54 protein-coding genes and 4 pseudogenes are annotated in these 55732 nt (G+C 65.8%); 31 read left to right on the forward strand and 27 right to left on the reverse strand.

Annotated features, from left to right (window positions below; translation table 11 throughout):
- Nucleotides 1-82: 82 nt before the first annotated feature.
- From NG696_RS05065 to NG696_RS05075, 3 genes are read left to right on the forward strand one after another with little or no spacing between them, the layout of a single operon-like run.
- Nucleotides 83-373, forward strand: a complete 291-nt coding sequence (locus NG696_RS05065; RefSeq protein WP_374211173.1) for a DUF4244 domain-containing protein — start codon at nt 83-85, stop codon at nt 371-373.
- On the forward strand, nt 370-888 hold the full coding sequence (locus NG696_RS05070) for a TadE family type IV pilus minor pilin (RefSeq protein WP_252574477.1): 519 nt from the start codon (nt 370-372) through the stop codon (nt 886-888). Before NG696_RS05065 ends, NG696_RS05070 begins: the two co-directional genes overlap by 4 nt.
- Nucleotides 885-1244, forward strand: coding sequence for an Rv3654c family TadE-like protein (locus NG696_RS05075; protein WP_252570328.1), 360 nt, complete (start codon nt 885-887; stop codon nt 1242-1244). Before NG696_RS05070 ends, NG696_RS05075 begins: the two co-directional genes overlap by 4 nt.
- On the opposite strand, the gene sftH is transcribed toward NG696_RS05075, so the two are convergent.
- Both sftH and NG696_RS05085 read right to left on the reverse strand, forming a co-directional pair.
- The gene (gene sftH, locus NG696_RS05080; protein WP_252570326.1) at nt 1217-3646 is read right to left on the reverse strand and encodes a DEAD/DEAH box helicase; all 2430 of its coding nucleotides are present in this window, start codon (nt 3644-3646) and stop codon (nt 1217-1219) included. The two genes, NG696_RS05075 and sftH, sit on opposite strands and share 28 nt — an antisense overlap.
- Before the next feature lie 27 nt (nt 3647-3673).
- The gene (locus NG696_RS05085; protein WP_252570325.1) at nt 3674-4366 is read right to left on the reverse strand and encodes a GNAT family N-acetyltransferase; all 693 of its coding nucleotides are present in this window, start codon (nt 4364-4366) and stop codon (nt 3674-3676) included.
- Between the two features lie 94 nt (nt 4367-4460).
- On the opposite strand from NG696_RS05085, the gene NG696_RS05090 reads away from it, so the two are divergent.
- Together NG696_RS05090 and trhO are read left to right on the forward strand one after the other, a co-directional pair.
- Nucleotides 4461-4658 (forward strand): hypothetical protein, encoded by a 198-nt coding sequence (locus NG696_RS05090; protein ID WP_252570323.1) that lies wholly within the window; start codon nt 4461-4463, stop codon nt 4656-4658.
- A gap of 89 nt (nt 4659-4747) precedes the next feature.
- Nucleotides 4748-5641, forward strand: coding sequence for an oxygen-dependent tRNA uridine(34) hydroxylase TrhO (trhO, locus tag NG696_RS05095; RefSeq protein ID WP_252570321.1), 894 nt, complete (start codon nt 4748-4750; stop codon nt 5639-5641).
- Nucleotides 5642-5678: 37 nt separating this feature from the next.
- Here trhO and NG696_RS05100 read toward each other — a convergent pair whose 3' ends face one another.
- The 4 genes from NG696_RS05100 to srmL all read right to left on the reverse strand — a co-directional run bounded on the left by NG696_RS05100 (nt 5679) and on the right by srmL (nt 8606).
- Nucleotides 5679-6197, reverse strand: coding sequence for a DUF6023 family protein (locus NG696_RS05100; protein WP_252570319.1), 519 nt, complete (start codon nt 6195-6197; stop codon nt 5679-5681).
- 151 nt (nt 6198-6348) lie between these two features.
- Nucleotides 6349-6948 carry a hypothetical protein gene (locus NG696_RS05105; protein WP_252570317.1) on the reverse strand — a complete coding sequence of 200 codons (600 nt, stop codon included), beginning with the start codon at nt 6946-6948 and terminating at the stop codon, nt 6349-6351.
- Nucleotides 6949-6978: 30 nt separating this feature from the next.
- Nucleotides 6979-7416, reverse strand: a complete 438-nt coding sequence (locus NG696_RS05110) for a DUF6023 family protein (RefSeq protein ID WP_252574480.1) — start codon at nt 7414-7416, stop codon at nt 6979-6981.
- Between the two features lie 32 nt (nt 7417-7448).
- Nucleotides 7449-8606 (reverse strand): PheS-related mystery ligase SrmL, encoded by a 1158-nt coding sequence (gene srmL / locus NG696_RS05115; RefSeq protein WP_252570313.1) that lies wholly within the window; start codon nt 8604-8606, stop codon nt 7449-7451.
- Nucleotides 8607-8816: 210 nt separating this feature from the next.
- On the opposite strand from srmL, the gene NG696_RS05120 reads away from it, so the two are divergent.
- From NG696_RS05120 to proC, 6 genes are all read left to right on the forward strand, one after another.
- Nucleotides 8817-9509, forward strand: a complete 693-nt coding sequence (locus NG696_RS05120) for a MerR family transcriptional regulator (RefSeq protein ID WP_252574582.1) — start codon at nt 8817-8819, stop codon at nt 9507-9509.
- Between the two features lie 39 nt (nt 9510-9548).
- On the forward strand, nt 9549-11285 hold the full coding sequence (locus tag NG696_RS05125; RefSeq protein WP_252570311.1) for a DUF7059 domain-containing protein: 1737 nt from the start codon (nt 9549-9551) through the stop codon (nt 11283-11285).
- 156 nt (nt 11286-11441) lie between these two features.
- Nucleotides 11442-14171: a type I DNA topoisomerase gene (gene topA, locus NG696_RS05130; protein WP_252570309.1), complete on the forward strand. Its 2730-nt coding sequence runs from the start codon at nt 11442-11444 to the stop codon at nt 14169-14171.
- A gap of 47 nt (nt 14172-14218) precedes the next feature.
- Nucleotides 14219-14671, forward strand: a complete 453-nt coding sequence (locus tag NG696_RS05135; protein ID WP_252570308.1) for an SseB family protein — start codon at nt 14219-14221, stop codon at nt 14669-14671.
- A 52-nt stretch (nt 14672-14723) separates the two neighbouring features.
- Nucleotides 14724-15728 (forward strand): Ppx/GppA phosphatase family protein, encoded by a 1005-nt coding sequence (locus tag NG696_RS05140; protein WP_252570305.1) that lies wholly within the window; start codon nt 14724-14726, stop codon nt 15726-15728.
- A 318-nt stretch (nt 15729-16046) separates the two neighbouring features.
- Nucleotides 16047-16880, forward strand: a complete 834-nt coding sequence (proC, locus tag NG696_RS05145; RefSeq protein ID WP_252570304.1) for a pyrroline-5-carboxylate reductase — start codon at nt 16047-16049, stop codon at nt 16878-16880.
- A 16-nt stretch (nt 16881-16896) separates the two neighbouring features.
- Here the strand turns inward: proC and NG696_RS05150 are convergent, their stop codons facing one another.
- Nucleotides 16897-17583 carry a potassium channel family protein gene (locus NG696_RS05150; RefSeq protein ID WP_058931335.1) on the reverse strand — a complete coding sequence of 229 codons (687 nt, stop codon included), beginning with the start codon at nt 17581-17583 and terminating at the stop codon, nt 16897-16899.
- Nucleotides 17576-19009, reverse strand: a complete 1434-nt coding sequence (locus tag NG696_RS05155) for a TrkH family potassium uptake protein (RefSeq protein ID WP_252570302.1) — start codon at nt 19007-19009, stop codon at nt 17576-17578. The genes NG696_RS05150 and NG696_RS05155 overlap by 8 nt, the downstream gene beginning before the upstream one ends.
- Nucleotides 19010-19113: 104 nt before the next feature.
- Between NG696_RS05155 and NG696_RS05160 the strand changes: the two genes are divergently transcribed.
- Both NG696_RS05160 and NG696_RS05165 read left to right on the forward strand, forming a co-directional pair.
- Nucleotides 19114-20325 (forward strand): acetoin utilization protein AcuC, encoded by a 1212-nt coding sequence (locus NG696_RS05160; RefSeq protein WP_252570300.1) that lies wholly within the window; start codon nt 19114-19116, stop codon nt 20323-20325.
- A gap of 79 nt (nt 20326-20404) precedes the next feature.
- Nucleotides 20405-20947, forward strand: coding sequence for an ArsR/SmtB family transcription factor (locus NG696_RS05165; RefSeq protein WP_252570298.1), 543 nt, complete (start codon nt 20405-20407; stop codon nt 20945-20947).
- A gap of 124 nt (nt 20948-21071) precedes the next feature.
- On the opposite strand, the gene NG696_RS05170 is transcribed toward NG696_RS05165, so the two are convergent.
- A complete protein-coding gene (locus NG696_RS05170; protein WP_305884617.1) occupies nt 21072-22409 on the reverse strand; it encodes an alpha-hydroxy acid oxidase in 1338 nt (445 codons plus the stop codon).
- Nucleotides 22410-22505: 96 nt separating this feature from the next.
- Between NG696_RS05170 and NG696_RS05175 the strand changes: the two genes are divergently transcribed.
- Nucleotides 22506-23213, forward strand: coding sequence for a FadR/GntR family transcriptional regulator (locus tag NG696_RS05175; RefSeq protein ID WP_252570296.1), 708 nt, complete (start codon nt 22506-22508; stop codon nt 23211-23213).
- 74 nt (nt 23214-23287) lie between these two features.
- On the opposite strand, the gene NG696_RS05180 is transcribed toward NG696_RS05175, so the two are convergent.
- The gene (locus NG696_RS05180) at nt 23288-24322 is read right to left on the reverse strand and encodes a LacI family DNA-binding transcriptional regulator (protein WP_252574484.1); all 1035 of its coding nucleotides are present in this window, start codon (nt 24320-24322) and stop codon (nt 23288-23290) included.
- Nucleotides 24323-24413: 91 nt separating this feature from the next.
- Here NG696_RS05180 and NG696_RS05185 point away from each other — a divergent pair.
- From NG696_RS05185 to NG696_RS05195, 3 pseudogenes are all read left to right on the forward strand, one after another.
- Nucleotides 24414-24590: pseudogene (locus NG696_RS05185) on the forward strand (NAD-dependent epimerase/dehydratase family protein); the annotation flags it as partial.
- A pseudogene (locus NG696_RS05190) lies at nt 24587-25411 on the forward strand (5-dehydro-4-deoxyglucarate dehydratase); the annotation flags it as partial. The pseudogenes NG696_RS05185 and NG696_RS05190, both read left to right, overlap by 4 nt.
- A gap of 30 nt (nt 25412-25441) precedes the next feature.
- Nucleotides 25442-26284 (forward strand): annotated as a pseudogene (locus NG696_RS05195) (mandelate racemase/muconate lactonizing enzyme family protein); the annotation flags it as partial.
- A 180-nt stretch (nt 26285-26464) separates the two neighbouring features.
- Here the strand turns inward: NG696_RS05195 and NG696_RS05200 are convergent.
- From NG696_RS05200 to NG696_RS05255, 12 genes and pseudogenes are all read right to left on the reverse strand, one after another.
- A complete protein-coding gene (locus NG696_RS05200) occupies nt 26465-27244 on the reverse strand; it encodes a hypothetical protein (RefSeq protein ID WP_252574487.1) in 780 nt (259 codons plus the stop codon).
- 2 nt (nt 27245-27246) lie between these two features.
- Entirely contained in the window at nt 27247-28161 is a 915-nt protein-coding gene (locus NG696_RS05205; RefSeq protein WP_252574490.1) for an ABC transporter ATP-binding protein, read from the reverse strand.
- Nucleotides 28158-28823: an ABC transporter ATP-binding protein gene (locus NG696_RS05210; protein WP_252574493.1), complete on the reverse strand. Its 666-nt coding sequence runs from the start codon at nt 28821-28823 to the stop codon at nt 28158-28160. Before NG696_RS05210 ends, NG696_RS05205 begins: the two co-directional genes overlap by 4 nt.
- Nucleotides 28790-30238: a hypothetical protein gene (locus NG696_RS05215; RefSeq protein ID WP_252574496.1), complete on the reverse strand. Its 1449-nt coding sequence runs from the start codon at nt 30236-30238 to the stop codon at nt 28790-28792. The genes NG696_RS05210 and NG696_RS05215 overlap by 34 nt, the downstream gene beginning before the upstream one ends.
- Before the next feature lie 75 nt (nt 30239-30313).
- Nucleotides 30314-30673 (reverse strand): hypothetical protein, encoded by a 360-nt coding sequence (locus tag NG696_RS05220; RefSeq protein ID WP_252574499.1) that lies wholly within the window; start codon nt 30671-30673, stop codon nt 30314-30316.
- A gap of 21 nt (nt 30674-30694) precedes the next feature.
- Entirely contained in the window at nt 30695-31267 is a 573-nt protein-coding gene (locus tag NG696_RS05225) for a hypothetical protein (protein ID WP_252574502.1), read from the reverse strand.
- Nucleotides 31264-31833 (reverse strand): hypothetical protein, encoded by a 570-nt coding sequence (locus tag NG696_RS05230; RefSeq protein ID WP_252574505.1) that lies wholly within the window; start codon nt 31831-31833, stop codon nt 31264-31266. Before NG696_RS05230 ends, NG696_RS05225 begins: the two co-directional genes overlap by 4 nt.
- A 26-nt stretch (nt 31834-31859) precedes the next feature.
- A complete protein-coding gene (locus NG696_RS05235) occupies nt 31860-32135 on the reverse strand; it encodes a hypothetical protein (RefSeq protein WP_252574508.1) in 276 nt (91 codons plus the stop codon).
- A 102-nt stretch (nt 32136-32237) separates the two neighbouring features.
- A complete protein-coding gene (locus tag NG696_RS05240; RefSeq protein WP_252574511.1) occupies nt 32238-32657 on the reverse strand; it encodes a Rossmann-fold NAD(P)-binding domain-containing protein in 420 nt (139 codons plus the stop codon).
- A 91-nt stretch (nt 32658-32748) separates the two neighbouring features.
- Nucleotides 32749-33495: a hypothetical protein gene (locus NG696_RS05245; RefSeq protein WP_252574514.1), complete on the reverse strand. Its 747-nt coding sequence runs from the start codon at nt 33493-33495 to the stop codon at nt 32749-32751.
- Between the two features lie 254 nt (nt 33496-33749).
- Entirely contained in the window at nt 33750-34076 is a 327-nt protein-coding gene (locus NG696_RS05250; protein ID WP_252574517.1) for a YegP family protein, read from the reverse strand.
- Nucleotides 34077-34385: 309 nt separating this feature from the next.
- A pseudogene (locus NG696_RS05255) lies at nt 34386-35084 on the reverse strand (M24 family metallopeptidase); the annotation flags it as partial.
- A 2-nt stretch (nt 35085-35086) separates the two neighbouring features.
- Here NG696_RS05255 and NG696_RS05260 point away from each other — a divergent pair.
- Together NG696_RS05260 and NG696_RS05265 are read left to right on the forward strand one after the other, a co-directional pair.
- Nucleotides 35087-36127, forward strand: a complete 1041-nt coding sequence (locus NG696_RS05260) for an ABC transporter substrate-binding protein (RefSeq protein ID WP_252574518.1) — start codon at nt 35087-35089, stop codon at nt 36125-36127.
- A complete protein-coding gene (locus tag NG696_RS05265) occupies nt 36112-36327 on the forward strand; it encodes a hypothetical protein (protein WP_252574521.1) in 216 nt (71 codons plus the stop codon). The genes NG696_RS05260 and NG696_RS05265 overlap by 16 nt, the downstream gene beginning before the upstream one ends.
- Here the strand turns inward: NG696_RS05265 and NG696_RS05270 are convergent.
- The 5 genes from NG696_RS05270 to NG696_RS05290 all read right to left on the reverse strand — a co-directional run bounded on the left by NG696_RS05270 (nt 36320) and on the right by NG696_RS05290 (nt 41028).
- The gene (locus NG696_RS05270; protein ID WP_252574523.1) at nt 36320-37528 is read right to left on the reverse strand and encodes a Gfo/Idh/MocA family protein; all 1209 of its coding nucleotides are present in this window, start codon (nt 37526-37528) and stop codon (nt 36320-36322) included. The two genes, NG696_RS05265 and NG696_RS05270, sit on opposite strands and share 8 nt — an antisense overlap.
- Nucleotides 37529-37755: 227 nt before the next feature.
- Nucleotides 37756-37917, reverse strand: a complete 162-nt coding sequence (locus NG696_RS05275) for a hypothetical protein (protein WP_252574525.1) — start codon at nt 37915-37917, stop codon at nt 37756-37758.
- A 32-nt stretch (nt 37918-37949) separates the two neighbouring features.
- Nucleotides 37950-39341, reverse strand: coding sequence for an FAD-binding oxidoreductase (locus NG696_RS05280; RefSeq protein WP_252574584.1), 1392 nt, complete (start codon nt 39339-39341; stop codon nt 37950-37952).
- 108 nt (nt 39342-39449) lie between these two features.
- A complete protein-coding gene (locus NG696_RS05285; protein ID WP_252574527.1) occupies nt 39450-39908 on the reverse strand; it encodes an iron chaperone in 459 nt (152 codons plus the stop codon).
- An 88-nt stretch (nt 39909-39996) separates the two neighbouring features.
- The gene (locus NG696_RS05290; protein ID WP_252574529.1) at nt 39997-41028 is read right to left on the reverse strand and encodes a LacI family DNA-binding transcriptional regulator; all 1032 of its coding nucleotides are present in this window, start codon (nt 41026-41028) and stop codon (nt 39997-39999) included.
- A 412-nt stretch (nt 41029-41440) separates the two neighbouring features.
- Between NG696_RS05290 and NG696_RS05295 the strand changes: the two genes are divergently transcribed.
- The 12 genes from NG696_RS05295 to NG696_RS05350 all read left to right on the forward strand — a co-directional run bounded on the left by NG696_RS05295 (nt 41441) and on the right by NG696_RS05350 (nt 55701).
- Nucleotides 41441-42988 (forward strand): sugar ABC transporter ATP-binding protein, encoded by a 1548-nt coding sequence (locus NG696_RS05295; protein WP_252574532.1) that lies wholly within the window; start codon nt 41441-41443, stop codon nt 42986-42988.
- On the forward strand, nt 42985-44037 hold the full coding sequence (locus NG696_RS05300; RefSeq protein WP_252574535.1) for an ABC transporter permease: 1053 nt from the start codon (nt 42985-42987) through the stop codon (nt 44035-44037). The genes NG696_RS05295 and NG696_RS05300 overlap by 4 nt, the downstream gene beginning before the upstream one ends.
- A complete protein-coding gene (locus NG696_RS05305) occupies nt 44030-45112 on the forward strand; it encodes an ABC transporter permease (protein WP_252574538.1) in 1083 nt (360 codons plus the stop codon). Before NG696_RS05300 ends, NG696_RS05305 begins: the two co-directional genes overlap by 8 nt.
- Nucleotides 45113-45183: 71 nt before the next feature.
- Nucleotides 45184-46245, forward strand: coding sequence for a rhamnose ABC transporter substrate-binding protein (gene rhaS, locus NG696_RS05310; protein WP_252574540.1), 1062 nt, complete (start codon nt 45184-45186; stop codon nt 46243-46245).
- A 145-nt stretch (nt 46246-46390) separates the two neighbouring features.
- Nucleotides 46391-47842: an L-fucose/L-arabinose isomerase family protein gene (locus NG696_RS05315; protein ID WP_252574542.1), complete on the forward strand. Its 1452-nt coding sequence runs from the start codon at nt 46391-46393 to the stop codon at nt 47840-47842.
- The gene (locus tag NG696_RS05320; protein WP_252574544.1) at nt 47839-48216 is read left to right on the forward strand and encodes an L-rhamnose mutarotase; all 378 of its coding nucleotides are present in this window, start codon (nt 47839-47841) and stop codon (nt 48214-48216) included. The genes NG696_RS05315 and NG696_RS05320 overlap by 4 nt, the downstream gene beginning before the upstream one ends.
- 1 nt (nt 48217) lies before the next feature.
- A complete protein-coding gene (rhaI, locus tag NG696_RS05325) occupies nt 48218-49384 on the forward strand; it encodes an L-rhamnose isomerase (protein WP_252574546.1) in 1167 nt (388 codons plus the stop codon).
- Between the two features lie 4 nt (nt 49385-49388).
- Nucleotides 49389-51425: a bifunctional aldolase/short-chain dehydrogenase gene (locus NG696_RS05330; RefSeq protein WP_252574548.1), complete on the forward strand. Its 2037-nt coding sequence runs from the start codon at nt 49389-49391 to the stop codon at nt 51423-51425.
- Entirely contained in the window at nt 51422-52915 is a 1494-nt protein-coding gene (locus tag NG696_RS05335) for a rhamnulokinase (RefSeq protein ID WP_252574550.1), read from the forward strand. The genes NG696_RS05330 and NG696_RS05335 overlap by 4 nt, the downstream gene beginning before the upstream one ends.
- A gap of 87 nt (nt 52916-53002) precedes the next feature.
- Nucleotides 53003-54004 (forward strand): acetylxylan esterase, encoded by a 1002-nt coding sequence (locus NG696_RS05340; protein ID WP_252574552.1) that lies wholly within the window; start codon nt 53003-53005, stop codon nt 54002-54004.
- A gap of 235 nt (nt 54005-54239) precedes the next feature.
- Nucleotides 54240-55346, forward strand: coding sequence for a 3-deoxy-7-phosphoheptulonate synthase (locus NG696_RS05345; RefSeq protein WP_252574554.1), 1107 nt, complete (start codon nt 54240-54242; stop codon nt 55344-55346).
- Nucleotides 55347-55488: 142 nt separating this feature from the next.
- Nucleotides 55489-55701 carry a helix-turn-helix domain-containing protein gene (locus tag NG696_RS05350; RefSeq protein WP_043452394.1) on the forward strand — a complete coding sequence of 71 codons (213 nt, stop codon included), beginning with the start codon at nt 55489-55491 and terminating at the stop codon, nt 55699-55701.
- Nucleotides 55702-55732 lie beyond the last annotated feature (31 nt).

Consider the following 55732-nt stretch of genomic DNA (forward strand, 5'->3'; position numbering starts at 1 on the left):
ATGGGTTCTAGACAAGCTCCATTTTCCTTGAAAAGACGGGCATTCTCGGTTTAAACCGCCGTCGGCGCCCCGAGCAACATCGGTGGATCAAGGCTTAGCACTTGCCAATGCAGGATTGGACGCGTGTACCTGCCAACGACAGGAGGCCCCAGAGTTCGCTGGCAACGTGGTGGAGCTGTACCCCGGTGCCAGCGAACTGAAGAAGCGCCGCCGCCGGCTCTCCGGTTCAGAAGCCGGAATGGCAACGGCCGAATATGCCATAGCCACCCTGGCCGCCGTGGGCTTCGCCGGACTTCTCGTCTTCATTCTCCGCAGCGACGAAGTACGCGGATTCCTGTTGAACCTCATCCGCACGGCGCTGGCCTTGCCATGAGCCTGCCGCCGGTAGCGCTGCAACGGGCCAATGACCGTGGCAGCGGCCGGGACCAGGGCGGGGGCAGCCGCGTGGTGCTGGGTCCGGCGGTCTCGTTCCGTCGCTGGCGCCGTGGGCCGGGGAATGCCCACGGCGCCGTGACGGCGGAGTTCGCGGTAGCGCTGCCGGCAGTTCTGTTGCTCCTCGCACTGCTCTTGGCGGGAGCCTCCGCGGGCGTAACCCAGCTCAGGCTCGAGGAGGCGGCGCGGGCCGGCGCCAGGGCGCTGGCCCGCGGCGAGGACCCGGCCGCAGTGCAGGGGATCGTCACAACCTTGGCTGGGACGTCGGCAACGGCGTCCGTTGCGGCCGAGGGCGAGTGGCTCAGCGTCACGGTGGCTGACGGTGTGGGCGGGCCGCTGGGGGCAACTGTGCCCTGGACACTCACAGCCAGGGCCACCACGCGGAGCGAAAGGCCAGCCGCCGCGGCCACTCCCCGGTTGGAGCCGGTCGTGGCCCCGGAGGAGGCAGCCGTGTGAACAGGCAACTCGAGGAAAATCCGGAGCGCGGTTCGGGAACAGTACTGGCTGCGGGCCTGGCGTTGGTTGTCATCATGGCGATGGCCCTGATGTTGTTGTTCGCACAGTCCGCGGCGATGGCCAGCAGGGCAGCGGCAGCGGCGGACCTCGCTGCCCTTGCCGCGGCCGATGCCCTGCGCGGGATCACGTCCGGAGACCCCTGCACGGTGGCCGCCGAGGTAGCAGCCCGCCATGATGCGGCACTCGTCAGCTGTACGGAAGGGGCCGGCCAGACCGTCATGGTCCGAACGGAGCTGAATGCACGCACACTGGTTGGCGCCGCAACCGGTCAGTCGCGGGCCGGACCGCCGCCCTGAGCGGCTGTGGTGCTGAATGGCTCTGTGTTGGCCAGGAATTCCGCACCGCCGGGAGGCATTTCACGCGCGTCTTTGAGGAGGACGTCGATGAGCGTGACGGCGGCAGCCTTGTCCAGCGGATTGTTCTTGTTCCCGCATTTGGGGGACTGGACGCAGGACGGGCAGCCCGACTCGCATTCACACGCCTTGATGGCGTCGCGCGTCGCGGAGAGCCACACCTTTGCCTTGTCGAAGCCGCGTTCGGCAAAGCCAGCACCGCCGGGGTGCCCGTCGTACACAAAGATGGTGGGCACGCCGGTGTCGGCGTGGATGGCGGTGGACACTCCGCCGATGTCCCAGCGGTCGCTGGAGGCGACGAGCGGCAGCAGGCCGATCGCCGCGTGTTCGGCGGCGTGCAGAGCCCCCGGGAATTGCGCCTCGACCAGCCCGGCGCCTGTCAGCGAACGGTTCTCCACCACAAACCAGACTGCCTTCGTGAACAGGTCCCGGGCGCCCAGCTCCAGCGGCTCCTCGCCCAGGATTTCATTCGAGATCAAGGCCTTGCGTTGAAAGGAAACCACCTGCGTTGTCACTTTCACATCGCCGAAGTGCACAGCGATATCGCCCCAGTGCTCGGTCCGGAGTGTTTCGAGCACTTCGATCTGGGTCACGTCCCGGGCCGTTGTGTAGTAGTCGGGGTTGGCGCGCCGGACCACCACACAGTGGTCGTCTTCGTTCAGGTCCTCCACCACATAGCTGTCGCCCTGGTGCACGTAGATGGCCCCTGTGTGCGCCTGGTAATGCGTCTGAGGCGAGTCCATCGTCCCAAGGAGGGAGCCAGTGTCGGCGTCGACGATGCTCACCGGTCCGCCTCCGTCGGCGCGAAGGTTCACCATGGCCGCAGCGCTCTGGGAGTGCGTCCAGAACCAGCCCGCCGGCCGGCGGCGCAAATAGCCCTGCGCCACGAGCTGCCCCAACAGCTTCTCTGCTGTGCCGCCGAACAGTGCCAGCTCAGCCACGCCCAACGGAAGCTCCGCGGCGGCGGCACACAGATGCGGCCCCAGCACGTACGGATTGGAGGGATCAAAGACGGTGGCCTCCACTGACACGTCGAAAATCGCCTCCGGATGGTTCACCAGGTAGGTGTCGAGCGGATCGTCGCTGGCCACAAACGCGGCAATGGCATCCTGGCCCGCGCGCCCTGCCCGGCCGATCTGCTGGAACAGCGACGCCCTGGTGCCTGGCCAGCCCGCCACCAGGACGGCATCCAGCCCGGAAATGTCGATCCCCAGCTCAAGGGCGGACGTGCTGGAGACACCCAGCAGTTCGCCTGACCTCAAGGCCTTTTCCAGGGCCCGCCGTTCTTCCGGAAGGTACCCGGAACGGTAAGCGGCCACGCGTTGGGGAAGGCTGGGATCCACTTCGTCCAAAAGGCGCTTGGTGATCGAAGCGATCGTTTCCGCACCGCGGCGCGACTTGATGAAAGCGATGGTCCGGATCCGGGACGAAACCAGGTTCGCCAGCAGATCGGCCGTTTCAGCAACGGCCGTGCGGCGTTCCTTGGCGCCGTTCTCGCCCTTGAGCTCGGTCAATGCAGGTTCCCAGAAAGCAACGGTGGTGGAACCATGCGGCGAGCAGTCCTCGGCAACGGCCCGGACCGGTGCCCCGATCAGGCGGCCGAACGATGTGCCTGGCTCAGATGCTGTGGCAGACGCGGCGATGAACACCGGACCGGGATGGGTTGTCCCGGCACCGTAGTACGCGCAGATGCGTCGCAGCCGGCGCATCAGGTTGGCCACGTGCGAGCCGAACACCCCGCGGTAGCTGTGGGCCTCATCCACAATCACGTACCGCAGCCGCCGGAAGAAGCTGGCCCACCAGGCATGATTGGGAAGGATGCCGAAGTGGAGCATGTCCGGATTCGCCAGGATGAAATTGGCGTGGTCCCGGATCCACCGGCGGGACGCGGGGTCGGTGTCGCCGTCGTACGTCTCGGCCCGCACGGTGGGCAGTTTCAAGGAACGGATGGCTGCGAGCTGGTCGGCAGCGAGTGCCTTCGTGGGGGAGAGGTAAAGCGTCACGGCGCCGTCGTCGTGGATTTTTCCCGGTTCGGACAGGACGCGCAGTTCGGAGCGGTGGATGGCGTCGAGCGCCGGCAGTTGGTAGGCCAAGGACTTACCGGAGGCGGTGCCGGTGGCGATGACCACGTGCTCGCCGCAGTGGGCCAGGTTGGCGGCCTGGATCTGGTGCCGGTAGGGCTTGTGGATGCCCAGGGAGCCATAAGCGGCCACAAGATCCGGATGCGCCCACGCCGGCCACGGTTCGTGGACTGCCTGGCGGGCGGGGATGGTGCGGACATGACGCAGCTGCTCCGGGTCCGGGCCTCGGCCCAGCAAAGGAATCAGGGAGTCATGGGGGTTCACCCAAACATTCTTTCACCCGGGGAAAAATCACCCCACGGAAAGGTCTGCGCCTTCATCAGACGTGGACAGCATCAGTACGCGGCAAACAGTGGACCAGCCCAGATGGGAATACAGCTTCTGGCCGTCGATGGAGGCCAGCAACAGGCCGTTCTCTACATCCGGTCCGATGGCCTGCGCAGCAAGGGCCTTCATGATGAAGCTGCCCAGGCCGCGGCGCTGGAACGCGGGTTGGACCACAATCTTGTCGAACACTGCAGTCTCGCCAACCACAAAAACCCTGCCGCTCGCCGCCACCGTGTCACCCGAGCGGACCACCGCGTGGTGGACGCCGTCGAGTTCGGAGGTGACCATGTTCAGGTCATCGTCGGAGAGCCACGGATCTTCCGTATCCTGGGTGGACATGTCCACAATCATCATGGCCTGCGATGCGGACGTAACGTTCAGTCCGTGCTGTTGGGCCAGTGCCGTGAAGCGGGCGGGATTGTTGCTGAGGATGGTCAGGACCCTGGCCGGAGCCTCCGCGGTCTTCGCAGCCAGGGCCGCGAACTCGTCATCGGAGGGGTCGTGGGCAAAATATTCCCACTCCCCGGTAGTGTCGGCCCGCAGTGCGGCGGGGAAGCGGCCCTCAACCGATATCTGGTAACCGCGGCAGCCGGCCCAGCCAGCTACCCAAACTTCAAGAAGGCGTGTGATGTCTTCAACCAAGGCGTCCGGACTCATGTCATGAGGGTATTCCAGCCCCGACACAAGCAACAGGGGTAGGGTGCCCCGATGTGACTTGATTATGGAATCGTGACCAGACAAGACTGACGGCATGCCCGCCACCAAGGATCTGTCCAAGAACATATTTCCGCTGCCCCTGCTGGTCTGTGTCGCCTTAATGGTGGCCATGGTGGGTGGCGCAAGGTACTGGGAGACGGTGGCGCGGATGCTTTCGCGGTCGCCGCGACGGCCACGGTGGTGCCCTTCGCCGTCGTCGTCCTGGGGTACCGGGCAGGTGAAACCGCCCTGAACAGGCGCGACGCCGCCACCGCAGCAGCGCAGCCTTAGCCCCGGCCAACCGGCGGGTCCGGTGCCCGGCAACCCAGTACCCTTAAATACGTGGCTTTGAACCGAATTGTGCTCTTTTACGGCTTTACCCCCATCGCAGATCCGGACGCGGTGCGGCTCTGGCAACGTGCCCTGTGCGAAAAACTCGGGCTGACCGGACGCATCCTCATTTCCAAGGACGGCATCAACGCCACGGTGGGCGGCGAAATCGGGGCGGTCAAGCAATACGTGAAGACCACACGCGAATACAAGGGTTTCCACGGCATCGACGTGAAATGGTCCGACGGCGGCGCGGAGGACTTCCCGCGGCTGAGCGTTAAGGTCCGGGACGAGATCGTCTCCTTCGGCGCGCCCGGCGAACTCAAGGTGGATGAGCACGGCGTGGTGGGCGGCGGCACTCATCTGAAGCCCGAAGAACTGCACGAACTGGTGGAGGCCACGAAACAGGCCGGCGAGGACGTGGTGTTCTTCGATGGCCGCAACGCCTTCGAAGCCCAGATCGGCAAGTTCAAGGACGCGATCGTCCCCGACGTGGCCACCACCCACGATTTCATCAAGGAGCTCGACTCCGGCAAGTACGACGCCCTCAAGGACAAGCCGGTGGTCACGTACTGCACCGGCGGCATCCGCTGCGAGGTGCTCTCCAGCCTGATGGTGAACCGCGGCTTCAAGCAGGTGTACCAGCTCGACGGCGGCATCGTCCGCTACGGCGAAACGTTTAAGGACCAGGGCCTCTGGGAAGGCTCGCTCTACGTGTTCGACAAACGCATGCACCTGGAATTCAGCGAGGACGCGAAGACCATCGGGGAGTGCGTCCGCTGTGCCGCGCCCACGAGTAAGTTCGAGAACTGCTCCAACCCGAGCTGCCGCACGCTGACGCTGTACTGCGCGGAGTGTGCCGCCAGCCCGGAGACGCTGCGATGCCCCGAAGGCTGCGCGGCCTGAACGGTGCGGCCGGTTCAAAGCTGGCAGGCACAAAAGTTCAGAGCCGGGCCAGCCGGTAGGCGAAATTGGCGGGGGACTGCGCTTCAACCTGGAAATGCAGCACCGTTTCCTTGGACAGGTAGATCACGCTTTCGCGCCGTGATCCGCAGCGGAGGCTGAGGTCCACCATGGTGAATTCGTCATTGCGGACTTTGAAGTCGACGCGCCGCTGGCTCCGGCACACCAGCACGAGGACGTAGGTTCCCGCGGGGACGGGCTCCGTGGCGTCCGCGCGGATTTCCTCCGCGCGCAACAGGCCGAATGTCCTGTGCGCCACCTGCAGGCCGGGCCCCACTTGGGACTCCGTCAGCCAGGCCTCCATTTCAGCCTCGCTGACGGGATCGTTCCGCCACAGCTCAGCGCGCGACCCCGGCACGGTCACCTCCGGCACGGCCGGGGCGTTCTCCGCGGGACGCCACCCTTCGTCGTACGTGTATTCACATCCGGCGAGCGCAGATCCGGCCATCAGGGCGCCCGCCGTCCAGAGCACGACGGCGGCCCTCACTCGGGTGCGCATGGATACCGACCGGGACGGGCAAGCACCCGGACGAGGTACCGCCCTCCGGGGCGGCGGCGCCCCCAGCGTTGCGGGCATACTCCGACTCTATGCCCGGCACGGACCCCAATCCAGAGCCTCGCGGAAGTGAGGGGAGGGCTGGTCGGGGGAGTTAGGGGCTGCTGCTTGCCGGGGCTACGGGGGCCGGACCGGCCAGCGGTCCGGCAGGAGCCTTTTCGATGCGAAGGGCGGCGACCGAGGATTCTCCGCCGCTGGTGGGCGCCAGCGTAGCCGTCACCCGTCCGGCCGTCAGCTGCACGGTGGATTCGAAGGGATCGCCGCAGAGAACCTGAAGGTCCAGGAGCTGGACACTGCCCTGCGAAACGGTGAGCTTCGCCGCGGGGCCGAGACTGGGGCTGCAGGCTACCCGAATGAGATAGGAGCCGTGGTCCGGCACCAAACCCATCAGGCTTGAGCCGGTGTTTCCCATGCCGCCCAGCGTTGACGCCACCCTGCGGTCCGTTTCCGGTCCGAGCTGCGCCTCCACCTCGGCGATTAGTTCAAGTTGGCGGGCCTCTTCTTGGGCACTGGGACTGCCTGGCCCATCGCCAGGAACCGGTGGCAGCGCGGCGGTGCTCGCGCCTGGCAGAGGTTCGGAATCCGCGTACTCGCACGCACTCAAACCGAACGCTGCCACGAGCATGCAGGCGGCCGCCGCAGCTCCCCGCGGCATGGATCGGCGCGCACCGGACTTTCCCCCAAGAAATGCCATTCCCCGAGCCTACCGGCGAGCGGCTGGCAACTAACCCGCGGTTACCAGCTGGTAGGCGTAGATCAGCGGCGCATCGACGCTGGAGGCGCTGAGCTCCAGCGGTCCGGATTCCAGGAGCGTGATCTTGATGGACTCCCGCGCGCCGTAGCAGGCCGCCCCGAGGTCGGCGAGTTCCTTGCCGCCGGACCGCACTGCGAGGAAGGCCTTGCCGCCGCCTTCGCAGACGAGTGTCAGCGTGTACTTGCCTGCCGGCACGTTTTCCGTGTGGTCAATGGGCTGGGCGTTGAGGATCTTGCCGGAATCCTCGGCAACGATGTCGCTGGCCGACGGCATCGCCGTGGCCTTCCAGGCCGGCACATCGGCGTTCTCCACCGAAAGCTGCTGCGCGCAGCCCGAGACGCCGAGGAGGACAGCTGCTGCAGCCACAGCGGAGAGGGCGCGCGCCATGGAGGAAGGAAACGGAACCATGCTTCTAACTTACCGGGCGATCGGGGCCGTCTTCACCCGGCGATCAGCTCCTGTCCTTCGCCGCGGTGCACCGCAAGGTACACCCTGTCCCGCAGGATGTTGGCCTCCCCGTCTGTCAGCGTCCGGTCCAGCGGCTGCAGCACCAGCCGCAGCAAAACGTTGACCTGCCCGGCATCCATCCGGAGGCGCTCGACGGCGGTCGGCGGCAGCTCGGCCGTCGTGGTCACGGCCACGACCTCCAAAGCCGCCAGGACTTCGGCGTCCGGACCGAGGGCGGTGCGGACAAGGTCGCCCAGGAGTTCGACGTCGGCATCGGCGGCGGTGTCCAGCACCAGCGAAAGGTCCCGCCGGATTTCCGGCATGGCGGAGACGGAACGGTACGGCGCTAGGTCAAGCATCTGCGACTGGACGTCCGGATGCCCCGAGCGCAACAGGCGGATGTCCGCGATGCCTTTCCGCAGCATCAGCGCCCGGTCCAGCCCCAAGCCGAGGGCCAGGCCCGCCCAGCGCCGCGGGTCCAGGCCGGAGCCACGCAGGACCGGAGCGGCCGCCAGCCCGCACTCCGCCAGCTCCAGCCACTCGGGGCGCCCATCCGGCTGCGTCATCAGCACGTCCAGCTGCCGTCCTGCTGCGGTATAACTGTGCCGCGCCGCGGTAGAACGCCACTGCACGTCCGGGTACAGCGCCGCGGGGAGCACCGCCTCCACCACCGCCTCCATCATCGCGTCCAGGTCGGAAGGACCAAGCAGCCCGCGCGCCTTGAGCCGCCAGAGGTCCACCTGGTGCGGGGCGCCCACATGCGTTCGGTCGATCGCATCGCGCCGGTACACCAGGCCCGGGAGCACATGCAGTTCGTCGTAGTGGCCCAGCTCGCCGCGGAGCGAATCCAGCAGCGCCGGGATGCCCGCGGACGCATGGCTCCGGAGCATCACCGTGGGGCTCACGTGGCGGGAATAGCGCGAGTCCCGGGTGACGTCGTCGGGCGAGTATCCCAGCCGGTCATAGTTGTCAGCGGTGGCCACGAGCGGGTTGAGCCGGTGCGTCCGGGACGGCACGCCCCAGAGTCGCTCCAGCGCCGCAACCAAGTCGGCCAAGAGCAGCTGCATGGCGTGCGGGCCGGCGCCGGGATCGGAAAGGTCGCGCAGGGAAAGGGCGGAGTTGAGCTGGCTGAGGGAGAGGTAAGTCTTCATGTTCGGGGGTCCTTTGGTGCATCAGGTAGGGGAGGGGGAGATCACCCTCAACCGCTGAGCCGGACGGACCCCGGCAGCGCCAGTCAGGCGCGCGATGGGAAGCCCGTGCGGCCGGTGAGCGGCCGAGGGCTGATAAATCGCTGCTGCCTATGCATGCGTCCATGATACGCCGCACCTTCCTAAGGCTCTTGACCTTGACGCTACGTCGACATCGGCCTGCTCAAGCCCAGCCGCACCGGCCACAACGGTTACCGCTACTACAACCAGGATGCGCTGGTGCAGCTCCAACGCATCCTGCTCCTACGCGGGCTGGGGCTGGGCCTGCCGGTGATCAGCCAGGTGCTCGACGACGAAACGGACGCCGCCGAAGCCCTTACCGGGCATCTCGAATCTCTCAAGCAGGAACGGGCCAGGCTGGCGCGGCAGATCGCGTCGGTCACACAAACCATCGAAGCAGTGAAAGGAGGTGGCGAAATCATGGCAGAAGACATGTTCAGCGGTTTCGACCACACGCAGTACAAGGACGAAGTGGAAGAACGCTGGGGCAAGGATGCCTACGCGAAGGGGGATTCGTGGTGGCGCGGCATGAGCACCGAGAAGAAGGCGGCGTGGAAGCAGCGCTCGCAGCAGCTGGGCGAGGACTGGATCGCCGCCGCCACGGCGGGTATCGCACCGGACAGCGCGGCGGCCCAGGACATCGCCAGGCGGCACGTCGAATGGCTGACCGGCATCCCGGGCACCCCGGCGTCGGACGCCCGCGGCAAGGGTGACGTCAAGGCATACGTCACCGGGCTCGGCGAAATGTACGTTGCGGACCCCCGGTTCGCGAAGAACTACGGCGGCGCGGAGGGTGCCGGCTTCGTCCGGGATGGCCTGAAGATCTACGCGGCGGAGAACCTGTAGCCCGTCAGGAGGAAGCCTGCCCGCCAATAGACTTGGGCGGTGACTGATTCCACGCATTTCCTGGCCGGCAACACCCCCGATGCCCCGCGCAGCGACCTCCCCGGGCTGCTGACGGCGCTCGCCGCGGACCTGCGCCGGGTGGATTACACGCTCGACGGCGTGGCGGGGCTGCTGGGCGAGTCAGCCTACCGCGCGCTGAACCGGGACCAGATCATCCCGGCGCTGCTAGCCACCGAGAGTGCCACGGAGGGTGAGGCTGCGCACGGTGAGAAGACGACGGCGGCGCTCGCCGCCGTCGTGCGTCTCTGGCTCCTGGCGGAACCGCAGACGCGGGAAACGCTCGACGCCGCCCTGCCGGGAATCCGGGCTGACGGCCTGGTCGAGCTGGGGCTGCTCGAGCCCGTGCCCGGCCCAGATCGGCCCGGCGCTGAGCTGCCCGCCGCCGATCAGCCGGCGCAGGACTTGCTGCAGGCAAAAGCGGATCTGCGGCCGTACGGCTGGGACGCCAATGAGGACGGCAGCGGCGGCGCCGAACTCTGGGTGGCCAGCGACCTCGCCGCGCACCAGCAGGCCGGCATGCTGCGGCACGACCATGTGCTGGGGATCGGGCAGGCGTCCACCACGCTGGTGCAGACCACCGTCCGCCGCCACGTCGCCAAGGCCCTGGACCTGGGCACGGGCTGCGGCATCCAGTCCTTCCACCTCCTGCACCATGCCGAGCATGTGACGGCAACGGACATCTCGGAGCGGGCCCTGGCCTTCACCCGGTTTAACCTCCTACTTAATGCCGCGGCCCTGCACCTGGACCCGGAACACCTGGAGGACCGGGTGAGCCTTCGGCTGGGGTCGCTCCTGGAGCCCGTAGCCGGGGAGGAATTCGAGCTAGTGGTGTCCAACCCGCCCTTTGTGATCACGCCGAGGACCCTGGGCGAAGCCGCGTCCGGACAGTTCACCTACCGCGACGGCGGGCTGCCCGGCGATGACATTGTGTCCTCGCTGGTGGCGGCGCTGCCCGGTGCGCTGGCCCCGGGCGGCACCGCGCAGATGCTGGGCAACTGGGAAATTCCCGCCGGGACCGAGTGGCACGAGAGGCCCAAGAGCTGGATCGGTCCGGACGCGGATGCCTGGTTCATCCAGCGCGAGCAGGTGGGCCCGGAGCAGTACGCCGAAACGTGGCTGCAGGACGCGTCCGAATCCCGCGACCGGAGGCATTACCGAGACGCTTACGCGGCCTACTTGGCGGACTTCGGGTCCCGGAACGTGGCGGGGATCGGCTTCGGGATGATCTGGCTGCGCCGGCCGGCGGGACAGGTCGCCGGACCGGAAGCGGGACCCGGCGCCGCCTCCATCAGCCGTTTCGAGGAAATCACGTACCCCATTGAGCAGCCCATCGGGCCCCACCTGGGCGCCGCCGTCGAGCGTTCCGACTGGCTGGCCGCCAACAGCCTGGCGGACGCGCACCTGCTCGTCGCGGACGACGTCACCGAGGAACGCCATCAGCGCCCCGGCGCCGAGCACCCCGGCGTGATCCTGCTGCGGCAGGGTGCGGGCCTGCGCCGGACCAACCTGCTCAGCACCGAACTCGCCGGATTTGTCTCCGCCTGCGACGGTGACCTCTCCGGCGGCCAGATCATCGGTGCCCTCGCGGCGCTGCTCGGCGGGAGCCTCGCCGGAGAGGACGGGTTCGACGGTGACGCGTTCCGGACCAGGCTGCTCGACGACGTCGCGAACCTGGTCAGCGACGGTTTCCTGGTTCCTTCCGAGCCTGCTGAATAGTGGTTTGGCGGGCACCGGAACACCCCAAATCGGGGTCCCGGATGTGCCTGATGAGTCAACGGGTTTTCCACATGAATGCGCACTATCGTCCAAAATATGGTGAACTAGGCCAATATGGGCTCATCTGCCCGAGCAACCTTTTTCTGTAGGAGCACCGTGCCAAGCAAGGCCAAAACAGGCAAGAAACTCGTGATTGTGGAGTCTCCGGCCAAGAGCAAGACCATCGCCAAGTACCTCGGCGAGGGCTTCATCGTAGAGGCCTCAATCGGTCACATCCGCGACCTGCCGCAGCCGTCTGAGCTCCCCGCAGAACTGAAGAAAACCTCGGTGGGCAAGTTCGCCGTCGACATCGAAAACGACTTCAAACCCTATTACGTGGTGTCCGCGGACAAACGGAAAAAGGTCACCGAGCTGAAGGCCGCGCTCAAGGATGCCGACGCTCTCTATCTCGCAACCGATGGGGACCGCGAGGGCGAGGCCATCGCGTGGCACCTGCTGGAAGTGCTCAAGCCCAAGGTCCCCGTGTACCGGATGACATTCGGCGAAATCACCAAGGAAGCCATCCACCGCGCCATGGACAACCTGCGCGATGTTGATACGGCACTGGTGGACGCGCAGGAAACCCGCCGCGTCCTGGACCGCCTCTACGGCTACGAGATTTCCCCCGTGCTGTGGCGCAAGGTGGCCCGCGGCCTGTCCGCCGGCCGCGTCCAGTCCGTGGTCACGCGCATGGTGGTGGACCGTGAACGCGAACGCATGGCCTTCAAGGCCGCCTCCTACTGGGACCTGACGGGCCAGTTCGGGGCAGGTGCCGGTTCGTTCAAGGCCAAGCTCGCTGCGGTTGACGGCGCCAAGGTGGCCAGCGGCCGCGACTTCAACGACGACGGCGTTCTTACCTCGCGCAATGCGGCGCACCTCAACGAGGAACTCGCCACGTCACTGGCCGCCGGTCTCCAGGATGCGGACTTCCGTGTCCGGTCCGTGGACACCAAGCCGTATACCCGCCGTCCGGCCGCGCCTTTCACCACGTCCACGCTGCAGCAGGAGGCCGGCCGCAAGCTCCGCTTCTCCTCCAAGAGCACCATGCAGGTGGCCCAGCGGCTGTACGAAAACGGCTACATCACCTATATGCGTACCGACTCCTCGGCGCTGAGCGATGAAGCCGTCACGGCCGCCCGCCGCCAGGCCTCCGAGCTGTACGGCCCCGAGTACATCCCGGCGTCGCCCCGCGTGTACACCAGCAAGGCTGCGAACGCGCAGGAAGCCCACGAGGCCATCCGCCCCGCCGGTGACTCCTTCCGCACCCCGGCGCAGGTGGCCAAGCAGCTCTCCGGCGACGAGTTCCGCCTGTACGAACTGATCTGGAAGCGCACCGTCGCATCCCAGATGGGTGACGCCAAGGGTTCGACGGCGACCATCCGCCTGGGTGCAGTTGCCACCGATGGCCGGGACGCCGAATTCTCCGCCTCCGGCACCGTCATCACCTTCCCCGGCTTCCTGGCCGCCTATGAAGAAGGCAAGGACGAAAGCCGCGGGGACGACGACTCCGACGAAGCCCGGCGGCTGCCGAACGTGGCCAAGGACGATGCCCTCACGGCGTCGGACATTGTGGCCGTGGGCCACGAGACCTCGCCGCCGCCGCGCTTCACCGAAGCTTCGCTGACCGCCGAGCTGGAGAAGAAGGGCATCGGTCGCCCTTCAACCTACGCCTCCACTATCTCCACCATCCAGGACCGCGGCTACGTCCGGAAGCAGGGTTCCGCGCTGGTGCCCAGCTGGATCGCCTTCTCGGTGATCCGCCTGCTCGAGCAGCACTTCACGGACTATGTAGACTACGAGTTCACGGCGGACATGGAAGGCGACCTGGACAAGATCGCCAACGGCCAGGCCGTTGGGTCTGCCTGGCTCAAGCACTTCTACTACGGTGAAGATTCCGATCCGGGCCTGCTCAGCATCGTGAACAACCTGGGCGAGATCGACGCCCGGGAAATCAACTCCGTGCCCATCACCGAAGGCATCACCCTGCGCGTGGGCAAGTTCGGTCCCTACCTGGAGAGCTCCATCCCCACGGTGGACGCCAAGACCGGCGAAATCGTGGAGAACTCCCGCGCCAACGTCCCCGAGGACCTGGCGCCGGACGAACTGACGGCGGCGAAGGCCATCGAACTGATGGAAACGGCTGCGCCGGAAGAACGCGTACTGGGCGACGACCCCCACACCGGGCACAGCGTTGTCGCCAAGAACGGCCGCTACGGCGCCTACGTCACCGAAGTCATCCCCGAGATGACCGAGGAACAGCTGGCCAACCAGCCCGTTGAGTACTACAAGAACGGCAAGCCGAAACCGCCGAAAAAGCCCGTCAAGGCCAAGCCGCGCACCGGTTCGCTGTTCGCGTCCATGACCGTGGATTCCGTCACCCTAGACGAAGCGCTGCAGCTCATGAGCCTGCCCCGCGCCCTGGGCGAGGACACCGAAGGCAACCTCATCACGGTGCAGAACGGCCGCTTCGGACCGTACCTGAAGAAGGGCACGGACTCCCGCTCCATCGGCACCGAAGAGGAAATCTTCACCATCACGCTGGAGCAGGCGCTGGAGATCTACTCCCAGCCCAAGCAGCGCGGCGCCCGTGCCGCGGTGGCGCCGCTGGCCGAGTTCGGACCGGACCCCGTTTCCGAGAAGAACATCGTGGTCAAGGAAGGCCGCTTTGGCCCGTACATCACCGACGGCATCACCAACATCACCGTCCCGCGGTCCACATCCTTGGAGGAACTGACCCGCGAACAGGCCGTCGAGCTCCTCGCCGAGAAGCGGGCCAAGGGTCCGGTCAAACGCACCACAACGGCCCGCAAGGCCCCGGCCAAGAAGAAGGCCCCCGCCAAGAAGTAAGTATGGGCGGAATTGCGCCGAGCTCTCCAACGTGGTCGAGTAGATACATGACTGAACAGCCCGGCACAGCCGATCTCACGCCGCTCAACGAACTCGAAGAGAAGCTCGCCCAGGGCGGCCAGCCCGAGGGCAGCCCGGTGGACGTCATCCTGTCCTTCCTCAACAGCGAGGTCTACGTCATCAGCACCGACGGGATCGAGGGGGAGGATTCCCAGGTGGAGCCGCTGGTATTGGCGAACGCCGACGGCGAGCCCGTCCTTGCGGTGTTCTCGCACCCCAGCCGCGTTGACGAGCAGTATCTTGAGGCGGCGCCGAACGTCCTGGGGACCCAGGGTGCAGCCATCATCGCCAACATTGGCGAGGAATTGGGCATGGTGATCAACCCCGGCGCTGCGTATGGGTTTGAGATCAACCCGGAGGGCGTCGCCAACATCAAGCGCGACTTCAAGCGGGCCGATGAGCTTCCCGACGGCGCACCCGAGGACGCCTCCGCAAACTGACATCTTTAGTGCAGGTTGTGAGTAAGGGCCTGGCCGGGGGAATAATGGCAGGATGCGGCTAGGCGTCCTCGATATCGGGTCAAACACTGTCCACCTTCTCCTGGTGGATGCCCACCCTGGCGCGCGTCCGGTGCCTTTCGCGTCGCACAAACGGCCCATATCCCTGGTCCAATACCTGGATGCCGACGGCAACATCACAGACGAAGGGCAGCACGAGCTGACCGAATTCGTCCTTGAAGCCTGGGAGTTTGCCGCCAGGCACAAGGCGGACGACCTGCTGGCTTTCTGTACGTCGGCCATCCGTGAAGCCACTAACGGCCCTGCCGTGCTGGCCCGGGTCAAGCACGAAACCACTGTCACCCTGCAGGAACTGACCGGCAGCGAAGAAGCCTCCATGACCTTCTTCGCCGTCCGCCGCTGGTACGGCTGGGGTGCGGGACCGATCCTGAACCTGGACATCGGCGGCGGCTCCTTCGAAATGGCCTTCGGGCAGGACGAACTGCCCGAAGTGGCCACTTCGGTGCCGCTGGGCGCCAGCCGCCTGACCCGCGACTGGCTGGCTGAGGACCCGCCTTCCGCCAAGAGCGTCAAAGAGCTGCGCCGCTACATCCGGGCCACCCTCGCCCCGGCGGTCAGGCAGTTCGACGGTCTGGGCCGCGCCAACGTTGTGGCCGGAACCTCCAAGACCTTCCGGTCGCTCGCCAGGGTAGCCGGGGCAGCCCCGAGCGCCGCAGGGCCCTACGTGAAGCGCACCCTCAACGCCACGGATCTGGGCGTGTGGGCGCAGCGCATTTCAGCCATGAAGTCCGAGGACCGGCTCTTTCTGCCGGGCGTGTCAGAGGCCCGCGCACACCAGCTGCTCGCCGGGGCTCTGGTGGCCGAGGCTGCCTTGGAAATGTTCAAGTTCAAGAAGATCAGGATCTGCCCGTGGGCGCTGCGTGAAGGGCTGATCCTGCGCCGGCTCGACCAGTTGGTCTTTGCCGGTCCGCTGGATCCGGCCCCGCATATCGTGGAGCCCGCCGCGGCACGCCAGGCTATCGAGGCTTCACCCGCCTGAGGCCCGCCGCGGCTTGATTGAGGCCCGCTATGCCTGCGGCCTGCCTGGCCGAAAGAAACCGTTAACGCGAAAGCGCCGGCGTCCGCAGCAGGAAAATGGGGGAAAACCTGCTGCAAGCCACCGGCGCCTCGGGCAAACATCCCCATGCTTGCCGCATCACTCGCACCCTCAATGAGGTAATAACTACGTTAGGCGGCGAAGTTGTGTGCAAGCTGCAGCGAACATGGGAGTCGGCTGTGAATCGGTTTCGGCGGGTTCCCTCTTTTCCCGATTCGTTCCATTTCTGCAGCCGCCCACCCGAACTGCAATGATGGAAGCATGAGCAACCGAATCGCCTTCCTGGGCTGTGGATCCATGAACGAAGCCATCCTCGCCGGCCTCCTGGGCGGGGGAACCGACCCCGCCGACGTCGTGGCCACAGTCAGGCGTGCTGAACGCGCTGCGGAACTGGCCGTGCGTCACCACGGCATCACGGCCATCGCAGGCGAGGAGGAACCGGACAACAACAAGCAGGCAGCCAAGGGATCCGCCGTCGTAATCCTTGGCGTCAAACCGGTGGGCATCGTCGACCTGGCGCGCGAGATTAGCGGCTCACTGTCCCCGAAGGCCATCGTTGTCAGCGTTGCCGCAGCCGTGTCGCTGGCGCAACTGGAAGCTGCGCTGCCTCCCGGACAGCCGGTGATCCGCGCTATGCCGAACACCCCTGCCAAGCTGGGCCGCGGCGTCGTGTCCGTCTCACCCGGAACCAACTGCACGCCGGAACAGCTCCAGACCGTCAAGGACATCCTTCGGGCCACTGGCACCGTGGTGGAGGTGCGCGAGGATCAGGTGGATGCGTTGTCGGCCATCAGCGGCTCGGGTCCCGCCTACGCGTTCTACCTGGCCGAGGCTATGGCAGCTGCCGGCGTCGAGCTGGGCCTTGATCCCGAGTTGTCGCTGCTCCTGGCGCGGGAGACGGTCGCTGGCGCGGGCTTTATGCTTGCCGAGCCGGGCGCCGATCCTTCGGCCCTGCGCAAGGGAGTGACCAGCCCCAACGGCACCACCGAACGGGCCATCGCCACCTTCGACGACCGGGGCATACCAGCCATCATCGCCGCCGGCGCCCGCGCCGCAGCAGACCGCTCCGCGGAGATCACCAGGCAGCTCGGCTGAGCCCCGGAGCGGAGTTCTACGGCCGGGCGGCGAACCGTTCGAGCAGGTCCACGTGCCCGGACACGATCAGCATGTCGCGGGCGGACACCTTGGTTTCTGGGCGGGCGTAGGTGAAGTCCTCGCCGGGCGATTTCACGCCCACGATGGTCACGCCGTACTTGGAGCGCACCTTGGACTCATCCAGCGTGAAGCCCACAGTCTCGCGCGGCGGGTACATTTTCACGATGGCGAAGTCGTCGTCGAACTCGATGAAGTCCAGCATGCGTCCGGAGACCAAGTGCGCTGCGCGGACGCCGGCGTCCGCCTCGGGGTAGATCACGTGGTTCGCGCCGATCCGGGTGAGGATCTTGCCGTGCGACGGCGTGATGGCCTTGACCCAGAGGTGCTCGATGCCGAGGTCCACCAGGTTCACGGTGATCAGCACGGAGGACTCGATCGAGGTGCCGACCCCACAAACGGCAGAGCTGAACTCCTGTGCACCGAGCTGGCGTAGCGCATCGATATTGGTGGCGTCGGCCTCCACCACGTGGGTGAGGAGCGGTGCCCATTTCTGGACCAGGTTCCGGTCGCGTTCGATTGCGAGCACCTCGCGGCCCTGTTTCACGAGCTGCTCGGCGGTGGACGAGCCGAAGCGGCCCAGCCCGATCACCAGTACCGGCGCGTTGTGGGCGGGGCGGTTGGGGGCGCCTGAGGAATTAGCCAATGATGGGCCTCTCTTCCGGGTAGTGGTACAGCTGGCTGCGTTGGCGCAGGGCCAGGCCAGCTGCAAGGGTGACGGTGCCGACGCGGCCCGCGAACATCAGGGCGGTGAGGACATACACGCCCGACGGCGGCAGTTCGGCACTGAGGTTTGTGCTCAGTCCCACGGTGGCAAAGGCTGAAATGGTTTCGAACAGCACGCGGTCCAGGGATGCGCCGCTGATTTGCAGGAGCAGGAACGCCGAGACGGAGACCAGAGTGGCGCCCGCCACGATCACGGAGATGGCCACCCGCATGGTCCCCTGGGGGATGGTCCGGCCATACACCTTCACGTCGGAGTCGCCGCGGGCCTCCGCGGCGATGGCGAGGAACATCACGGCGATGGTGGTCACCTTGATGCCGCCCGCCGTCGACGCCGAACCGCCGCCGGCGAACATGAGGGCGTCGGTGAGCAGCATGGTGGTGGATTCCATGTGGTTCTGGTCCACCAGGTTGAACCCACCGGACCTCGTCATGACAGACGCAAACAATGAATGGGTGATCTTGTCGCCGAGGTCCATGTGGCCGATGGTCCGCACGTTGTCCCACTCCATCAGGGCCCACAGCACGGTGCCGGCGGCCAGCAGGATGAAGGACACCTGGATGGTCAGCTTGGTGTGGAGATTCCACTTCTTCCAGTTGAGCCCGTTCTGCTGCAGGACCATCACAACGGGAAAACCCAGGCTGCCCAGGAACACGCCGAGCATCAGCGGGATGAGGATCCACAGGTCGGTCTCGTACGGCACAATGCCATCCGAATGCGGGGTGAAGCCGGCGTTGTTAAAGGAGGAGATTGCGTAGAAGAATCCATGCCACACCGACTGCCAGAAGGGCTCGCCCAACGTCATAAACCGGGGGATCAGCGCCAGCGCCAGGACACCTTCGATCACCACGGAGGTCACGATGACGATCCGCAGCAGCGTACCCACTTCACCGAGCCGGCCGGCGTTATTCATGGCTTCCTGCGCGATGAGCTTGCCGCGGACGCCAAGCTTCTTGCTCACCATGAGGGCCAGCAGCGACGCGAGCGTGAGGGTTCCCAAGCCGCCCACGAAGATGCCGATCAGGATGACCAGCTGGCCGAAGAAGGACCAGTGCACCGCCGTCGAAACAACCGTCAGGCCGGTCACGCAGACCGCGGACACCGCGGTGAACAATGCCTGGTGTATCGGAGTGGCCGTACCGGTGGCGGAAGAGATGGGCAGCGAGAGGAAGAACGTGAACACCAGGCAGACCGCGCCGAAGGCGCTCAGGGCAAGCCGGGCGGGCGACGTGTTGGCAATGTCGTCGACGAAGTCGCGTACGCGGGTGAAGATCCAGAGGCCTTCGCGCTCCGGTGCGGCGGGGTGCCAGCTGGCCGGGTTCCGGGGCCTCGTCTGGCGTTGCGTCATGGGGGGCTTTTCCTCGGTTGAAACTGTTTCCTCCAGTAGTAAACCACTAATGCCCGCGTAATGGCCGGGCCGGGGCAGTGGCGTCCTCCGGTAGCCTGTCATTGATGACATTCCTGCCCGGTCTCAGCCAGCCCGCGCCACCAACGATGGTGGTGTGGAATTCGGCCATGACGGCCTACAATTTTGGCCCGGGCCACCCGATGGCTCCTGAGCGCATGGACCTGACCGCCCGGCTGGCCCGCAGCCTCGGCCTGCTGGACCTTGCCCATGTGTCCGTGGAGGCTCCGGAGGTTGCATCCGATGCCGAACTGGAAACCGTGCACTCGCCTGAGTTTGTGGCTGCGGTCCGCCGGGTCAGCGACGACCCGGCCTCGCCGGATGAAGCCCGCGGACTGGGCACCGACGACGATCCGGCCTTCGCCGGTATGCACGACGCCGCCGCGAGGCTCGCCGGCGGATCGCTGGTCGCCGCGGCCGCCATCCTGGACGGATCCGCGCTCCACGCCGTGAACTTCGGCGGCGGCATGCACCACGCTGCCCGTGACCGCGCCAGCGGCTTCTGCATCTACAACGACTCCGCCTTGGCCGTCCAGAGACTGCTCGATGGCGGCATCCGCCGTGTGGCGTACATCGACGTCGACGCGCACCATGGCGACGGGACGGAAAGCATTTTCTGGGACGACCCCCGGGTCCTGACCATCTCCCTGCATGAAAGCGGACTCACGCTTTTCCCCGGGACCGGCTTCGCGAACGAGATCGGCGGTCCGCAGGCTGAGGGCAGCGCCGTCAACCTTGCCCTGCCGTCGGGCACCGGGGATGCCGGCTGGCTGCGGGCTTTCCACGCCGTGGTGCCGCAGCTCGTGGGCGCGTTCCAGCCGGAAGTCATCGTCAGCCAGCACGGCTGCGACTCGCACCGCCTTGACCCGCTGGCCCACCTGAACATCAGTGTGGACGGCCAGCGCGAGGCAGCTACCGCCGTCGGAAATCTCGCTGCCCGGCATTGTGAGGGCCGCTGGATCGCCACAGGCGGCGGCGGGTACAGCGTCACCGACGTTGTGCCGCGCTCCTGGAGCCACCTGATCGCCATCGCCGCCGGGCGTCCCGTTCCGCTCCGGACCCCGGTGCCGGAGGACTGGCGCGCCTATGTTTCGGACAAGTTCGGGATGGAGACCCCGGGCCTGATGGGCGATGACGTGGAGCTCTGGTGGCGGTCATGGGAAGTGGGCTTTGACCCGAACGACGCCGTGGACCGCGCCGTGATGGCCACCCGCAAAGCCGTTTTCCCGCTGCACGGACTTGATCCCTGGTTCGACTGATCCTTCTTCAAGCCGCGTGGGCCGGTCACGGGCGAAATAGTTGATGCCCGGCGGCGTATATGTCGCTAGGGTGGGAGGCATGGTGACAGACGACGTATTTGCCGTCATTGCGGAAGCAACCCGGCGCGACATTTTGGTATCCCTGCGCGCCGGGGACAAGGCAGTGGGCGAGCTGGTGGAAGAACTCTCCGCGAGCCAGCCCACCATTTCCAAGCACCTGAAAGTCCTCCGCGAGGCACAGCTGGTCAGCATGCGGGCGCAGGGCCAGAAGCGCTATTACGCTCTGAACCCCAAACCGCTTGAGGGGATCGTCAGCTGGCTGGAGACGTTCGACGTCGGCCCGGCGGCCACCGTCGCCAAGTCACCCCGCGCGGAGGCGGAAGCCGGCACCGAGCGAGCCGTGGGCACCCCGCTGCCGGACAACGTAGCCGTTGCCGCCGTCCTCGATCGCCCGGGCGCCGAACTGAGCCCCGCCGTCGTGATTCCCGGCGGCACCGTAGCCCCGCTCAGCGACGACACCGTGCCGCAGCAGATCGGCCGCACTGTGGGCCGCGCCGCCACGAAGGCCGCGGACCTGCTCGCCAACCTCCCGAATCTCCCCAAGTTCGGCCGCAAAAAGTAAGCCAGCCACCGGTGATCGAGCCTGGGGCCACGACCGCAGGGTTCCCTGCCCGAGCTTGCGAGGGTGAGGGGGCGGTTGGGGAGCGAGATCCAGGTTACTGACAGGCTCAACCACCGGGCGTGCGCTACTTGTTGAGCAGGCGCACGTGGTCCGGGGTCAGCTCGGAGATCTTGCTGACGCCGAGCAGCGCCATGGTGCGGGCCATGTCCTTCTCGAGGATCTGCAAGGTGCGGTCCACGCCAGCCCGGCCGCCGGCCATCAGGCCGTAGAGGTATGCGCGGCCGATCAGCGTGAAGTCCGCGCCCAGGGCCAGCGCCGCGATGATGTCCGCGCCGCTCATGATGCCGGTGTCCAGCATGATGGCCGCGTCCGAGTTGTCCTTCGTGAACGTTTCCTTGACGCCCGGCAGCAGGTGGAACGGAATGGGCGCGCGGTCCAGCTGGCGGCCGCCGTGGTTGGAGAGCACCACGCCGTCGGCGCCATGGTCCACCACCTTGCGCGCGTCCTCAACGGTCTGGATGCCCTTGACCACCAGCTTTCCCTTCCAGGTTTCGCGCAGCCAGTCCAGGTCCTCAAACGTCAGGGTGGGATCGAACATCGAGTTGATGAGGTCGGCCACTGTTCCGGTGTAACGGGACAGCGAGGCGAAGGTCAGCGGCTCGTGCGTGAGGAAGTTGAACCACCAGGCGGGGCGGTAGGACGCGTCCAGGACGGTCTTGACGGTCAGTGCCGGCGGGATGGTCATGCCGTTGCGGACATCGCGGAGGCGGGCGCCGGCGACGGCCGTGTCCACGGTGACCATGAGGGTGTCGTTGCCGGCTTTGGCGGCGCGCTCGATCAGTTCCAGCGAGCGGTCGCGGTCCGTCCACAGGTAGAGCTGGAACCAGTTGCGGCCGTTCGGGGCGGCGGCGGCCACGTCCTCGATGGAGGCGGTGCCCATGGTGGAAAGGGTGTACGGAATGCCGGCGGCCTCGGCTGCCTGCGAGCCGGCGTATTCGCCCTCGGACTGCATCATGCGGGTGAAGCCGGTGGGGGCGATGCCCACGGGCAGGCGGGAAGGCTTGCCCAGGATGTCAGTGCTGAGGTCGACGCTGGAGACGTTGCGCAGGATGCCGGGCCGGAACTCGATGTCCAGGAAGGCCTCACGGGCGCGGTGCAGGGTGATCTCGCCCTCGGCGGCGCCGTCCGTGTAGTCGAACGGGGCCTGCGGGGTCCGACGCTTGGCCATGTCCCGCAGGTCCCAGATGGTGCTGGCGCGCTTGAGTCGGGCTTCCTTGCTGAATTCGGGCTTTTTGAACTGCATCAGCGGGGCCAGGTCCGAGTACTTGGGGATGCGGCGCTTCAGCGCAGCCGGCACCGCCGAAGCTACCGGCTTCGGCGCCGTGGCTATGGCGGCCGGGACGTCCGTGGCATCCGGGGCCGGCGTGACCTCGGGATTGTTCGGTTGGATGGTGTGGGTCATGGCTGCCTCCGTTGGTGGGCCTGGCGCAGGGGATCGGGCTGTGGTCTAACCACACTCTAGGCCATGTGGTCCAACCACATCAACTACGATAGCGATATGCGTACGCACCAACTTGTCCTGACCTGGATCGAAAAGCAGCTCTCCGACGGACAGCTGAGTGTAGGCGGACGCCTGCCCGCGGAGCGGACGCTCGCTGAGCAGCTTGCAGTTTCAAGAACTTCGGTGCGCGAGGCGATCCGCATCCTGGAGGCCATGGGGGTGGTCAGGGCCGGAGTTGGCTCCGGCCCTGAAGCGGGGACGGTGGTGATTTCGGATCCAACGGCGGCGCTCGGCTCGGCGTTGCGGCTCCACGTTGCCACGCAGCATCTGCCCGTGTCCGACATCGTGGAAACGCGCATCCTGCTGGAGACCTGGGCGGCTGCCAGGGCGAAGCCCGACGCTCCGGAACTGGACCTGGCCGCCACGCTCCTGGGCGAGATGGACGCCGTCGAACGCGTTGCCCGGACGGCGGATGACTTCCTGGCCCTGGATATCCGGTTCCATCTGGCCCTCGCGGACGCCGCCGGCAATGCCGTGGTCAGCGCCATGATGGGCTCGCTGCGCGAATCCATCCAGAGGTACACCGCCCGGTTCACGGCCAATCTTCCGGACTGGGATGCCACGGCGTCGCGCCTGCAGGCAGAGCACCGTGACATTCTGGCCGCCATTAGGAACGACGACGGCGCGCGCGCGGCCACGCTGGTCGCTGCCCATATCGAGGGGTACTACCGCGAGGCAGGGGTTGGGCGCCCGGCGGAGGGCTGACCCATGGCAGTTCGCGGCAATGTCAGCGAACAACACTGCCGCGAAGTTTCATGTCGCGCGGGATTGGGCGGCGGTCAGCCGTGGGCCGCAGTACGTGGCGCCTTGGCGGGGCCGCTGCTGGCCCGGATTTCCAGGCGCGGCTGGTACCGGCTGCCCGGGGCGTCGTGGTCTTCCTTGCGGATGAGTGCCCGCAGTTCACGCCAGGCCTGGCCGCCGAGCTCGGCAATGGGAACCGCCGCGGTGGTCAGGGTGGGCGTGGTGTAGCGGGCGAACGGGATGTCGTCGAAGCCGGTGACGGAAATGTCGCCCGGCACGTCCACGCCACGTTCGTGCAGGCCGCTCATCAGGCCCATGGCCACGAGGTCGTTGAAGGCCAGGATGCCCGTGGCGCCGCTGGCCAGGACCGAGTCCACTGCCCCGTGGCCGGTCTCGAAGTCCGAGCCGCCGTCGAGCATGGTGACGTCCACCTGCGGGTGCCGGGCCTTGAACGCCTCCAGGCCCTCGAGCCGGAGGCCGTTGGAGGCGCTGCCTGCCGGGCCGGCCAGGAAGGCCAGACGCGTATGGCCGAGGCCCACCAGGTACTCGGCGAGGTCCTGGACTCCCTGCCCGTAGTCCACCATGAGGCTCGGAATCCCGGCAGCCGCCGTCGTCCGGTTGATCAGGACCAGCGGGTGCAGCGACGGTGCGATTTCCTCGAGCTCGGCGTCGCTCATGCGCGGGGCGCAGAGCACCAGGCCGTCGCAGCGCCGGCGGGCCTCGCCGGCCAGGATGGCTTCCTCGCTGGAGACTTCGAAGGAATCGGCAATCAGCACGCGGTAGCCATCCTCCGCCGCAGCCCGGCTCAATCCGCGCAGGATCGCCTGGAACGTGGGGTTGGCAAGGTCCGGCACCACAATGCCGATGGTGTCCGTCTTTCCCAGCGCGAGGCTGCGCCCCACGGGATTGGGCTGGTATTTGAGCTCGACGGCGGCCGCCCGCACCCGTGCCGCGATGTCGGGGTCCACGGTGAAGTTGCCGTTCATGACGCGCGAAACAGTGGCGTGCGAAACCCCTGCCTTCACGGCAACGTCCGCAATGCCGATCCTGCCGGTTGCCGATTTCCTGGCCATGGCCCTGCCTTTCGTAAGTCCCGGTACCCGTAAGTACCGGCGCCCGTGGGACAGCATACAACGCTCTCGGAAACCGGTTTCCATTCCTCCCCTGGCCGCCGGCCTGACCGGCACCAGCCCCGCCTTCTCCATCGCGAAGGCCCGTCAACTGCTCGGCTGGGAACCCACGCGCAGCTGGCGGACCGAACTCAAGACAGCAACCACCCTCAACGACGAGACATCCGCCCGGCTGATAAGCGCCGGCAACGGTGCCAAGGAGACATCATGAAATTCGACGGCGTTTTGTTCTTTCCCGTCACCCCGTTCACGCCGGAAGGCACCGTTGACGTCGAGCTCCTCAAGGAGCACATCGGCTCGCGGCTGCCGTTCGGACCCGGCGGCGTGTTTCCTGCCTGCGGCACCGGCGAGTTCCACGCCCTGAGCCTCGACGAGGTGCGCACCGTGGTGACCGCCGCCGTCGAGGTTGTGGCAGGCAAGGTGCCGGTGGTGGCCGGCGCCGGCGGGCCGCTGGGGCATGCCCTTGCCGCCGCCCGTGTCGCCGAGGAAGCCGGTGCCGATGCACTCCTGGTCCTGCCGCCGTACCTGGTCACCGGACCCACCGACGGCCTGGTGGCGTACATCGAGGCGGTGGCCGATGCCAGCAGCCTCCCGGTGATCGTGTACCACCGCGGCAACGCCAAGTTCACCGCCGCGTCCATGGTCCGCCTCGCGGCCAACCCGAAGGTGATCGGCTTCAAGGACGGGCTGGGCGATGCGGGCCTGGCCCAGGAGATTGTGTCCGCGGTCCGCGCCACGGGGCGCGAGGACTTCGCGTTCTTTAACGGGCTCCTGACCGCCGAACTGACCCAGGGCGCCTACCGGGGCCTGGGCATTCCGCTCTACTCCTCGGCGGCGTTCGCCATGGCACCGGAGATCGCCAAGGCGTACTACGACGCCTATGTCTCGGGCGATGAGGACCGCCGCAACGCCCTGTTGGAGGGTTTCTACGCTCCGCTGGTGCGGCTCCGGGACCAGACCCCCGGCTTCGGCGTCTCGCTGGTCAAGGCCGGCCTGCGGCTCGGCGGACTTCCCGTCGGCCCGGTCCGTCCTGGCCAAGGGCTACGAGCTGGCCGGCCGCTGATGAGTGCGCCCGCCGTCGAAGCCGTCAGGAACGCACCGCTCATTACCGGTCTGACCACCCGCCTCCTGACTGTCCCGCTGCGCCGCAGCTGGGGAGTGGAGGCACCGGAAAACCACGTGATCGTCACGGAGATCCAGACGGACGACGGCGGCGCGGGACACGGTTTTTCGTGGACACCCACCATCGGCCCACAAGCCGTCAAAGCGCTCCTCGACTACGACATCGCACCGTTCATTTCGGGGCTGCTCGCCAATCCCGAGACGGTATGGGACGCGTTGTGGAAGCGGCTGCACGAGGCCGGCGGCGGGGGACTGACCACCATCGCCATGGCCGGCGTCGACCTTGCCCTCTGGGACCGCCAGGCACGCCGTGCCGATACTTCAGTCACGGGCCTGCTGGGCCAGCGGCAGGAGTCCGCCGAGGTGTACGGCTCAGGTGTGAACCTCCACTACACACTGGAGGAGCTGGTGGCCCAGACCGAACGCTGGATTGCCGCGGGCCACCGGGCGGTCAAGATCAAGGTGGGCAAGCACGACATCCGCGAGGACGCCGAACGCGTGGCGGCAGTCCGCTTCGTCCTCGGACCGGACCGGAAGCTCATGATCGACGCCAACCAGCGCTGGGACTTGCACACCACGTTCAAGGCCCTGGACGTGCTCGCGGAGTACGGGCTGGAATGGCTCGAGGAGCCCATCCGGGCGGACGACCTCTGGGCCTACCGCAGGCTGCGGAAGCATTCCCCCGCGCCCATCGCCCTGGGCGAAAACCTGCACACCGTCTACCGATTCCGGGATTTCATTGAGGCGGAGGCGGTGGACATCATCCAGCCGAACATCATCCGGGGGTGTCCTATGGATGCGCCCGCTGGCGTGCAGGAGGTCGCCGCAGACCGGAGTTGCCGCGCTCATGTCAATGCTTTTGCGGGAAAGCCCTCGACCGTTCAGATCCTGCCAGCATCGCGTGCCGAGGGACCGGGAAGGAGACCAGGCACCTGCCCTCGGCGATGCTACCTTCAGCGCGCTTTAGTGCGCCGCCGTGAGGACGCGCCTGAAGGCTGCTCCAAGTGCCGCTGCGATGTAGATGAAGAATACGGCCGCCCCGGCCCATAGCGGAAGCCGGGGAGCCGTTTCGGAGAGGACCATCGCGAAGTCGGGGTCGGCGAAGCTGATCAGAGCCGATCCGGCGGTGAAGGGAAGATATGCAGCTCCCGACGTTCCCCAGATCTCGAGCCGTCCCAGTAGCTGCCCGAGTAGCGGCTCGATGAGGGTTGAGCCCGCAACCAGGAAGGTGACGGCCCCCGTTCTAGTCAGGAGGACTCCGGCCGCTATTCCAGCAAGGGCCCACCCGTTGGCCAGGAACACGCAACCGAGCATGACCTGCGGATCGCTTTGAAGGAGGTGCCCGCTGCCCAGGACGAGATTCGATACTGCCGCTGCCGCTGCCAATGAGGTGAGCGTCCATGCCGTCGTGACCAGCAGAGTAGTGACTGTCTTGGCTGTGAACAGCACTTGCCGGTTGGGGGTTGCCAAGAGGGCATGGACCTGCGTTCCGTGACGACTGTCCTGGCCGAAGGAGAAAGCGCCCAGCAGGCCTGCCGCGAGAAGGAGGAACGGGGACCGGGTTGCTGCGAGGGTCGCGGCTTCGATCGATGATTCCGTGGTCAATTCCGGTGCGGCATTTACGATCATGAGGGTCATTGCCCAGCTGACCAGCGCGGAGCCGAGGACGGCTGTGGCTGCCAGAACGAAGTAGCCGCGTGTGGTGGTGAGCCGGATCCACTCGTAACGCATTGTGCTTTGCATGCTCACGCCGCCTGTTCCGGGAGCCTGCCGGATTCGTCCAGTCCCACGATGGAGGCGTAGCTGTCCTCCAGGGTGGGTTTAGCGGTGCCCAGCTCCGAGACAGCGTGGCCGAATTGGTGCGCCAATGCGCCGACTTCCGGCGCCGTCAGTCCTGAGATCGTGAGGGTATTGCCCGTGGTGACGACTGCTGCCCCGTACTTTTCCCGTAAGATGACGGCGAATCCTTCCGCATCCTCCACGCAGGCGGTTACGACTGGCTTGACGTTGAGTGTCCGGATCTCCTCCATCGGGCAGTCGGCCCGCAGCCTGCCGGTGTGCAGGATCAGGACCCGGTCGGCGACCTTTTCGAGTTCGGCCAGGATGTGTGTGGAGAGCAGGATGGTCCTTCCTTCGAGGGCCAGGGACCGTATGGTGTTTCGGAACCAGATGACGCCGTCCATGTCGAGCCCGTTGGTGGGCTCGTCGAGGATGAGGAGCTGAGGTTCGCACATGAGGGCTGCGGCGAGGCCAAGGCGCTGTTTCATGCCCATGGAGTATGAGGAGGGGGAGGCCTTGGCGTAGTTGCCCAGTCCTACTAGGTTCAAGGCGCTTTGGGCCTGGAGACGCGAGACACCCGCGACCGCCCCGACCAGGCGCAGGTGGTTCAGGGCCGATCGTCCTGGATGGAATCCTTCGGTGGAGAGCAGGGTTCCCACACGTCGTTGCGGCGTGTCCAGCGCACTGTAGGGCGCGCCGTCGAAGGTGGCCGATCCGGTGCCGGGCATCAGGTCGAGCATGCGCTTCATCAGCGTTGTCTTGCCGTGCCCGTTGGGGCCGACCAGCCCGACGATTTCGCCTGGACCGAGTGTGAAGGAGATACCGTCCAGTATCTGCCTGGCACCGTAGCGGGCTCCTATGTCGGTTACGACCGTTTTCATTCCGGCACGCCCGCTCTGTGAGGCTGGCTATGCAAGCCTTCGAGCCGGACGGTGACTGCCTCGGGCAGCAGGTCCTGCAGGGAGTGGGTGATGACCACAACGAGTTTTGACGCCGCCCAGTGCCGGATCTCCTTGGCCATGCAGGCCACGCCTTCGGCGTCCACTCCGTTGAATGGTTCGTCGAGGACCAGAGAATCGAAGCGGCCGACGGTGTTCATGAGATACCAGAGCTTTCGCACGTTGCCGGTGGAAAGGTTTCCGGCGTTTTCACCAAGCCACGGCGCCATGCCGAGGCTGTCCGCACGGAGGAGCTCGGGACCGGGATCGCTGTCCCGGGCGATGCAGGCGAACAACAGGTGGTCCCTGGCGGTCATCGGTGCGAACAGTGCCGGATCCGACCGGCAGATCCGCCGCCTGCTGCGGCAATTCGGGTCATTGGCATTGAGAGCTGAGACGGTCACCGTCCCGGACCACGGGGCCAGGTAGCCGCTGACGAGTTCAACGAAGGTTGATTTGCCTGAACCGTTCCGGCCTTTCAAGTGAATGAGGGAAGGGCCGGTGAAGGTGAACGAGACGTTTTCAAACACCGGGTGTTCGGCCGTGTAGCCGGCGAAGACCCGGTTCAGAGCTATCTCCGGGACAGGATTCTGTGCTGCAGACAACGGTGGGCACCTCCTGTGAGTACGGCCGCGTAGAGTGCGGCAGCGATGGTCGGATACATGTCTCCGACAAGGCAGAGTCCGAGGACCGGAACTGCCAGGACTACTGATATGAAGGCGGCAGCGATGGAGGTCTCCATCGAACCGTCGGCCTGTTTGGCGGTGACCCGGCTGACTGCGTTGCCGATGATGCCAGCCGCGGCGATCGTCCACGGAATGAGGAACAGGGCCAGGGGTACCGTGCCGGTGAGGGCCCAGACGATCAGGGCCAGCGCCGGGGCGGCGAGCAGTGCTAGCGGCAGCGACTGGGTCGCAATGACGGCCCAGGCCAGCGTTCCGGGGTGCAGACCGGATTCCCAGGCGTAGCGCAAACGGGGGAGGAGTCCGACGGGGTTGTTCGCCTTGGACACCAGCTCGGAGCCGACGAGGCTCACCATGAACACAATTAGGGCGGCGGCGCCCGGTATGCCCGGCCCGGATGTGAAGAAATCCGGACCCATCCCGCCGAGGCGGAGGCCGAGGACGCCGGAAGCGACCAGCAGCAGGCAGAGTCCCATTCCACGGAACAGGGCAAAGGACCGGTCTTTGACGATGTTAGTTGCCAGAAACCGCCAGAAGAGCGGAACCGTACGGGAGGCGCCGGACGCGGCGGGTGCCGTCGCCGTGGACACTCGCCGGGTCACCGGGAAGGAATGCCGGCCAACGGTCCGGAGGCTGTGGGCTGTTAGGGCTGCGAAGACTGCCGTGGCCGCGGACGCGGCCGGGAGTGCCCAGTGTTCTGCGCCGCTGGCGGTGGCGTGGGCGAGGTCCGGTGCTGCCTTGGCCGCGAGCAGCTCCGGCAGGATGCGTCCGAGCACGAGGCCGGGAATCGCGACGGCGACGCATGCAAGCGTGCCGAGCGCAAGGCTCCTGCCGGGTGTGTGCACGGGCGGGTCAGCAGCTGCCTGCCTCGAACTAAGGGCCAGCCAGGACCCGGCGACGGCGAAGGGGAGAATCCAGAGGACCCCGGACCAGGGCAGAGCCGGGCCGACGGCTTCGTGAAGGACAATCAGTGCGGCGGCGCACACGGCGGCTGAGAGTCCGAGCAACAGGACGGCCCGCGGGGCCGCCTCGGAAAGGAACACGTGGCGCATCTGGACGTCTGCGGCACGGTAGAGGTCCCGGTTCGGGCTGAAGCGTACGGCGAACCGGCGGGAGCTGAAGGCTTCGCGCGCCACGGCCCCGACGGCCAGATACAGACACGCAGCCAAAGCCAACGCCATTACTGCAACCTGCCCGGGGCTGGCTGGTGCGGCTCCAGGGCCGGCGGACAGTCCGTCACGGATCAACCGCAGGGTGAAGAGCGAGACCGCCAGGACTGTCAGGATCAGGACGGCCCCGGCCCCGGCGCCCAGAATGGTCAGCGATCGGATGGACATCCGCCAACCCAAAACGGACAGCATTCTGATGCCCGCGAACTTATATGCGGCTGTTCGACTACCCATGTTCTGGCGTCAGAGCCGGTTCACGGATTTGTTCTGCGCGGCATCGGCGTCCGTCACCAGCGCCATCGTGGCAGTTCCGATGCAGCAGATGACCCAGATCCAGACGGGGATGTTCTGCGGAAATCCAAAACCGGACGCGCCGAAGAAAACGGCGCCGCTCAGCCCGGCGAGGAGGAAGAGCCCCGTGTCCCGCTTGGAGTTCCGGGGTGTCAGCAATGCCGTCAGCAGGGCAGCGGTGCCCACCCCGGCTGAGGCCCAGACGAAGAGCGGGCTGCGGGGTCCGTCGAGGAACGCGAAGACTGTGCAGACGGCGACACATGCCAGCGCCAGGCCGGTAATGATGGTGCGAAGCGTTGTTGAGTAGATCAATGTGCGGACCTTTTCCTGATGTCAGAGTGCGAGTGATACGGCCGCGGTGGCGAGGGAAGCGGTGAAGATGGCCGCTACGGTCGTTCGCGCGGCACCTTCCCATTGGCGGCGGAAGATCCAGGGGATGCCCAACCCGAGTGCGGCGACGTAGAGGAACGTCACCCAGTGGTCTTTGGGGGACGGGACAGATAGTGCGAGGCTGAGCAGGTGGACGCTGAGCAGCGACACGGTGGCTACGGCTCCGAGAATCCCGATCCTGAGACGCTGTCCGCCGCGTCGGAGCCCGGGAAAGAAGGTGCTCTCCGCAACGGATACGAGTGAGAAGTACACCGCCGCGAACACGGTCGAGAGGACAACTCCGAGATAGAAGCTGATGTTCACGGCGAGTTCGGTCATGGCCGGATCCGTCAGATCTTTCGCCGCGCCGGTTTCGGCGACCTTTCCTGTCACCGCGGCGTGCAGTTGCTGGCTCCTGTGCACCAGCAGCACCAGCAGGGCCGCAGCGGACGCTAACCAGAGGGCCGGTGAGGTGGACCGGCCTACCCTCGGTGTGGGCCCCACAGTCTGGTCCTGTCCCTGGTGTACTGCGGTCATGTGGAGATTCCTTTGCTGGCCACGACGGCGGTTTCGATGAGCGCGGCGAGCACGAGGACAGCTGCGGCGAGACCGAAGGTCTTCAGTGCCAGCGGGAAGACCGTCATGTAGTGCTGCGCTGGTGAGAGGCTGCCTTCCGCGGACAGCGCAGCCCGGACTGCGGCTGCAGCGGGCATCAGGCCGGCTCCGGCTGCTATTAGTAGTGCTGCGAATTCTCCGGGAGCGTAAACCCAGATTGTTCCGAGGACCTCGCCGGGACCGAGCTGCGCTGAGGCGGCCCGCATCGTGGAGCCGATGTAGATCGATGTCAGCGGCCAGGCGATCAGGGTTGAAATGCCTCCGGTGGTGACCCCGGAGAACGCCAGGCAGAGGGCGGGAAGATTCACCATGAGGATCCGGCCGAAGACCGACCACCAGGGGACAGCGGTCCCGTCCGGCGCCGGTGCGGGCATCATTCCGGTGGAGAGGTTTGTCTGGAAGCCCGTGATGAACCCGCCCAGCATGAGCGCCAGGGACAGTGTCATGACGATGAGAAGCATCGACTTTTCGCTGTTCCTGGCGCTCATACCCATTGCCGGTCGGCTATCGCCGGTTAGGCGATCGCCGCTTTCTTGCCGAGCGCGGAGATTGCCCAGCGGGCGGTCACGATGACAGCGGTTGCGATGCCCCCCGAAAGTGCCCCCATGACGATGGCCAACGCAATGCCCCCAACTTCCACTGCGGTGACGATCTGTGAGGCGAACGTCGAGGACAGGCCGAACATGCCGGCGATGTACATGACGCTAACGCTTGCCAAGGCCAGTCCGGCGACGCTTACGGCACCGGCGATGGCGATCGACCGGCGTGAAACACGAGCAGTTGCTTCCATGATTTCTCCTTAGAGAGATTGTTTTCGGGACCGGTCAGGTCCGCCCCCAAGGAGGAGCCTAAGCGGATCAGGACTTGAAAACAAGCCGGTTGGCCGGGTTTGTTATGTCTGCAGGTTTGAGGGGGCGGCGTGGAGGTGGCTCCGGTACCAGTTGGCTGTCTCGCCGGCGAGGTCGAAGGCGCGGGGAAGGAACCCTGCGTGCTGCCAGGCGGTGTCGGTCCGGTACCAGTGGTCAGCTGTCATTAGCGCAGTCTGGTGGGTCGTGAATCCGGCGGATCGCAGCATGGCGCGGGCTACCACCGGCGGCACCTGGGATTCGCGGTCCGGTTTCCCCAGCATGCGATTGAGCCGGTGCAGAAGTTTTTCTATGCTTTCCGGTGTGGGGTTGGCTGCGTGGAAGATCCCGGTTGCCGGGTGTTCCCGGCAGGCCAGTGTGGATGTCAGTGCCGCGAGGTCACGGGCGTCGATGACGGACAGCCGTGACGTCCCTGACCGCGGCGTTCCGCCCAGGATGCTGTCCATTCGTGCGAGGGCGGGAAGGAACCAGCGGTCTCCTGGCCCGTAGGTCAGTCCGGCGCGGATGACCGCCCCGCCGGATGCCAGTACCAGGTCGTCAGCGGCGGCGCGGGTTCGTGACGCGATGCTTTGGGGCCGAGGGTGCAGCTGTTCCGGTCTTGAACCAGACGATGCATCTCATGCTGGCCTCGCCCCCGGACCTGATTTCGGCGGTGGCGGTTCCCTCCTCGGATCCGGCCATGGCGAATCCGGTCAAGACAACAAAGGCCTCATCCTCGGGCTCAATGAATTTCAGGAAGCTGGCATCGAAGGAAGCAAAATCCAGCGCCCGGCTGGATGTTTTCGCACGCAGTGACTGCCGGACGGCCTCGACCTGGATCATGCCCGGGATGTGGTCCAGGCCATGGTCGTAGAGTGTCGGGCTGCCCGGCTCGGGGCGCAACGGCCACCGGCCCTTACTGTCCTCCGGGCCGATGGTGAAGCTGCAGTCAAACGATTGTCCGACCTGTTCACGGCTGAGAACCTCCCCGGGCTGCCGCGCGGAAGCTGGACGGGAATTGCTCCTCATTCGCTGGTAGGTTCCGGCCGGCACCACGCGGGCACCGGTGGTGCCCGTCGCGAATTCCACGCCGTCAGCGGCGAACGTTGCCGCTATTTCGAAGGATGCCACAGCTCCGTTCCGGTTGTGGTCTACGGAGACAAATTCCAGCGATGCCTTCACACAGGTCGGGTGCTCGCGACTGCGCCGGTACTCCGGCCGGATGTGAATGGTCATGCCGGGCATCAGCATGACGTCCCCGAGAGGTACTCCGGCAATACCGACGTTCTCAAGTTTGATGGCCATGCGTTGAAGCTACCAAGGCGGACCGATTAGCTCCAGTGGCGAGCCGGTACTCCGGGAGCACCGACATGATGGTTTGTAGCCCGATGGCTGGAGCGCGCACTAACCAGGTAGACTCCTCGACGCTGCCAAGAACACAGCTGCGTAATCGCTGCACAGAGTCGTCACTCATCCCCTAACCATGCTCGCGTGCGGCCCGGGCCTGAAAGGATCCGGTCTTCGCGGAGACATGGCCCGGGTTGTCGGAGTCGAGAGCGTCAGACCGCGCCGGCCCACCGACGTTCGCTGGTGGCCCGATGGATTTCCCTGGAACGTGAGTGAAGGTCGGCAGCCGGAATGCGCCGGACTTCACGAACCTGAACAGTGACTTCGTGTGCGTCCGGCGGCGTGGCCCGTCTTTCCGTCGGGGAAACATCGGCAATCAGTCCCATACCGGCGTACTCACGCACGGCGGCGATACCGGCAACAGCTGCGTTCTTGTTGTCAAAGGCCTTGGACACAGCCATCACGGTGCCATCCGGCGCAGTCAGACGGAACCTGAAATACGACTCCGCGTCAACAAACAGTTCGAACATTCCGGCCATAGCAAATCCTCCCGGTCTGCGGGATCCGCCCCGCGGCGTCGTTGCCAAGGAGCAGAAACGGACGCGCCTTTGCGTCCCCTTCCCGCTGTTTTTGTCCTGCAATCCAAATGATCAGTTCATCATGTGCTAAATGAGTCTCGCTCAAGACAGCCAGTGGCCACAAGCCCTCAGCTCGATCACCGACCTGGTGGTTGAGCCTGTCGAACCCGATGGATCTCGCTCCCCAACCGCCCCCTAACCGAGCAAGCTCGGTCAGGGAACCCTGCGGTCGTGGCCCCAGGCTCAATCACCGGAGCGGAAACCCGGACGTTAAAGCTGCAGCGTGATCGGGCGCTTGAGGCCGTTCACGGTGGTGGCAGGCCAGCGGTCGTCCACAGTCAGGACTTTAACGCCGGACTCGGTTATCTGGACTGTGTCCTCGATTTTCACGCCGGGTCCCGACGGGTTCCAGGTGAAGGGCTGGTTGAGCACGACGGTGTCGGTAGCGGCCGCGGTGACGCGCGGATCCCTTCCTGCATAGCCGGCCGGTCCACCCTGGTGGTGCTGTTCCCACTGCTCCGCGCCGAAACCGTGGCGGACGTAGGCCGCTTTGATCTCGCCGAAGACGTGGTCCAGCCGGGCGCCGGGGACCGTTGCGTCGAAGATGTCCGCCTCAACGGCCGCGATCCGGGACTCGGCGTCGAGCTCTTCGGGGGTCCCGGCGTCGAACCTTACCCAGCGGGTGATGTTCGCAACCAGGCCGTTCCGGCGGGCGCACACCACGGCCATCGCGCGGCGGCCGAGGGGTGGGTGCGTGGCCAGCGGGTGGCGGAAGTCGCTCCGGGAGCTGCCGTTGCACAGGAGTACCAGCGGCTCCGCGCCCGCTCCAACCACGCGGCCGGCCAAGGCGGATACCAGTTCGAATTCCGTGGCGTCCGGCGTGGCGGTGGACAACATATCGGTCATGATGCCAGCCAGTTCCGCGCTGAGGTGGGCGTAGCGGGCGCTCTCGCCTGGCAGTAATTGCTGCCATGGCGGTCCTGGCCCTGGCCCTTACGGGCTGCGCCGGGAGCTCGTCGTCCGCCTCCGACGGGCCGGTCACCCTGCGTTTCGGCTGGTGGGGCTCCGATACCCGCCACAAGATGACCCAGAAGTTGATCGACGCCTACGAAGCGAAGAACCCGAACATCAAGATCGACGGGGAGTACGGCGACTGGTCCGGATACTGGGACAAACTGGCCACCCAAGTCGCCTCCCAGGACGCCCCGGACATCATCCAGATGGATGCCCAGTACCTTGGTGAATACGCCGAACGGGGGGCGCTGCCGGAGCTGAAGGACGTGGATCTGTCCAAGTTTGACCAGGCCGCCGCAGATGCTGGAAAGACCGAGGGCGGTCAGTATGCCGTGACCGCCGGCATGAATGCCTTGGTGGTCCTGGCCAATCCCGCGCTGGTGTCTGCCAGCGGGGTGTCCCTGCCTGATGATTCCAGCTGGACCTGGGACGAATACATGAAGACGGCGGCCAAAATCACCAGCAAGAGCAAGGAAGGCATCTACGGCTCCGGGGCCTTTACAGGTGACGCATCCTTCAACCTCTGGATGCGCCAGCATGGCAAGTCCCTCTTCACCAACGACGGCGGCCTGGGCTTTGATGAGGCCGCCGCCACCAAGTACTTCGAGATGCAGGCCAAGATGCGGGAGGCCAAGGCTGTTCCGTCGGCGTCTGTGATGACCGAAGACGGCAGCGCACCGCTGGACCAGCAGGGCCTGGCAACGAACCGGATCGCCATGGGTTGGGTGTGGTCCAACCAGCTGGCTGCGCTGACCAAGGCGTCCGGGCAAGCGCTGGAGATCCACCGTCCGCCGAGCGTCGAGGGGGATGCGTCCAAGGCCGAACAGTTCTACAAGGCATTGCAGTTCTGGTCCGCAAGTTCGCGGTCCAAACACCCTGTCGAAACCCAGAAGTTCACGACTTCCTGGCCAACAGCGTCGAAGCCGGCGAAATCGGGCTGGCAGACCGGGGTATCCCGGGCAACTCGGACGTCCGCAAAGCCGTGGCCCCGAAGCTGACGCCCACGGATGCGCTGACGGAAAAGTTCATTGACGACATTGCCGATGAAGTAGGGGAGGCTCCTGCCGTGCCTCCCGCCGGATCCAGTTCGGTCTCCGAAGTCCTGACCCGGTACGCCAACGAGGTCCATTTCAGCAGGATTTCCCCGCAGGACGCGGCGAAGAAGTCTTTCGAGGAGATCAAGAGCTCCCTTAACTAAGCGAGGCGGGTGCTGCTGAAATGGCCCAGGGCATACCGAGTTCGCTGAAGGTTGCGTGCTCCCGGGTGGCACGATCCAAGGCGTCTTCGATTCCGATGACTACGGCGTGGGCCGCATCGCCGTCGCCCTCCCAGTACAGGTGCTGCGGCCCGATCGGTATGGGCGCCGGTGCCGTCCGGATGGCTTCGAGGACCAGCATAAAAGCGCCGCTGTCTGCGATGGGGCTGATCAGCTTGGCACCTTCGTTGCGGTGCGCAATCAGGTTGGCGGTGAGGTCGTCCCGGCCGTAGGTCTTCTCCGTCTGTCCTGCCGGAGTGCTCACCACCAGCCGGTCCTCGGTGTAGTGGAACACCGCCGTGCCCGCAGAACCGTGCAGGGTGACATAGGGTTCCACGGATTCGCTGGCGCAGATGGTCAGGGCGCAGGTGACGGGGAGCCCCGTCGTGGTGCGTACCCGGATCACCGAGGTGTCGTCGGATTCGATGTCGTTGGCGCGGTACAGGTCTGTTTCCACGGACGCGACGTCGGCCGTGGTCCGGGCGCCGGCGATCCGCAGGGCGGTTGTCACGGCGTGGGCCAGCGGGTTGGTGGCCACGCCGTCAACAACATCAACGCCGTCGACGCTTCGCTTCCCGGCCCAGCGGGAGCGCTTGAAATAGGCCCGGTCGCGCACCCAGCGGCCGGTGGCCGAGATGCCCTCAAGGGTGCCGATGGTGCCGTTGGCCACGAGTTCCTCAATGGCCGCCAGGGCGTGCGAGCCCAGGCTCTGGAAACCGATCTGCACGCTGCGCCCGGACGCCTGGGCGGCGTCGCACAGGACGTTGAAATCGGCCAGCGAAGCGACCGGGGGCTTCTCCAGATACAGGTCCGCTGTTGTGGCCAGAACGGCGAGGCCCAGCGGTGCGTGGGTCTGGATGGGTGTGGCCACGATGATCACGACCAGATCCGGCGTTCCCGCCAGAAGTTCCGTGAGCCCAGGGAATACTGCGGCCGTGGCCGGCGCCGACCCCGGTTCCGGCGGTTGGGGATCGGCTACCGCAACGAGTTCGACGACGCCGGCCTCCCGCAGCCGTTCAAGGTTTCCCAAGTGGTGGTCACCGAAGCCGTGGCCGCCTCCCAGCGCCACCCTCGCCGCTGAAGCCGCGTGTCCGTGCTGGCCGGACCGGCCGGACTGTGACGCGGCGGAAGGTGGTGTTGCCATGGGGCTCCGTTCCTGCCCCGGAGGACACTAGGTTGGGCAAGCGCTTTCCCGACTCCAGTGTGCGGCATAACCGCCGTGATAGTCCAGTGTGTCTTGCGGGCCGCGGGAATCCATCGGCCCTTCCCCGTATGACCGGCCCTGCCCCGCACCGTTCGTGCGGGGCAGGGCAGCTGTTGTTCCTAGGCGGAGGCGTGGTGGGCACGGTGCATGCCCAGCTACATGCCGAACTACATGCCCAGCGGCGCTGCCCAGTTGCCGTTCTTGCCGCCAGAGCCACCCTCCTGGTATTTGCCGCAGTTTTGGCAGCGCCGGTAGCGGCCGCCGTCGTCCGTGGTTTGGATGTGCCAATCGTGGCGCAGGTTCAGCTTGCACAGCAGGGTTTTGAGCATGACGTTCTCCGATCCGATAGCAAGGTCATCAGTCAGGGCCTGATGTTCTGGTTGAGGCGGAAGAAGTTCGTGGGGTCGTACGTGCGTTTGAGTGCCTTGAGCCGGTCGTACTTAGCGGCGCCGTACGCGTGCCTGACGCGCTCCTCGCCCTCCTCCATAAGGAAGTTCACGTAGACGCTGGTGTGGTGGGGCGCCAGGGCTGACCAATAGTCCCGCGCCCACTCGCGCTCGCCGTCAAAGCCGTCGGCGGTCCTGCTGTTGCCGTTGATGTTGAACGTGAACCCGGCCTGGCGGCCGTTGAAGGCGGTGGCATCGTCGTCGATCCTTCCCACGGCGCCGCCCATCTGCCAAAGGGCGACGCTGGTGATGGGCGAAGTGATGCGCCTGCCGTGCTCCACCACGATGTCGATGACGTCGTCGCTGAGGGCCGCGACGTCACAGGACCTGACGTAGTAATGCCAGCCGTGCGGGAACGATGGATCAAACGTCTTTTGATGCTCCAGAAACGGCTTGGGTCGGCAAAAATCGAGCACGGACGATCCGAATTCCTTCAGTGGCCGCAGGACCCGTTCGCCGTCCTCGACCGGTCCCGTGTAGCAGGCGGTGACCGCAATGACGAGCCTGCCCACCAGGTCCGGCGGCACGATCGGCAGTGCCGGAGCCTTCCGCTGCACGGCGATGGTCATGAGCTCGTCGGGGCAGTCCGCGATCCAGTCCCGGTAAAAGCGGAGCACTTCTGGGGCATCTTCCATCGGCCAGAAGACGGGACCGGCCATAACGTACGGGCCCACCGGGTTCAGCCGGAACTCGAAATCAGTGACGATGCCGAAGTTCCCGCCGCCGCCCCGTACGCCCCAGAAGAGGTCGGTGTTCTGATGTTCGCTTGCCCTGACCAGCTCGCCGTCGGCGGTGACCACGTCCACGGACAGCAGTTGATCGATCGTGAGTCCGTATTTCCGCATGACCCAGCCGATGCCGCCGCCCAACGTCAGGCCCGCAACCCCGGTATGAGTGACGATTCCAGACGGAACGGCGAGGCCGAACTCCTGCGTTTCGCGGTCGAGTTCGCCCAGCAGTACACCGGCCTGGACACGGACCGTGCGCGCCTCGGGGTCCACCCGGATGCCCTTCATGGGCCCGAGGTCGATGAGCATGCCGTCGTCGCACACTGACAGCCCGGGGAAGCTGTGACCGCCTCCCCGCACGGCGGCCTGCAGGTTCTGCGAGCGGGCGAACCGGATGGCCGCGCGAACGTCCGCGACGCCGGTGCAGCGGGCTATAAGGGCGGGACGGCGGTCAATCGACCCGTTCCACACCTTGCGGTGCTCATCGTAACCAGCGTCAGCCGGGCGGACGAGGTCGCCCCGAAAGGATGTCTGTAATTCGTCGACGGCAATGCCGTCGATCTCCGTGCTTTGTGCCATTGGACTCACGGACCTCTCGCTCCTTCCAGCAGATTCCCACCGTTGGCACGAACTGGCAAGAGGAAATTGCGGGAGCTTGGGCGCCCCTGTCCGAGGCAAGCTGAGCCGCTAGCTGACCGCCTTCTTCACAAGCTCCACGATCTTCGCCTCGTCCGCGGCTGTGAGCTTGGTCAGGGCGTAGGAGGTGGGCCACATGTTGCCCTCGTCGAGGTTAGCGGGGTCGTTGAATCCGAGCGTCGGGTACCGTGCCTTGAACTTGTCCGCGGGCTGGAAGAAACAGACCACCTTGCCGTCCTTGGCGTAGGCAGGCATCCCGTACCAGGTCTTCGGCGCGAGCTCCGGCGCGTTTTCCTTGATGATGGCATGCAGCCGTTCGGCGATGGCGCGGTCCGGGTCCGACATCTCGGCGATCTTCCCGAGCACATCGCTTTCGCCATCCGGCTTAGCGGCGCGGGCACCCTTTCGCGATGCGGCCTTGAGCTCCTGGGCCCGTTCCTTCATTGCGGCGCGTTCGTCCGCATCGAAGCCGTCGTACGACTTGGTGTTGGTGGCTGGCTTCTCCGTCATTTCGGGGTTCCTTACGTTGTGGTCTGGGAACCACCCTAATCTTCAGGGGTTTCGGCAGCTTCTCCAGAACTGCTCGAAGCGGAGATCCCTAGCCGGCGGAGGATCCCGTCGCCGGGCCCGTGCTCTGGCGCACCACCAGTTCGGGAGTGAAGATGACGGCCCGGTGCTTCGGATTCTCGGACTCGAGTTCCTCGGCCAGCAGCTCGATGGCTGTGCGCCCCAGGGCTTCGGTGGGCTGCCGGATGGAGGAGAGGGGGACCACGGCGGAGATGGCGAAGTCGATGTCGTCGTACCCGATCAGCGCAATGTCCTCCGGGATCCGCAGCGTGTGCGTCATGGTCAGGGACTGCATCACACCCAGGGCCAGCAGATCGTTGGCGCAGAAGATGCCGTCCGGCAGATCGGCGCGCCCCCGCTCCACCAGCAGGTTGCCAATGCTGCGGCCTGCAAGCACTGTTTGTCCGTCGGAATCGAGGACTTCAAGAGTGGCGTCCGATTCCTCCCTCACGGCACGTTCTGCGCCTTGGAGTCGGTCCGCCACTTGGCGGATGGAGGTGGGGCCGCCCACAAAGGCGAGCCGACGGCGGCCGGTGTCCAGCAGGTGCCGGGCAGCGAGGTAACCGCCGGCGTCGTCGTCCACTGAGACGGAGCTGTACTTGCTCTCATCGGCGAGCCGGTCCACCAGGACGGTGGGGACGCCGCGCTCACGGAGCTGGTCGATGCGGGCGGTGACATCTCCAACGGGCGAGATCAGGAGGCCCTGCACGCGCTGTTCCTGGAACAAGTCGATGTAGTTGGACTCGCGGCTGGCGTTGTGGCCGCTGTCGCCCAAGAGCACGGCGCTGCCCTGGAGTGCCGCGGCGTCTTCGGCGGCCCGCACCACGGACGTAAAGAACGGGTTGCCCACATCGAGCACAATCAGCCCGATGGTCCGGCTCTGGCCGGCGCGCAGCTGGCGGGCGGCATCGTTCCGGACGAAGCCCAGCTCGTCGATGGCACGCAGGACCCGCTCCTTGGTTCGCTGCGAGACCCTGTCCGGATAGTTCAGGACGTTGGACACCGTGCCCACGGCCACGCTGGCGTGGTTGGCGACGTCCTTGATGCTTGCTGGGCGATTCATGGTTCTCCGTGCTCTCATGCTGAGCGGGGTGCAATTGCCTGACACCTGCTTGAATTCAAGGGTACTTTGAATCGAAATAATGAAACGATTCGAAGATGGAACTCTCAAGAGAGTCGCGGGTAGTGTGTATTCGTTTCTCGGTCCAATTCGGGACTGGGGGATGGATACGGAGGTGCGGTTGTCTGGTCGTGGGTGGCGCAACAGTCTGCGCTTGCGGACAGCGCGACGCATAGGGCTCAGAATACCCGCGACACCAGCGATTTGAAACCTTTCAATGAAACGAATCAAAATCATGGACGCCTATCTCCCGACTCCCTTGACGTGCATGGCCGGGGAGGCCTATGATTCAAATCACAGGCATTATGAAACGATTCATTTCATCTTTTTCCAGCCCCAAAGGTGCGGTCAATTTATGCAGCAGACAACCAGGTCCCAGCCCGGCTCCGGCCCACCGGAGCATGGGCGCAGGACGGTACTCTCCTTGAAGCACGCAGCTAAGACGTTCGGCCCGGTGGTAGCCCTGGCCGACGGAACCATCGAAATCCTGGAAGGCGAGATTCATGCCCTGGTGGGCGAGAACGGCGCCGGCAAGTCCACCCTGGTTAAGATCCTCGCCGGCCTGCACCACCCTGATTCGGGCGACTTCAGGGTCGGCGGCGAGAGCGTCCAGTTCCGCAACGTTGCCGAGAGCAAAGCCGCCGGAATTTCCGTCATCTACCAGGAGCCCACGCTCTTCCCGGACCTGACCGTTGCGGAGAACATCTTCATCGGCCGCCAGCCCAAGGGCCGGTTCGGACTGATCAGCCGGGCCGCCATGGTCCGGGAGGCTGCCAAGCTTTTCGAGCGGCTCGGCGTCCCCATCGATCCGACGCGTATTGCCGAGGGCCTGTCCATCGCAGACCAGCAGATCATCGAGATCGCCAAGTCCATTTCGCTGGACGCCAAGGTGCTGGTGATGGATGAACCGACGGCGGCGCTTAGCGGGGTGGAGGTGGACCGGTTGTTCGCCGTTGCCCGCAGTCTCCGGGATAAGGGAACCGGCATCCTGTTCATCTCACACCGCTTCGATGAGGTATTCGATCTCTGCGACCGGATCACCGTGATGCGGGACGGCCGATACATCTCCACGCACCCGACTGTCGAAGTGACCGTGCCGCAGATTGTCCGCGAGATGGTCGGCCGGGACATCGGGGCGCTATTCCCCAAGACGCTTGCGGAGATAGGGGATGTGGTCCTGAAGGTGGACGGGCTCAGCCGGGCCGGGGTCTTCCGCGACATCAGCTTCGAGGTCCGTGCGGGAGAGATCGTGGCACTGGCCGGTCTGGTTGGCGCCGGCCGGACAGAGGTTGCCCGCGCCGTCTTCGGGATCGACCCCTACGACGCCGGCGATATCAACTTCGAGGGCCGGAAACTCAAACCACGGGATCCTCAGGCTGCAATTACGGCCGGCATGGGCTTTGTCCCGGAGGACCGCCGCAAGCAGGGCCTGGTCATGAACCTTTCCGTGGCCCGCAACGTCACCCTCACGCTGCGCAATAAGTTCGCGACGGCGGGGCTGATCAACGGCGCCGCCGAACGCCGTGCAGCCCAGGACTGGAGCCGGCGGCTGCAGGTTAAGACCGGCTCGCAGGAGCACGCCGTCTCCACGCTCTCGGGCGGCAACCAGCAGAAGGTGGTGCTCGCCAAGTGGCTGGCCACAGACCCGCGGCTGCTGATCATTGATGAACCTACCCGCGGCATCGATGTCGGCACCAAGAGCGAGGTCCATCGGCTCATTTCAGACCTTGCGGGCCGGGGGATCGCCATTCTGATGATTTCCTCCGAGCTGCCCGAGGTCCTCGGCATGGCAGACAGGGTATTGGTCATGCGCGAGGGCCGGATCACTGCCGAACTTGACCGCGCCGAAGCGAATCCCGAATCAGTTATGCACGCAGCAACTTCCGCAGGGGGGACCCCATGAGCTCCGCTCTGGACCACAAGAAAACCAAGACGACGACGTCACAGACCTCCGGCAGCGCCCACGGCGCCTTGGCCTCGGTGTTGCGGCTGCGCGAACTGCCCGTGCTGATCGCATTGGCACTCCTGGTACTCATCACCTACCTGAACAATCCGCTGTTTCTCTCGCCCCAGGGCGTAAAAGATCTGCTGCTGAACGCCACTATCATCATCATTCTGGCGGCTGGGCAGACACTGCTGATCATCACCCGGAACATCGACCTCTCCGTCGGGTCCATGCTTGGCCTGGTTGCCTTCGGCACGGGGTTTATCTTCTCGGCCATGCCTGATCTGCCGATCATCGCCGTCTTCGCGATCGGAATGGCATTCGGGGCGCTGCTGGGAGCCTTCAACGGGCTCCTGGTGACGGTAGCGAAAGTGCCTGCGCTGGTCATCACCCTCGGGACGCTCTACGTTTTCCGCGGCCTGAACAACGCCTGGGCAGGCGGCAAGCAGTTCTTCGCCGGTGACCGGCCGGACGCCTTCGGCGCCCTCTCGGTGAACACCGTGCTGGGGTTTCCCATCATCACACTGCTAGCCATCGTCGTCGTCATCGCCGTGGCGGTGTATATGTCCGGCACCCGTCCGGGCCGGGACCTGTACGCCATCGGCTCGGACCCGGATGCGGCCACGGCGTTCGGCATTAAGGTGTCCAAGCGCGTGTTCCTGGCCTTCCTTGCCAACGGTGCACTGGCTGGTCTGGCCGGTGTGCTCTACGCCAGCCGCTTCAACTCCGTCGGCGCCACCACCGGCGCCGGCATGGAACTGGACGTAGTCGCGGCCGCCGTCGTCGGGGGCGTGGCAATCTTCGGCGGCAGCGGATCCGTGGCGGGAGCAGCCCTCGGCGCCGTTCTCCTGACAACCATCACCAGCTCCCTGACCGCACTGCGTGTGGACAAGTTCTGGCAACAGGCCATAGTCGGCGTGCTGATCCTCACCGCCATCATCATCGACCGCGTGGCGAGCCTGCGCACAGCCAAGAAACTGCGGATAAGCGAGGCCCGGAATGTCTGAGACAACTTCGTCCACCAGCAGTGCATCAGCCCCTGTGGCTGACAGCACTAAGCCCTTGGCCACGGAACCCAAAGGCAGAACCGGCGCGGCCAGGATCCTGGCGGGCCGCGACGCCGTGACCATCTATGCACTGGCCGCCTTCCTGATCTACGCAGCCATCGCCATCCCACGCTTCGCCTCTCCGGTCACTACCGGATTCCTGCTCCTGGATGTCATCCCGGTGCTGCTGATCGCTATGCCGATGACTCTCATCATCATCACGGGGGAAATCGATCTCTCCGTCGCCAGCACCGCCGGCTTGACCAGCGCCCTGATGGGCGTGCTCTGGGCCGGCGGCATGGATATCTGGCTGGTACTGGTGATCAGCCTCCTGGCCGGGATCATCGCCGGAATGTTCAACGGCTTTCTGATCGCCGTCCTTGGCCTGCCTTCACTGGCGGTCACGATCGGCACCTTGGCACTCTTCCGCGGCCTGGCCCTGGTGGTCATCGGAGACAACGCGGTGGCAAACTTCCCGAAGGCGATGACCGCCTTCTTCACCTCCAAACTTGGCGGAACCGGCATCCCGACGGTGATGATCGGGGTCGTCCTGGTGATGATCTTCTTCGGGGTTCTGCTGCACTTCACACCCTTCGGGCGCGGACTTTTCGCGATGGGATACAGCAAGGAAGCCGCCAGCTTTGTGGGCATCAAAGTGGCCCGCAGCAAATTCTGGCTCTACGTGGGATCCGGCGCAGTGTCAGCACTTGCCGGTATCTACTGGACGCTGCGCTACACCAGCGCCCGAAGCGACAACGCCTCGGGCCTGGAGCTGGCAGTCATTGCCGCCGTGCTGCTGGGCGGCGTATCGATCTTCGGCGGCAAAGGGTCTATCCCCGGCGTCATCGCCGGTGTCCTGCTGATCGGGACACTGAACTACGCCCTGCGGCTGGGACGGGTGTCCGACGTCGTCCTCATCACAGTGACCGGTCTGCTGCTGATCCTCTCCGTGGTGGCGCCGAGCATCGGCTCCGCCGTCAAAGAATGGCGGCACACCCGGCGCGTCCGCCGAAGCTTTAGCCAGAAATCGACCTGAACAACCGCTCACAAGCAACCGCGTCCGCACGGAACCGGATGCATTTACCGCACGAGGAATAGGGAAGAACAATGATGTTGAACCTAAAGAACACAGGCCCGATCGGTCGTTTGGGGAGCCTGGTCGCGATTACCGCCGTGGCTGCGCTGGCCCTGACCGCCTGCGATGGCGGCTCGGGATCTGCCGGCGGCGGCAGCCCCGCCGCGGGAGGGGACCAGAAAATCACCTTCATCCCCAAGCAGCTGAACAACCCGTACACGGACGTTGTCCTGGGCGGCGGCAAGACAGGTGCCCAGGAGGCAGGCTTCGCCTCCTCGCAGGTCGTGGGCCCGCTTGAGGCCTCGGCGTCCAGCCAGGTCTCCTTCATCAACGCCGAGACGCAGGCCGGCACGAATGTCATTGTGATCGCTGCCAATGACCCGGATGCCGTCTGCACCGCCCTGGGCGAAGCGCGTTCCGCCGGCGCCAAGATTGTCGCTTTCGACTCGGACGCCAACCCCGACTGCCGCGACCTGTTCATTAGCCAGGTGGTGGCAAAAGAAGTGGCTCTGATCCAGACGAAACTGATCGCCGAGCAGATCGGCGGCAGCGGCGAAATCGCCGTCCTGTCCGCCACCGCGAACGCCACCAACCAGAACGAATGGATCAAGTTTATGGAGGAGGAGCTGGCGTCCAACCCGGAGTACAAGGACATCAAGCTGGTGGCCAAGGTCTATGGCGATGACGACGACACCAAGTCCTTCCAGGAAGCGCAGGGTCTCATGCAGGCCCACCCGAACCTGAAGGGCATCATCTCTCCGACCACTGTGGGCATTGCCGCCACCGGCCGGTACCTCTCCACGTCCGCGTACAAGGGCAAGGTGGCGCTCACCGGGCTCGGCCTGCCCAATGAAATGCGCCCATTCGTGAAGGACGGCACCGTCAAGGAGTTCGCGCTCTGGGATCCGGCACAGCTCGGCTACGTTGCAGCCTTCGCGGGAAAGGCCCTGGCGGACGGGAAGATCACCGGAGCAGTCGGGGACAAGTTCACTGCCGGTGAACTCGGCGAACGCACCATCGAAGAGGGCGGACTGGTAATCGTCGGCCCGCCGACGGTCTTCAACGCCGAAAACATCGACAAGTACCAGTTCTAGCGGATCGGCGTCCGGCCCGCGTTAGCGGTTTCCGGCACGCCGCTGCCGTTCCTATCCGCCGGGCAGGCGGTGCCGCACCACGGCCCGCCTGCCCGCCGGGGCTCAAGCATTCCCTTGACTTTGCCGTGCCAAAGAAAGACTTACCATGACGAACCAGAAGCAATCCGCCGCCCGACTGCTGCAGCCGCACCGGCGCCGGTCCACCCGCATCGGATTGGTCTCCGGCGGGCTGGGCGCCTACTGGCCCCAGTTTCCGGAACTCCTGCCGCAGCTGCGGGACTCCGTCCGTTACGTCACCGGCCGTTTCCAGGGACTCGACGCCGAAGTCACCGACACCGGCTTCATCTCCGACGCACAGGAAGCCGCCGCAGCCGGTGAAAAGCTGCGTGTCGCTGACTGCGATCTGATCGTCATCTTCCTGACCACCTACCTGACCTCCTCCATGGTGCTGCCCATCGCCCAGCGGGCAAAGACCCCCGTCCTGGTTATCGACCTGCAGACCACCGAAGCGATGGACCACGCCAACTTTGACACCGGCAAGTGGCTGGCCTACTGCGGCCAATGCCCGGTGCCGGAGGTCGCCAACGTCTTCCGCCGTGCCGGGATCGACTTCCGCTCCGTCTCCGGACACCTCAAGCAGGAATCCGCCTGGGAACGGATCACCCAGTGGGTCCACGCGGCCGGCGTCCGCGCCCGGCTGCGGAACGCCCGGCACGGACTCATGGGCCACCTCTACCCGGGCATGCTGGATGTCGCCACTGATCTGACCACCGTCTCGACCACCTTCGGCTCCCATGTGGAGGTGCTGGAATTCGACGACCTGCGCGAACGGGTCAACGCGGTGACCGAGGCACAGGTGGCCGAACGGCTCGAACTGGCCCGCGACCTTTTTGTGCTGGACGACTCTGTGAACGACGACGACTTTGCCTGGGGTGCCAAAGTATCGGTGGGTCTGGACCGCCTGGTGGAGGACTTCGATCTTGACTCCGTGGCCTACTACCACCGCGGACTGGCCGGGGAACAGCACGAACGGCTGGGAGCCGGGATGATCCTTGGCTCCTCCATCCTCACGGCCCGGGGAATCCCCATGGCAGGCGAATTCGAGCTGCGGACTTCCATCGCCATGCTGGCCGCGCAGGCGATCGGCGCCGGCGGGTCGTTCACCGAGATCCAGGCCCTGAATTTCTTCGACAACGTGGTGGAGATGGGCCACGACGGTCCGGCGCACCTGGCCGTCTCGGCGCAGGAACCGCTGCTGCGCGGGCTCGGCGTCTTCCACGGCAAACGCGGCTGGGGCGTCTCGGTGGAGTTCGATGTCCGGCACGGACCGGTCACCACGTTCGGCCTCGGCCAGGACCCGGACGGCAGCTACGTCTTCGTCACCTCCGAGGGCGTCGTGGTGCCCGGACCCCTGCTGGCGATCGGCAACACCACGTCCCGCGTGGACTTCGGCGGAGACCCGGGCGTCTGGGTGGACGAATGGAGCCAGACGGGCATCGGCCACCACTGGGCCCTGTGCATCGGCCACCGTGCCGCTGATATCAAAGCGGCAGCATCCCTGCTGGGCATCGAACACCGGCATGTGGTGCTGTCATGAGCACTCGGCGCGTTTGTTTCCAGCTCCAGGTGAAACCCGGACTCATCGAGGAATACATACGGCGCCACGCCGCCGTCTGGCCCGACATGCTCCAGGCGTTGAAGTCCTCCGGCTGGAACAACTACTCGCTCTTCCTCCGCGCTGACGGCCTGCTGATCGGTTACTTCGAAACCGACAACCTGCCGGAAGCCCAGGCGCGGATGGCAGCCACGGACGTCAACGCCCGCTGGCAGACCGAAATGTCCGGCTTCTTCGAAGACCTCGACGGCGCCCCGGACACGGGCTTCCTCCAACTGACTGAAGTATTCAACCTCGAGGACCAGTTGGCCGCCGCTGCGGCCGCCCTCACCCAGACCCACTCCAAAGGAGACTGACGTGTCCATCCCGACCGACGTTTTGACCACGCTCGAACACCAGAGCATCGAACTGCCCTCCTGGGCCTTCGGTAACTCCGGCACCCGCTTCAAGGTATTCGCCACGCCCGGAACCCCGCGCACCATCGAAGAGAAACTCGCCGACGCCGCCCAGGTGAACGCCCTCACCGGCATGGCCCCCGCGGTTGCCCTGCACATACCCTGGGACAAGGTGGACGACTATGTTGCCCTGGCGGACTACGCCGCCGGTCTGGGCGTGAAACTGGGAACGGTCAACAGCAACACTTTCCAGGACGACGACTACAAGTTCGGCAGCCTCACGCATAGCGACCCGGCCGTGCGCCAGAAGGCCGTGGACCATATGTATGAGTGCCTTGAGGTAATGAACCAGACCGGTTCGCAGGACCTGAAGGTCTGGCTCGCGGACGGTACCAACTACCCGGGGCAGGGCAATATGCGCTCCCGCCAGGATTGGCTGGCTGAATCCCTGCGCAAGGTCTACGACCGGCTCGGCGACGACCAGCGGATGGTGCTGGAATACAAATTCTTCGAGCCGGCCTTCTACCACACGGACGTTCCCGACTGGGGCACCTCCTACGTGCACTGCCTGGCGCTGGGCGAGAAGGCGATGGTCTGCCTGGACACCGGCCACCATGCGCCGGGCACGAACATCGAGTTCATCGTGGCGCAGCTCCTGCGACTGGGCAAGCTCGGTTCGTTCGACTTCAACTCGCGCTTCTACGCCGATGACGACCTGATTGTCGGCGCAGCAGATCCGTTCCAGTTGTTCCGCATCATGGCCGAAGTGGTCCGTGGAGGTGGACTGCAGCCAGCCGCCGGCGTCGCGTTCATGCTGGACCAGTGCCACAACATCGAGGGGAAAATCCCGGGCCAGATCCGCTCCGTACTTAACGTGCAGGAAATGACGGCACGGGCACTGCTGGTGGACACCATCGCCTTGGACGCAGCGCAGAACTCCGGCGACGTGCTGGCCGCGAACGCGGTGCTGATGGACGCGTTCTACACGGATGTCCGCCCCGACCTGGCCGAATGGCGTGAATCCCGCGGCCTGCCCGCGGACCCGATGGCAGCCTTCGCCGCCAGCGGATACCAGGAGAAAATCAATACCGAACGCCAAGGCGGCCACCAGGCCGGATGGGGAGCCTAAGACCATGACGAATCCAACAATTGACCAACTGATAGCCCGTTCCAACCGCCTTGGCGCGGACAAGCGGAACACCAACTTCGCCGGCGGCAACACGTCTGCCAAGGGCACGGAAAAGGACCCGGTGACGGGCGAGGACGTCCGGCTGCTGTGGGTCAAGGGCTCCGGCGGGGACCTTGGCACGCTGAAGGCCGGGAACTTGGCGGTGCTGCGCCTGGACCGGCTGAACGCCCTGAAGAACGTCTACCCGGGTGTTGACCGTGAAGACGAGATGGTGGCCGCTTTTGATTACTGCCTGCACGGCAAGGGCGGCGCCGCGCCGTCGATTGATACCGCCATGCACGGGCTCGTGGACGCCGCCCATGTGGACCACCTGCACCCGGACTCCGGGATCGCCATTGCCACCGCGGTGGACGGCGAGGCCCTGACCACGAAGATCTTCGGCAACAAGGTTCTCTGGGTTCCGTGGCGCCGCCCCGGTTTCCAGCTGGGCCTGGACATCGCCGCGATCAAGGACGCGAACCCGCAGGCCATCGGCACCATCCTGGGCGGCCACGGCATCACCGCCTGGGGCGCCACCAGCGAAGAGGCCGAGGGCAATTCGCTGTGGATCATCGAACAGGCCGAGAAGTACATCAAGGACAACGGCAAGGCCGAACCGTTCGGCACCAAGCTGCCCGGCTTCGGCGCCCTGCCCGAGGCCGAGCGGAAGGCCAAAGCCGCCGCGCTCGCTCCGGTGATCCGCGGCCTGGCCTCCACGGACAAACCGCAGCTGGGGCACTTCAGTGATGACGCCGTCGTGCTTGACTTCCTGGAATCCGCAGAGCACCCGCGTCTTGGTGCGCTGGGCACGTCCTGCCCGGATCATTTCCTGCGTACCAAGGTCAAGCCGCTGATCCTGGACCTGCCCGCGGATGCCTCCATCGAGGACTCCATCGCCCGGCTGAAGGAACTCCACGCCGCTTACCGCGAGGACTATCAGGCCTACTACGACCGCCACGCGGTACCGGATTCCCCGGCGTTGCGCGGCGCGGACCCGGCCATCGTGCTGGTCCCGGGCGTGGGCATGTTCTCCTTCGGCGCCAACAAGCAGACCGCCCGCGTTGCCGGCGAGTTCTACCTCAACGCGATCAACGTCATGCGCGGCGCCGAGGCGATCTCCACCTACGCCCCGATCGAGGAATCCGAGAAGTTCCGGATCGAATACTGGTCCCTCGAGGAAGCCAAGCTCGCCCGCCTCCCGAAGCCCAAGTCGCACGCCTCCCGCATCGCGCTGGTCACGGGGTCGGCGTCGGGTATCGGCAAGGCCATCGCCACCCGGTTGGCGTCCGACGGCGCGTGCGTAGTCATTGCCGACCTGAACCTGGAGAACGCCCAGGCCGTCGCCGCGGAGCTGGGCGGCGCGGACGTCGCCATCGGTGTCCAGGCGGACGTGACAGACGAGGCGCAGATCGCCGCGGCGATCCAGGAAGCGGTGCTGGCGTTCGGCGGCCTGGACCTGGTGGTCAACAACGCCGGCTTGTCCATCTCCAAGCCGCTGCTGGAGACCACCGAAAAGGACTGGGACCTGCAACACAACGTGATGGCCAAGGGCTCCTTCCTGGTGTCGAAGGCCGCGGCGCAGGTCATGATCGCCCAGGACATGGGCGGGGACATCATCTACATCTCCTCGAAGAACTCCGTGTTCGCCGGCCCGAACAACATCGCCTACTCCGCCACCAAGGCTGACCAGGCGCACCAGGTCCGGCTCCTCGCGGCCGAACTGGGCGAATACGGCATCCGTGTCAACGGCATCAACCCCGACGGCGTGGTCCGCGGCTCCGGCATCTTCGCCGGCGGCTGGGGCGCCAAACGCGCCGCGGTCTACGGCGTGGACGAGCAGGAACTGGGCAAGTACTACGCCCAGCGCACCCTGCTCAAGCGCGAAGTCCTGCCCGAGCACGTGGCCAACGCCGCCGCCGTCCTCACCAGCAACGAACTGTCCCACACCACCGGCCTCCACATCCCCGTGGACGCTGGGGTGGCAGCAGCCTTCCTCCGATGAGCACCACCGAATCAGCCGCGAACACCGCCCCGGCCACGGCCGGGGCGGTGTTCGCCGCTGTCGACATCGGCGCCTCCTCCGGCCGGGTAATCCTCGGCCGGACCAAGGACGGCTCGTCCGCTACCGCGGACGGGAGCGTGGAGCTGGAGACGGTGCACCGTTTTCCCAACGGTGTGGTGGAGCTCGACGGCGGCCTCCGCTGGGATTTCGACGCCCTGTTCGCCGAAGTGCTCGCGGGCCTGACCGCCGCCGCCACCGTGGCGGCGGCGCAGGACGAAATTATCACCAGCATCGGGATCGACACTTGGGCGGTGGACTACGGCCTGGTCAACGCCGCCGGGGAACTCACGGCCCAGCCCTACAGCTACCGCGATGACCGCAGCCGCGCTGCCGTCGCGCCCGTGCACCAGAAACTGGATCCGGCCCGGCTCTACGCCACCACCGGGCTGCAGTTCCTGCAGTTCAACACCCTCTACCAGCTGGCCACGGAGCAGGAGCTGGACGGTTTGCAGGCGCTGCTCATCCCGGACCTCATCGCCTTCTTCCTTACGGGGCAGCGGCGCACGGAATCTACCAACGCCTCCACCACAGGTCTCTTTGATGCCGTCGCGGGGGAGTGGGCCACGGAATTCCTGACCGCCCTGGGCCTGCCCAAGAAGCTGTTCCCGCCACTGATCGAGCCCGGCGAAACCGTCGGCACGCTGCTGCCGGAGATCGCGTCCAGGGTGGGACTGCCGGCCGGCACCAAGGTGGTGGCCGTCGGCTCGCACGACACCGCCTCCGCCGTCGCCGCCGTCCCCGCCCAGGAGGAGGACTTCGCGTACATCTCCTCCGGCACCTGGTCCCTGGTGGGGCTGGAACTGAACCAGCCGGTCCTGACCGAGGCCAGCCGGGAGGCGAACTTCACCAATGAACGCGGCGTGGACGGCACTATCCGCTACCTGCGCAACATGGGCGGGTTGTGGCTGCTCAGCGAATGCCAACGGACCTGGGCCGCGGAGGGCAACACCTGGGAACTCGCTGATCTGCTCGACGCCGCCGCGGCCCTGCCCCCGGGCGGCCCGCAGATTAATCCGGACGATTCAGGGTTCATCGCCCCTGACAACATGCCCCACCGCATCCGCGCCACGGTCCGCCACACCGGGGACCTCCTGCCTGATGACCCGGCAGCCATTACACGCTGCATCATGGACAGCCTCGCCACCGGCTACGCGCGGGCCATCGCGGACGCCGAACGCCTGGCGGACCGCACCGTGGACGTGATCCATGTCGTTGGTGGCGGCTCCCAGAACGGGCTCCTCTGCCAGCTCACGGCCGACACCACCGGCAAGAAGGTGGTGGCAGGACCCGTAGAAGCGACCGCCGTCGGGAATGTCCTGGTCCAGGCCCGGGCAGCCGGCGTCGTCAGAGGCGGGCTCACGGAACTGCGCCGCCTGGTGGTGTCATCGCACGAGCTGCAGACGTTCACGCCGCAGCTCTCCCGCCTGTAACCGCCCACCACCCCCAGCGCCCACGATCCAGCGCGAACCACCCAGCGCGAAGGGACACTTGGGGCCCCAACCGGAGCGGACAGCAGTATGCCCCTCTTCGACCTTCCCCTTGACCAGCTCCGCAGCTACACCTCGAGGGTCACGCCGCCCGCCGACCTGCAGGACTTTTGGGACGCCACCCTCGACGAAGCCCGGTTGTTCCCGCTCAACGCAACGTTCGAGCCGGTGGAGAACCACTTGTCGGTCGTCGACACCTTCGACGTCACGTTCGCCGGCTACGGAGGTGCACCGATCAGGGGCTGGCTGCACCTCCCGGCGAATCGGCGCGCCGGAACCCGGCTGCCCGTCGTCGTCCAGTACATCGGCTACTCGGGCGGCCGCGGGCTGGTCAACCAGGACACCAAGTGGGCGCAGGCCGGCTACGCGCACTTCATTATGGACACCCGCGGCCAGGGCTACGGCGGGATCCTCGGCGAAACCGCCGATCCCCACCCGTCTGCGGGCGAGGTGGCCTACGCGGGGCTCATGACCAGGGGCGCCAACAGGCGCGAGGACTACTACTACCGCCGCGTATACGTGGACGCGTTCCGCGCGGTGGAAGCGGCGCAGTCCCACCCAGAGGTGGATCCTGCGCGCGTGGTCCTGGCCGGAATCAGCCAGGGCGGCGGCATTGTGGTGGCGGTTGCGGGGCTGGTGGCGGGAAGGCTCGACGGCGTCATCGCCGCGCTGCCCGACGTCCCCTTCCTGCAGGACTTCCCCAGGGCTATCGACATCGCGGCCCGCGGCCCCTATCCGGAAATCGCGGCCTTCATGGGCAGGCACCGGGACCGGTATGAGCCGATGCTCGCGGTCCTGAGCTATTTCGACGGCGTCAACCTCGCCCGGGCGGCCACCGTACCGGCCCTGTACTCGGTGGCGCAGATGGACGATGTCTGCCCGCCATCCACCGTGTTCGCCAGCTTCAATGCCTACGGCGGCGGCTCCGTGGCACAAAAGGACATCGAGGTCTACCGGTTTAACAACCACGAGGGCGGCCAGGAGCACCACTGGATAAGGCAACTGCAGTACCTCCGCGAGCTTCTGGGCTGACATCGCGCTGCGTTACGACAGTGGATTTTGCGGCGGTCACAGCCCGCGGTTATGGTTTGCCTATGACAAACCGTTGGTATGCGTATTTTTCGTTGGCTCTGGAGGAGCCCGCGTCTAACTGACACGCATCCATCTTCCTTCAGAGCCAACAGGGCAGAGATCATTCTCTGCCCTTCGCCATTTCTCCGGCGGGTTCTGATCTGGGCCCGCTTCCTATCTGGAACAGGACCCGAACATGAGCACCGCGACAGCCACTCCCTCAAAATCCACGTCCAATCTGCGCGTCAGCGAGTTCACGCCGCTGCCCACGCCACAGGAGCTCATTGCCGAGCTGCCCCTGGACGCCCGGGTGACGGACGTCGTCGAGCGTGGCCGTGACGAAGTCCGCGCCATCATGGACGGCGTGGACGACAGGCTGCTGGTCATCGTGGGCCCCTGCTCCATCCACGATCCCAAGGCAGGGCTGGAATACGCCCGCCGGCTGGTCAGCCAGGCCGAAAAGCACCGTGACGACCTCCTGATCGTGATGCGCACCTACTTCGAAAAGCCCCGCACGACGGTGGGCTGGAAGGGCCTGATCAACGATCCGCGCCTGGACGGCAGCCACGACATGGTCACCGGGCTCCGGACCGCCAGGGAGTTCCTGCAGCAGGTCACCGCGCTGGGACTGCCCACCGCCACCGAATTCCTGGAACCCATCAGCCCCCAGTACGTGGCGGACCTGATCTCCTGGGGAGCCATCGGGGCCCGCACCACCGAAAGCCAGATCCACCGCCAGCTTGCCTCCGGACTCTCCATGCCCATTGGATTCAAAAACGGGACCGACGGCGACCTCCAGGTAGCGTTCGACGCGTGCGGCGCCGCCGCTGCCGCTCAGGCATTCCTGGGGATCGACGGCGATGGCCGGGCCGCGCTGGTGGCCACCGCCGGGAACCCGGACACCCACGTCATCCTCCGCGGTGGACGCAAGGGGCCCAACTACTCGGCGGCCGACGTCGAAAGTGCTTCCGCCAAGCTCGCCGGCAAGGGGCTTAACCCCCGGCTGATCGTGGATGCCAGCCACGCCAACAGCGGCAAGAGCCACCACCGGCAGGCGGAAGTGGCGCTGGAAATCGGCGCGCAGCTGGAAGACGGCGGCGAGGCGGCACAGGCCATTGCGGGCGTCATGCTGGAGAGCTTCCTGGTGGGCGGTGCCCAGAACCTGGATGTCACCGAGCACGCGGCGGGCCGGGCGGAACTCGTCTACGGGCAGAGTGTCACGGACGCGTGCATGGATTGGGACGTCTCCGTTTCGGTCCTCGATCAGCTCGCGGCGTCTGCCAGGAAGCGCCGGACCGCTTAATGATTGCCCGGATGACTTTCACTACAGCCCCATGAACCTCTAGAGTATCTAACACATGGTTGGTGGATGGCTCAGCATCGGCACACCGCATATGAATCAAAGCTGGGGTACTGTCGTCATCCATCAGCAAAGGAATAGGGAAATGTCCGCAGAACAGAACTTCTCGAACGCGAAGTTCCTGACCGTGGCCGAAGTGGCCGAGGTCATGCGCGTCTCCAAAATGACCGTCTATCGGTTGGTCCACTCAGGCGAGATGCCCGCGGTGCGTTTCGGCCGGTCGTACCGGGTGCCGGAGAACGCCGTCGAGCAGTACCTCAAGGGTGCTGTGGTGGACGGGCACACCGAAACCGCCTGAGCATTACCTGCGGTCAGTGGGCATCGCCAAG

The sequence above is a fragment of the Pseudarthrobacter cellobiosi genome, from assembly GCF_023913755.1.
Lineage (GTDB): Bacteria > Actinomycetota > Actinomycetes > Actinomycetales > Micrococcaceae > Arthrobacter > Arthrobacter cellobiosi.

Coding starts and splice junctions, on each gene's coding strand:
- NG696_RS05070 (WP_252574477.1), top strand. CDS start 370: ATGAGCCTGCCGCCGGTAGCGCTGCAACGGGCCAATGACCGTGGCAGC.
- NG696_RS05085 (WP_252570325.1), bottom strand. CDS start 4,366: ATGAGTCCGGACGCCTTGGTTGAAGACATCACACGCCTTCTTGAAGTT.
- NG696_RS05090 (WP_252570323.1), top strand. CDS start 4,461: ATGCCCGCCACCAAGGATCTGTCCAAGAACATATTTCCGCTGCCCCTG.
- NG696_RS05100 (WP_252570319.1), bottom strand. CDS start 6,197: ATGCGCACCCGAGTGAGGGCCGCCGTCGTGCTCTGGACGGCGGGCGCC.
- NG696_RS05105 (WP_252570317.1), bottom strand. CDS start 6,948: ATGGCATTTCTTGGGGGAAAGTCCGGTGCGCGCCGATCCATGCCGCGG.
- NG696_RS05110 (WP_252574480.1), bottom strand. CDS start 7,416: ATGGTTCCGTTTCCTTCCTCCATGGCGCGCGCCCTCTCCGCTGTGGCT.
- srmL (WP_252570313.1), bottom strand. CDS start 8,606: ATGAAGACTTACCTCTCCCTCAGCCAGCTCAACTCCGCCCTTTCCCTG.
- NG696_RS05135 (WP_252570308.1), top strand. CDS start 14,219: ATGACTGAACAGCCCGGCACAGCCGATCTCACGCCGCTCAACGAACTC.
- NG696_RS05140 (WP_252570305.1), top strand. CDS start 14,724: ATGCGGCTAGGCGTCCTCGATATCGGGTCAAACACTGTCCACCTTCTC.
- proC (WP_252570304.1), top strand. CDS start 16,047: ATGAGCAACCGAATCGCCTTCCTGGGCTGTGGATCCATGAACGAAGCC.
- NG696_RS05155 (WP_252570302.1), bottom strand. CDS start 19,009: ATGACGCAACGCCAGACGAGGCCCCGGAACCCGGCCAGCTGGCACCCC.
- NG696_RS05160 (WP_252570300.1), top strand. CDS start 19,114: ATGACATTCCTGCCCGGTCTCAGCCAGCCCGCGCCACCAACGATGGTG.
- NG696_RS05165 (WP_252570298.1), top strand. CDS start 20,405: ATGGTGACAGACGACGTATTTGCCGTCATTGCGGAAGCAACCCGGCGC.
- NG696_RS05170 (WP_305884617.1), bottom strand. CDS start 22,409: ATGACCCACACCATCCAACCGAACAATCCCGAGGTCACGCCGGCCCCG.
- NG696_RS05175 (WP_252570296.1), top strand. CDS start 22,506: ATGCGTACGCACCAACTTGTCCTGACCTGGATCGAAAAGCAGCTCTCC.
- NG696_RS05180 (WP_252574484.1), bottom strand. CDS start 24,322: ATGGCCAGGAAATCGGCAACCGGCAGGATCGGCATTGCGGACGTTGCC.
- NG696_RS05200 (WP_252574487.1), bottom strand. CDS start 27,244: ATGCAAAGCACAATGCGTTACGAGTGGATCCGGCTCACCACCACACGC.
- NG696_RS05205 (WP_252574490.1), bottom strand. CDS start 28,161: ATGAAAACGGTCGTAACCGACATAGGAGCCCGCTACGGTGCCAGGCAG.
- NG696_RS05215 (WP_252574496.1), bottom strand. CDS start 30,238: ATGTCCATCCGATCGCTGACCATTCTGGGCGCCGGGGCCGGGGCCGTC.
- NG696_RS05225 (WP_252574502.1), bottom strand. CDS start 31,267: ATGACCGCAGTACACCAGGGACAGGACCAGACTGTGGGGCCCACACCG.
- NG696_RS05230 (WP_252574505.1), bottom strand. CDS start 31,833: ATGAGCGCCAGGAACAGCGAAAAGTCGATGCTTCTCATCGTCATGACA.
- NG696_RS05235 (WP_252574508.1), bottom strand. CDS start 32,135: ATGGAAGCAACTGCTCGTGTTTCACGCCGGTCGATCGCCATCGCCGGT.
- NG696_RS05240 (WP_252574511.1), bottom strand. CDS start 32,657: ATGGACAGCATCCTGGGCGGAACGCCGCGGTCAGGGACGTCACGGCTG.
- NG696_RS05245 (WP_252574514.1), bottom strand. CDS start 33,495: ATGGCCATCAAACTTGAGAACGTCGGTATTGCCGGAGTACCTCTCGGG.
- NG696_RS05250 (WP_252574517.1), bottom strand. CDS start 34,076: ATGGCCGGAATGTTCGAACTGTTTGTTGACGCGGAGTCGTATTTCAGG.
- NG696_RS05260 (WP_252574518.1), top strand. CDS start 35,087: ATGGCGGTCCTGGCCCTGGCCCTTACGGGCTGCGCCGGGAGCTCGTCG.
- NG696_RS05270 (WP_252574523.1), bottom strand. CDS start 37,528: ATGGCAACACCACCTTCCGCCGCGTCACAGTCCGGCCGGTCCGGCCAG.
- NG696_RS05275 (WP_252574525.1), bottom strand. CDS start 37,917: ATGCTCAAAACCCTGCTGTGCAAGCTGAACCTGCGCCACGATTGGCAC.
- NG696_RS05280 (WP_252574584.1), bottom strand. CDS start 39,341: ATGGCACAAAGCACGGAGATCGACGGCATTGCCGTCGACGAATTACAG.
- NG696_RS05285 (WP_252574527.1), bottom strand. CDS start 39,908: ATGACGGAGAAGCCAGCCACCAACACCAAGTCGTACGACGGCTTCGAT.
- NG696_RS05290 (WP_252574529.1), bottom strand. CDS start 41,028: ATGAATCGCCCAGCAAGCATCAAGGACGTCGCCAACCACGCCAGCGTG.
- NG696_RS05295 (WP_252574532.1), top strand. CDS start 41,441: ATGCAGCAGACAACCAGGTCCCAGCCCGGCTCCGGCCCACCGGAGCAT.
- NG696_RS05300 (WP_252574535.1), top strand. CDS start 42,985: ATGAGCTCCGCTCTGGACCACAAGAAAACCAAGACGACGACGTCACAG.
- NG696_RS05305 (WP_252574538.1), top strand. CDS start 44,030: ATGTCTGAGACAACTTCGTCCACCAGCAGTGCATCAGCCCCTGTGGCT.
- rhaS (WP_252574540.1), top strand. CDS start 45,184: ATGATGTTGAACCTAAAGAACACAGGCCCGATCGGTCGTTTGGGGAGC.
- NG696_RS05315 (WP_252574542.1), top strand. CDS start 46,391: ATGACGAACCAGAAGCAATCCGCCGCCCGACTGCTGCAGCCGCACCGG.
- NG696_RS05320 (WP_252574544.1), top strand. CDS start 47,839: ATGAGCACTCGGCGCGTTTGTTTCCAGCTCCAGGTGAAACCCGGACTC.
- NG696_RS05330 (WP_252574548.1), top strand. CDS start 49,389: ATGACGAATCCAACAATTGACCAACTGATAGCCCGTTCCAACCGCCTT.
- NG696_RS05335 (WP_252574550.1), top strand. CDS start 51,422: ATGAGCACCACCGAATCAGCCGCGAACACCGCCCCGGCCACGGCCGGG.
- NG696_RS05340 (WP_252574552.1), top strand. CDS start 53,003: ATGCCCCTCTTCGACCTTCCCCTTGACCAGCTCCGCAGCTACACCTCG.
- NG696_RS05345 (WP_252574554.1), top strand. CDS start 54,240: ATGAGCACCGCGACAGCCACTCCCTCAAAATCCACGTCCAATCTGCGC.
- NG696_RS05350 (WP_043452394.1), top strand. CDS start 55,489: ATGTCCGCAGAACAGAACTTCTCGAACGCGAAGTTCCTGACCGTGGCC.